Origin of the sequence: Brevundimonas sp. (genome assembly GCF_041911375.1) — a bacterium.
Taxonomy (GTDB): domain Bacteria; phylum Pseudomonadota; class Alphaproteobacteria; order Caulobacterales; family Caulobacteraceae; genus Brevundimonas.
The window spans coordinates 53,287-107,974 of record NZ_JAYRPA010000021.1; the positions used below are offsets into that span (position 1 = coordinate 53,287).

The 54,688-nt window shown below is 70.2% G+C and carries 54 protein-coding genes, 1 tRNA gene and 1 riboswitch (2 of these 56 running past the window's edge); of the genes, 26 read left to right on the plus strand and 29 right to left on the minus strand.

Annotation, left to right across the window (positions count from 1 at the left end):
* A protein-coding gene (gene mutM / locus ACE3PU_RS03725) for a bifunctional DNA-formamidopyrimidine glycosylase/DNA-(apurinic or apyrimidinic site) lyase (protein WP_374386777.1) crosses the window boundary here: on the minus strand, positions 1–788 show its 5' portion. It extends 73 nt beyond the left edge of the window; 788 of the gene's 861 nt are visible here — the first part of the coding sequence; the start codon lies at positions 786–788; its stop codon lies off the left edge, out of view.
* Positions 789–888: 100 nt separating this feature from the next.
* On the opposite strand from mutM, the gene ACE3PU_RS03730 reads away from it, so the two are divergent.
* From ACE3PU_RS03730 to ACE3PU_RS03740, 3 genes are all read left to right on the plus strand, one after another.
* A complete protein-coding gene (locus ACE3PU_RS03730) occupies positions 889–2,952 on the plus strand; it encodes an OPT family oligopeptide transporter (RefSeq protein ID WP_374386779.1) in 2,064 nt (687 codons plus the stop codon).
* A gap of 111 nt (positions 2,953–3,063) precedes the next feature.
* Complete coding sequence (locus ACE3PU_RS03735) at positions 3,064–3,483, plus strand: Hsp20 family protein (RefSeq protein ID WP_374386781.1); 420 nt, start codon at positions 3,064–3,066, stop codon at positions 3,481–3,483.
* 61 nt (positions 3,484–3,544) lie between these two features.
* The gene (locus tag ACE3PU_RS03740) at positions 3,545–3,796 is read left to right on the plus strand and encodes a DUF1150 family protein (RefSeq protein WP_374386783.1); all 252 of its coding nucleotides are present in this window, start codon (positions 3,545–3,547) and stop codon (positions 3,794–3,796) included.
* A 16-nt stretch (positions 3,797–3,812) separates the two neighbouring features.
* Here ACE3PU_RS03740 and ptsN read toward each other — a convergent pair whose 3' ends face one another.
* The 8 genes from ptsN to ACE3PU_RS03780 all read right to left on the minus strand — a co-directional run bounded on the left by ptsN (position 3,813) and on the right by ACE3PU_RS03780 (position 9,555).
* Positions 3,813–4,280, minus strand: a complete 468-nt coding sequence (ptsN, locus tag ACE3PU_RS03745; protein ID WP_374386785.1) for a PTS IIA-like nitrogen regulatory protein PtsN — start codon at positions 4,278–4,280, stop codon at positions 3,813–3,815.
* 74 nt (positions 4,281–4,354) lie between these two features.
* Entirely contained in the window at positions 4,355–5,005 is a 651-nt protein-coding gene (hpf, locus tag ACE3PU_RS03750; RefSeq protein ID WP_374386787.1) for a ribosome hibernation-promoting factor, HPF/YfiA family, read from the minus strand.
* A 64-nt stretch (positions 5,006–5,069) separates the two neighbouring features.
* A complete protein-coding gene (gene rpoN, locus ACE3PU_RS03755) occupies positions 5,070–6,572 on the minus strand; it encodes an RNA polymerase factor sigma-54 (RefSeq protein WP_374386789.1) in 1,503 nt (500 codons plus the stop codon).
* A gap of 183 nt (positions 6,573–6,755) precedes the next feature.
* Entirely contained in the window at positions 6,756–7,547 is a 792-nt protein-coding gene (gene lptB / locus ACE3PU_RS03760) for an LPS export ABC transporter ATP-binding protein (protein ID WP_374386791.1), read from the minus strand.
* Between the two features lie 24 nt (positions 7,548–7,571).
* Positions 7,572–8,066: an LptA/OstA family protein gene (locus ACE3PU_RS03765; protein ID WP_374386793.1), complete on the minus strand. Its 495-nt coding sequence runs from the start codon at positions 8,064–8,066 to the stop codon at positions 7,572–7,574.
* Entirely contained in the window at positions 8,063–8,722 is a 660-nt protein-coding gene (lptC, locus tag ACE3PU_RS03770) for an LPS export ABC transporter periplasmic protein LptC (protein WP_374386795.1), read from the minus strand. The genes ACE3PU_RS03765 and lptC overlap by 4 nt, the downstream gene beginning before the upstream one ends.
* A gap of 7 nt (positions 8,723–8,729) precedes the next feature.
* Positions 8,730–9,344, minus strand: a complete 615-nt coding sequence (locus ACE3PU_RS03775) for a ribonuclease D (RefSeq protein WP_374386797.1) — start codon at positions 9,342–9,344, stop codon at positions 8,730–8,732.
* Positions 9,345–9,468: 124 nt separating this feature from the next.
* Positions 9,469–9,555: transfer RNA gene (locus ACE3PU_RS03780), tRNA-Leu, on the minus strand.
* A gap of 190 nt (positions 9,556–9,745) precedes the next feature.
* On the opposite strand from ACE3PU_RS03780, the gene ACE3PU_RS03785 reads away from it, so the two are divergent.
* Positions 9,746–10,624, plus strand: a complete 879-nt coding sequence (locus ACE3PU_RS03785; protein WP_374386799.1) for a WecB/TagA/CpsF family glycosyltransferase — start codon at positions 9,746–9,748, stop codon at positions 10,622–10,624.
* Here the strand turns inward: ACE3PU_RS03785 and ACE3PU_RS03790 are convergent.
* Positions 10,621–12,270: a M28 family metallopeptidase gene (locus tag ACE3PU_RS03790; RefSeq protein WP_374386801.1), complete on the minus strand. Its 1,650-nt coding sequence runs from the start codon at positions 12,268–12,270 to the stop codon at positions 10,621–10,623. The genes ACE3PU_RS03785 and ACE3PU_RS03790 overlap by 4 nt on opposite strands.
* A gap of 26 nt (positions 12,271–12,296) precedes the next feature.
* Positions 12,297–13,526 carry an NAD(P)/FAD-dependent oxidoreductase gene (locus tag ACE3PU_RS03795; protein ID WP_374386803.1) on the minus strand — a complete coding sequence of 410 codons (1,230 nt, stop codon included), beginning with the start codon at positions 13,524–13,526 and terminating at the stop codon, positions 12,297–12,299.
* A gap of 64 nt (positions 13,527–13,590) precedes the next feature.
* On the opposite strand from ACE3PU_RS03795, the gene greA reads away from it, so the two are divergent.
* On the plus strand, positions 13,591–14,073 hold the full coding sequence (gene greA / locus ACE3PU_RS03800) for a transcription elongation factor GreA (RefSeq protein WP_374386805.1): 483 nt from the start codon (positions 13,591–13,593) through the stop codon (positions 14,071–14,073).
* Between the two features lie 19 nt (positions 14,074–14,092).
* On the opposite strand, the gene ACE3PU_RS03805 is transcribed toward greA, so the two are convergent.
* Positions 14,093–14,530: an OmpA family protein gene (locus tag ACE3PU_RS03805; RefSeq protein WP_374386807.1), complete on the minus strand. Its 438-nt coding sequence runs from the start codon at positions 14,528–14,530 to the stop codon at positions 14,093–14,095.
* A 103-nt stretch (positions 14,531–14,633) separates the two neighbouring features.
* The gene (locus ACE3PU_RS03810) at positions 14,634–14,984 is read right to left on the minus strand and encodes a glycine zipper domain-containing protein (protein ID WP_374386810.1); all 351 of its coding nucleotides are present in this window, start codon (positions 14,982–14,984) and stop codon (positions 14,634–14,636) included.
* Between the two features lie 151 nt (positions 14,985–15,135).
* Here ACE3PU_RS03810 and ACE3PU_RS03815 point away from each other — a divergent pair, with 151 nt between their 5' ends.
* Positions 15,136–16,077: a diacylglycerol kinase family protein gene (locus tag ACE3PU_RS03815; RefSeq protein WP_374386812.1), complete on the plus strand. Its 942-nt coding sequence runs from the start codon at positions 15,136–15,138 to the stop codon at positions 16,075–16,077.
* Positions 16,077–16,928 (plus strand): metallophosphoesterase, encoded by an 852-nt coding sequence (locus tag ACE3PU_RS03820; protein ID WP_374386814.1) that lies wholly within the window; start codon positions 16,077–16,079, stop codon positions 16,926–16,928. The genes ACE3PU_RS03815 and ACE3PU_RS03820 overlap by 1 nt, the downstream gene beginning before the upstream one ends.
* 96 nt (positions 16,929–17,024) lie before the next feature.
* On the opposite strand, the gene ACE3PU_RS03825 is transcribed toward ACE3PU_RS03820, so the two are convergent.
* The 3 genes from ACE3PU_RS03825 to ACE3PU_RS03835 all read right to left on the minus strand — a co-directional run bounded on the left by ACE3PU_RS03825 (position 17,025) and on the right by ACE3PU_RS03835 (position 18,063).
* On the minus strand, positions 17,025–17,201 hold the full coding sequence (locus ACE3PU_RS03825) for a DUF1328 domain-containing protein (RefSeq protein ID WP_374386816.1): 177 nt from the start codon (positions 17,199–17,201) through the stop codon (positions 17,025–17,027).
* Between the two features lie 110 nt (positions 17,202–17,311).
* Positions 17,312–17,719: a hypothetical protein gene (locus ACE3PU_RS03830; protein ID WP_374386818.1), complete on the minus strand. Its 408-nt coding sequence runs from the start codon at positions 17,717–17,719 to the stop codon at positions 17,312–17,314.
* Complete coding sequence (locus tag ACE3PU_RS03835) at positions 17,719–18,063, minus strand: YqjD family protein (RefSeq protein WP_374386820.1); 345 nt, start codon at positions 18,061–18,063, stop codon at positions 17,719–17,721. The genes ACE3PU_RS03830 and ACE3PU_RS03835 overlap by 1 nt, the downstream gene beginning before the upstream one ends.
* 135 nt (positions 18,064–18,198) lie before the next feature.
* Between ACE3PU_RS03835 and ACE3PU_RS03840 the strand changes: the two genes are divergently transcribed.
* The 3 genes from ACE3PU_RS03840 (at position 18,199) to ACE3PU_RS03850 (ending at position 20,501) form a co-directional block, all read left to right on the plus strand.
* On the plus strand, positions 18,199–18,852 hold the full coding sequence (locus ACE3PU_RS03840; protein WP_374386823.1) for a fumarylacetoacetate hydrolase family protein: 654 nt from the start codon (positions 18,199–18,201) through the stop codon (positions 18,850–18,852).
* Positions 18,852–19,484 carry a maleylacetoacetate isomerase gene (maiA, locus tag ACE3PU_RS03845; protein ID WP_374386825.1) on the plus strand — a complete coding sequence of 211 codons (633 nt, stop codon included), beginning with the start codon at positions 18,852–18,854 and terminating at the stop codon, positions 19,482–19,484. The genes ACE3PU_RS03840 and maiA overlap by 1 nt, the downstream gene beginning before the upstream one ends.
* Before the next feature lie 96 nt (positions 19,485–19,580).
* Positions 19,581–20,501 (plus strand): aldo/keto reductase, encoded by a 921-nt coding sequence (locus tag ACE3PU_RS03850; protein WP_374386827.1) that lies wholly within the window; start codon positions 19,581–19,583, stop codon positions 20,499–20,501.
* Here the strand turns inward: ACE3PU_RS03850 and ACE3PU_RS03855 are convergent.
* Positions 20,485–22,311: a TonB-dependent receptor plug domain-containing protein gene (locus ACE3PU_RS03855; RefSeq protein ID WP_374386829.1), complete on the minus strand. Its 1,827-nt coding sequence runs from the start codon at positions 22,309–22,311 to the stop codon at positions 20,485–20,487. The genes ACE3PU_RS03850 and ACE3PU_RS03855 overlap by 17 nt on opposite strands.
* A 144-nt stretch (positions 22,312–22,455) precedes the next feature.
* Positions 22,456–22,664: riboswitch (cobalamin riboswitch) on the minus strand.
* A 50-nt stretch (positions 22,665–22,714) separates the two neighbouring features.
* Here ACE3PU_RS03855 and mutS point away from each other — a divergent pair.
* Complete coding sequence (gene mutS / locus ACE3PU_RS03860; RefSeq protein WP_374386831.1) at positions 22,715–25,414, plus strand: DNA mismatch repair protein MutS; 2,700 nt, start codon at positions 22,715–22,717, stop codon at positions 25,412–25,414.
* A 48-nt stretch (positions 25,415–25,462) separates the two neighbouring features.
* On the plus strand, positions 25,463–27,271 hold the full coding sequence (locus tag ACE3PU_RS03865) for a methyl-accepting chemotaxis protein (RefSeq protein WP_374386834.1): 1,809 nt from the start codon (positions 25,463–25,465) through the stop codon (positions 27,269–27,271).
* A 7-nt stretch (positions 27,272–27,278) separates the two neighbouring features.
* Here the strand turns inward: ACE3PU_RS03865 and ACE3PU_RS03870 are convergent, their stop codons facing one another.
* Both ACE3PU_RS03870 and ACE3PU_RS03875 read right to left on the minus strand, forming a co-directional pair.
* The gene (locus ACE3PU_RS03870) at positions 27,279–27,965 is read right to left on the minus strand and encodes a glutathione S-transferase family protein (protein WP_374386836.1); all 687 of its coding nucleotides are present in this window, start codon (positions 27,963–27,965) and stop codon (positions 27,279–27,281) included.
* Between the two features lie 44 nt (positions 27,966–28,009).
* Entirely contained in the window at positions 28,010–29,023 is a 1,014-nt protein-coding gene (locus ACE3PU_RS03875; protein WP_374386838.1) for a cation diffusion facilitator family transporter, read from the minus strand.
* A gap of 172 nt (positions 29,024–29,195) precedes the next feature.
* Between ACE3PU_RS03875 and ACE3PU_RS03880 the strand changes: the two genes are divergently transcribed.
* The 11 genes from ACE3PU_RS03880 to ACE3PU_RS03930 all read left to right on the plus strand — a co-directional run bounded on the left by ACE3PU_RS03880 (position 29,196) and on the right by ACE3PU_RS03930 (position 38,867).
* Complete coding sequence (locus tag ACE3PU_RS03880; RefSeq protein ID WP_374386840.1) at positions 29,196–29,486, plus strand: hypothetical protein; 291 nt, start codon at positions 29,196–29,198, stop codon at positions 29,484–29,486.
* 21 nt (positions 29,487–29,507) lie between these two features.
* Positions 29,508–30,308, plus strand: a complete 801-nt coding sequence (locus ACE3PU_RS03885; protein WP_374386842.1) for an undecaprenyl-diphosphate phosphatase — start codon at positions 29,508–29,510, stop codon at positions 30,306–30,308.
* Positions 30,308–31,207, plus strand: coding sequence for a class I SAM-dependent methyltransferase (locus ACE3PU_RS03890; protein WP_374386844.1), 900 nt, complete (start codon positions 30,308–30,310; stop codon positions 31,205–31,207). Before ACE3PU_RS03885 ends, ACE3PU_RS03890 begins: the two co-directional genes overlap by 1 nt.
* Positions 31,204–31,950 (plus strand): pseudouridine synthase, encoded by a 747-nt coding sequence (locus ACE3PU_RS03895; protein WP_374386846.1) that lies wholly within the window; start codon positions 31,204–31,206, stop codon positions 31,948–31,950. The genes ACE3PU_RS03890 and ACE3PU_RS03895 overlap by 4 nt, the downstream gene beginning before the upstream one ends.
* A gap of 31 nt (positions 31,951–31,981) precedes the next feature.
* On the plus strand, positions 31,982–33,196 hold the full coding sequence (locus tag ACE3PU_RS03900; RefSeq protein WP_374386848.1) for an NAD(P)/FAD-dependent oxidoreductase: 1,215 nt from the start codon (positions 31,982–31,984) through the stop codon (positions 33,194–33,196).
* A 118-nt stretch (positions 33,197–33,314) separates the two neighbouring features.
* Positions 33,315–33,953, plus strand: a complete 639-nt coding sequence (locus tag ACE3PU_RS03905) for a phosphoribosylanthranilate isomerase (RefSeq protein ID WP_374386850.1) — start codon at positions 33,315–33,317, stop codon at positions 33,951–33,953.
* Positions 33,954–34,000: 47 nt separating this feature from the next.
* Positions 34,001–35,215: a tryptophan synthase subunit beta gene (trpB, locus tag ACE3PU_RS03910; RefSeq protein WP_374386961.1), complete on the plus strand. Its 1,215-nt coding sequence runs from the start codon at positions 34,001–34,003 to the stop codon at positions 35,213–35,215.
* Complete coding sequence (locus ACE3PU_RS03915) at positions 35,212–35,658, plus strand: hypothetical protein (protein ID WP_374386852.1); 447 nt, start codon at positions 35,212–35,214, stop codon at positions 35,656–35,658. The genes trpB and ACE3PU_RS03915 overlap by 4 nt, the downstream gene beginning before the upstream one ends.
* Before the next feature lie 173 nt (positions 35,659–35,831).
* Positions 35,832–36,674 carry a tryptophan synthase subunit alpha gene (gene trpA, locus ACE3PU_RS03920; RefSeq protein WP_374386854.1) on the plus strand — a complete coding sequence of 281 codons (843 nt, stop codon included), beginning with the start codon at positions 35,832–35,834 and terminating at the stop codon, positions 36,672–36,674.
* Positions 36,675–36,684: 10 nt separating this feature from the next.
* Positions 36,685–37,575 (plus strand): acetyl-CoA carboxylase carboxyltransferase subunit beta, encoded by an 891-nt coding sequence (locus ACE3PU_RS03925; RefSeq protein ID WP_374386856.1) that lies wholly within the window; start codon positions 36,685–36,687, stop codon positions 37,573–37,575.
* Positions 37,576–37,580: 5 nt separating this feature from the next.
* A complete protein-coding gene (locus ACE3PU_RS03930) occupies positions 37,581–38,867 on the plus strand; it encodes a folylpolyglutamate synthase/dihydrofolate synthase family protein (RefSeq protein WP_374386858.1) in 1,287 nt (428 codons plus the stop codon).
* A 10-nt stretch (positions 38,868–38,877) separates the two neighbouring features.
* On the opposite strand, the gene ACE3PU_RS03935 is transcribed toward ACE3PU_RS03930, so the two are convergent.
* The 9 genes from ACE3PU_RS03935 to ACE3PU_RS03975 form a co-directional block, all read right to left on the minus strand.
* A complete protein-coding gene (locus tag ACE3PU_RS03935) occupies positions 38,878–39,066 on the minus strand; it encodes a hypothetical protein (protein WP_374386860.1) in 189 nt (62 codons plus the stop codon).
* A gap of 27 nt (positions 39,067–39,093) precedes the next feature.
* Complete coding sequence (locus tag ACE3PU_RS03940; protein ID WP_374386862.1) at positions 39,094–39,282, minus strand: hypothetical protein; 189 nt, start codon at positions 39,280–39,282, stop codon at positions 39,094–39,096.
* 132 nt (positions 39,283–39,414) lie between these two features.
* The gene (gene trxA, locus ACE3PU_RS03945) at positions 39,415–39,750 is read right to left on the minus strand and encodes a thioredoxin (protein WP_374386864.1); all 336 of its coding nucleotides are present in this window, start codon (positions 39,748–39,750) and stop codon (positions 39,415–39,417) included.
* Positions 39,751–39,866: 116 nt separating this feature from the next.
* Complete coding sequence (gene addA, locus ACE3PU_RS03950) at positions 39,867–43,373, minus strand: double-strand break repair helicase AddA (RefSeq protein WP_374386866.1); 3,507 nt, start codon at positions 43,371–43,373, stop codon at positions 39,867–39,869.
* A complete protein-coding gene (gene addB, locus ACE3PU_RS03955) occupies positions 43,370–46,474 on the minus strand; it encodes a double-strand break repair protein AddB (protein ID WP_374386868.1) in 3,105 nt (1,034 codons plus the stop codon). Before addB ends, addA begins: the two co-directional genes overlap by 4 nt.
* Positions 46,471–47,178 (minus strand): N-acetylmuramate alpha-1-phosphate uridylyltransferase MurU, encoded by a 708-nt coding sequence (murU, locus tag ACE3PU_RS03960; RefSeq protein ID WP_374386870.1) that lies wholly within the window; start codon positions 47,176–47,178, stop codon positions 46,471–46,473. Before murU ends, addB begins: the two co-directional genes overlap by 4 nt.
* A gap of 44 nt (positions 47,179–47,222) precedes the next feature.
* Positions 47,223–48,320 (minus strand): N-acetylmuramate/N-acetylglucosamine kinase AmgK, encoded by a 1,098-nt coding sequence (gene amgK, locus ACE3PU_RS03965; RefSeq protein ID WP_374386872.1) that lies wholly within the window; start codon positions 48,318–48,320, stop codon positions 47,223–47,225.
* Positions 48,307–48,777: a tRNA (adenosine(37)-N6)-threonylcarbamoyltransferase complex ATPase subunit type 1 TsaE gene (gene tsaE, locus ACE3PU_RS03970; protein WP_374386874.1), complete on the minus strand. Its 471-nt coding sequence runs from the start codon at positions 48,775–48,777 to the stop codon at positions 48,307–48,309. The genes amgK and tsaE overlap by 14 nt, the downstream gene beginning before the upstream one ends.
* A complete protein-coding gene (locus ACE3PU_RS03975) occupies positions 48,774–49,628 on the minus strand; it encodes a GNAT family N-acetyltransferase (RefSeq protein WP_374386876.1) in 855 nt (284 codons plus the stop codon). The genes tsaE and ACE3PU_RS03975 overlap by 4 nt, the downstream gene beginning before the upstream one ends.
* 114 nt (positions 49,629–49,742) lie before the next feature.
* Between ACE3PU_RS03975 and ACE3PU_RS03980 the strand changes: the two genes are divergently transcribed.
* Positions 49,743–51,812, plus strand: a complete 2,070-nt coding sequence (locus ACE3PU_RS03980) for a prolyl oligopeptidase family serine peptidase (RefSeq protein ID WP_374386878.1) — start codon at positions 49,743–49,745, stop codon at positions 51,810–51,812.
* Between the two features lie 66 nt (positions 51,813–51,878).
* Positions 51,879–53,990 carry a prolyl oligopeptidase family serine peptidase gene (locus ACE3PU_RS03985; RefSeq protein WP_374386880.1) on the plus strand — a complete coding sequence of 704 codons (2,112 nt, stop codon included), beginning with the start codon at positions 51,879–51,881 and terminating at the stop codon, positions 53,988–53,990.
* Between the two features lie 68 nt (positions 53,991–54,058).
* Here the strand turns inward: ACE3PU_RS03985 and ACE3PU_RS03990 are convergent, their stop codons facing one another.
* Entirely contained in the window at positions 54,059–54,379 is a 321-nt protein-coding gene (locus ACE3PU_RS03990) for a hypothetical protein (RefSeq protein ID WP_374386882.1), read from the minus strand.
* A 165-nt stretch (positions 54,380–54,544) separates the two neighbouring features.
* Here ACE3PU_RS03990 and ACE3PU_RS03995 point away from each other — a divergent pair, with 165 nt between their 5' ends.
* Positions 54,545–54,688 carry the 5' portion of an AsmA family protein gene (locus ACE3PU_RS03995; RefSeq protein ID WP_374386884.1) on the plus strand. 1,905 nt of this gene lie beyond the right edge of the window, so only the first 144 of its 2,049 coding nucleotides appear in the window; its start codon is at positions 54,545–54,547; its stop codon lies beyond the right edge, outside the window.

The following is a 54,688-nucleotide window of genomic DNA, read 5'->3' on the forward strand; positions in this document are numbered from 1 at the left end:
CAGCCCTCGCCCCGGCAGGCTTCGCCTTCGCGTCCATAGACGTCGAAGCGGTGCTGGAAATAGCCCTGTCCGCCCTCGGCGTTGGCGAAGTCGCGCAGGGTGGAGCCGCCCGCCGCGATGGCGTCGTTCAGGACCTCCCGCACCTCGGCCGCCAGCCGCTCCAGTCGGGGACGGGAGACGGCGCCGGCCGCCACCAGGGGCGAGATGCGGGCGCGGTACAGCGCCTCGCAGACATAGATGTTGCCCAGGCCGGCGACGATGCGCTGGTCCAGCAGCGAGACCTTGATGTTCTGCTTCTTTCCCGCGAAGACCTCGGCCAGATGCGCGCCGGAAAAGCCGTTGCCCAGCGGCTCAGGCCCCAGGCCCGCGAACCAGGGATGGGCCTCGATCTCCGTCGTCGGGATCAGGCCCATGAAGCCGAAGCGGCGGGCGTCGGCGAAGCCGATGCGGGTGCGGCCGTTCCTGTTGGCGCAGGCGCTGAAATGCTCGTGCTTGCCGGCGATGGGCGCGGCCTCCTCGAACTCGCCGAGCTGGCGGCCGTCCAGGGTGAAGCGGCCCGTCATGCCCAGATGCGTGACCCAGGTCTCGCCGGTCGACAGCGGCATCAGCAGATATTTGGCCCGGCGATCGATCCGTTCGACCGTCGCCCCCTCCAGCCGGTCCACGAACCGGTCGGGAAAGGGAAAACGCAGGTCGGGCCGGTTGATCCGCACGCCGCTCAGCCGCGCGCCCTTCAGCACCGGCGTCAGGCCGCGTCGGACGGTTTCGACCTCGGGAAGTTCAGGCATGGCCCTGTCGTAACTCGCCGATGCAGCGCGATCCAGCCGAGCCCTCTAGGCGCCTGCGACATTATGCGCTTACGGTCCCGGCGAATGTGGGGACTTTCCAATGACTGATGCAAACGCCGCGCCCGCCAAGGCCGCAGGCAAGCGGCTGGAGCTGACGCTTCGCGCCCTGGTGCTCGGCTGCCTGCTGGCCGTGGTGTTCACCGCCGCCAACACCTACCTGGGCCTGCTGGTCGGCCTGACCTTCGCCTCGGCCATTCCCGCGGCGGTCATCTCGATGGCGATCCTGCGGGCGTTCCGGACCTCGACCATCTGGGAGAACATGACCGTCCAGACCGTGGCATCGGTCGGCGGGGCCATGAGCTCGATCATTTTCGTGCTGCCGGGCCTGGTGATGATCGGCTGGTGGATGGAGTTCCCGTTCTGGCAGTCGGTCCTGATCTGCATCCTGGGCGGCGTGCTGGGGGTGACCTTCTCCATCCCGCTGCGCCGGGCGCTGGTGGTCAACGGCGGCCTGCCCTACCCCGAGGGCGTCGCCGCCGCCGAGGTGTTGAAGGTCGGCTCGCGCGGGGCCGAGCAGACCGAAAGCGCCGTGCGGGAGAACAAGTCCGGCCTGTGGGTCGTGGTCGCGGGGGCGCTGGCGTCGTCCGGCTATGCGCTGCTGGTCGCCGGGCGCGTGTTCGCCGGCGAGGCGGCCCGCTTCTTCAAGCTGCCGGCCGCGCTGGGCGGCGGAGCCACGGGCATGGGCTTCGGCATGCAGTTCGCCCTTTTGGGCGCCGGTCACCTGATCGGCCTGACCGTCGGCCTGGCCCAGCTGTTCGGCCTGATCCTGGCCTGGGCCATCGCCGTGCCGATCCTGACCAGTCCGGACACCGTCGCCTGGCTGACGGCGCACGGCGTCCCGTCGATCGCCTCGACCCTGCCCGCCGGCGTTTCGGCGGAGGAGCTGGCCGGAACGGTGTGGAGCCGCGAGGTGCGCTTCATGGGCGCCGGCGTCATCGGCGTCGCCGCCATCTGGACCCTGCTGAAGCTGGCCGGGCCGCTGGTCGGCGGCCTGACCTCGGCCCTGGCCGCCAACGCCCGCCGCAGCCATGGCGAGGCGCTGGAGCTGACCGAGCAGGACCTGCCGATCAAACTGGTCGGCGGTCTGTCCCTGGTCTGCCTGGTCGGCATCGCGGGCCTTCTGGCCTGGTTCGCCCAGAGCGCCCCGGCCCTGGCCGGCTCGACCGCCATGCTGGTGGCCGGCGGCCTGGTCTATGTGGTGCTGATCGGCTTCGCGGTGGCGGCCATCTGCGGCTACATGGCCGGTCTGATCGGGTCGTCGAACAGTCCCGTGTCCGGCGTCGGCATCCTGGCCATCGTCATCGCCTCGCTGCTGATGCTGGGGGTGATGGCGATCGCGGGCGTGCCGGCCGATCCGTCCATCATCGCCTTCGCCCTGATCGTGACGGCGGTGGTGTTCGCCGTGGCCGTCATCGCCAACGACAACCTTCAGGACCTGAAGACCGGCCAGCTGGTCGAGGCCACGCCGTGGCGCCAGCAGACCGCCCTGATCGTCGGCGTCGGCGCCGGCGCCCTGGTCATCCCCTTCATTCTGAACCTGCTGAACCAGGCCTTCGGGTTCGAGGGCGGGCCGCCCGCCATCGTCGAGGGGGCCCAGACGCTGGCGGCGCCGCAGGCCACGCTGATCTCGGCCCTGGCGCGCGGCGTCATCGGCGGCGACCTGCGTTGGGACCTGATCGGCCTGGGCGCGGTGATCGGCGCGGTGATCATCGTGCTGGACGTGGTGCTGGAGCGGGCGACCAAGGGGCGCGTGAAGCTGCCGCCGCTGGCCGTCGGCATCGGCTTCTACCTGCCCGCGGCCGTCACCACGATGCTGGTCATCGGCGCCGTCTGCGGCTGGCTTTACGAGAAGGCGGTGGAGTCCAAGACCTACGCCCCGGTGGCCCGGCGGATGGGCGTGCTGCTGGCCTCCGGCCTGATCGTCGGCGAGAGCCTGTTCGGTGTCTTCACCGCCGGCGTCATCGTCGCCACGCGGGACGATGCGCCCTTCGCCATGCTGCCTGATGGTTCGGCCTGGCCCGCCATGCTGGCGGGGATCATCGGCTTCGCCGTCCTCACCTTCGGCCTGTATCGCTGGACTCAAGGGCGGGCCGCGCGGGTCTGATCCGAAAAGGTTGATCGGGGGGCTTCGGCCCCCCATCTTCGTTTAAGACCGGGCGTCCCGCCGATCACGGGGGACGAGGACCGGTCTTCGGTCGCTTCGACGAGGACCAGAATGACGACGCGTACGATCCTGTTCGACAGCCCCTTCCTGCTGGGCTTCGACCATACCCGCGCCCTGATCGACCGGGCGGCCAAGGCGGCGGCCGAGAGCTATCCGCCCTACAATGTCGAGCAGACCAGCGAGGCGGGCGTCCGCATCACCCTGGCGGTCGCCGGCTTTTCTCCGGACGAGCTGAACGTGACGCTGGAAGGCCGCCAGCTGACCATCGCGGGCAAGCGGGACGAGGCGGCCAAGGGCGAGCAGGCCTTCCTGCACCGGGGCATAGCGGCGCGCGGCTTCGTGCGCAGCTTCGTGCTGGCCGACGGTCTGGAGGTGCAGGGCGCGCGACTGGAGCACGGGCTGCTGCACGTCGACCTGGTGCGACCCGAGGCGGAGCGCGCCGTCCGGCGCATCCCCATCACGGTCGGCTGATCCGGCGACCGATGAACCGCCCGGCGATCCGGGCATTGGTACTGTGTAAGGAGGCGGTCCTATGACGCCGATGACGATGAGCAAGGAAGATTTCGCGGGGCTGGGCGCCCCGGACCTGGTCTATGTGCGCCAGGTGAAGGCGTCCGATCTGCTGGCCGATGCGGCCGATACCCAGGGGCTGGAGATCGACGGCGACCAGACCCTCTATGCGGTGCACGGCGCCGATGGCGAGCGGCTGGCGGTCATGCTGGATCGCGATACGGCCTTCGCCGCCGCCGTGGCGCACGAACTGGCGCCGGTTTCCGTCCACTAAGGAGAAGAGCGGCGGCTCAGGCCGCCGTGGCGGGCGCGTCGTCGCGCACGAACAGGGCGCGGATGGCGTCCGCCGTGCGCGCCTGGCGCAGTTGTTCGCGCAGTTCCGGCGAACGCATGGCGCGCGACACGGCCGCCAGCGCGCGCAGATGCTCGGCGCCGTCGCTGGGCGGGGCGAACAGGGCGAACATCAGATCCACCGGGCGGTCGTCCACCGCCTCATAGGCCACTGGCGCATCCAGACGCACGAAGACGCCCGTCACCCGCTCCATGCCCGAAAGACGGGCGTGCGGCACGGCCACGCCCGAGCCCAGCCCGGTCGAGCCCAGCGCTTCGCGTTCCAGGAGGGCGTCGAACACCCGCCCCTCGTCCATGCCCAGCGCCTGGGCCGCCGCTTCGGCCACGACGTGCAGGGCCTGTCGCTTGGAAGAGGCCCCGCCGCGCAGCACTACGCCCTGGGGCGCGAGCAGATCACCGATGTCCATGAGTGTTCCGACTCTATTAGGCGACAGGCGGTGGTCGCGGGCGCCCGTTTAGAGACTCCCGCGACGAAGTCAAACTAGGCCGTACCGGCCTGGCCGTTGCTTCGGACCGTCCGCTCCGGATCGATCCAGCCGACATTGCCGTCTGGACGGCGGTAGACGACCGACAGTCCGCCATGGGCGGCGTTGCGGAACAGAACGACCGGATAGCCGGTCATGTCCAGCTCCAGCACCGCGCGGCCGACCGTGATGGTGCGGATTTCGTGCTCGGTCTCGGCGATGACCATGCCCACCGGCGGCGGGCCGTCGTTCTCGCCGGCCGAGCCGAAGGCGTCGTCGTCGACGCTGTCGGGGTCGCGCAGCACGATGCTGCGCGCGACCTCGCGGGCGGCGTCCTCGGTCTTTTCGGGCGACAGGCCCTTGGGACCGATGTGGTGGTCCTTGAGCCGGCGCTTGTAGCGGCGGACTCGGGTCTCCAGGCGCTCCAGCGCCTCGGTGAAGGCCGAATGGGCGTCGCCGCCGAAGCCGGTCGTCACCAGGGTCTGGCCCGAGGCGAGCCGGACCCAACAGTCCACCTTGAAGTTGTGGCCGTCCTTGGAGACCACGACCTCGGCGTCATCGCCGCCGCGGGCGAAGTACTTGCCGACTCCGTCTTCGAGTTCCTGGGAGATGCGCGAGCCTAACGCTTCGCCGACATCCACTTGCTTGCCGCTGACTTGGACTTGCATGCGGATAGAACGCTACCGACCGGATTTGGTGTCAATCCGGATCACCGATTTGTGGTGACGCTTGTCAGGCGATCCGCAACAGGCGGCGGCGCTCCACCGACGACGGAATTCTCAGCGCTTCTCGGTACTTGGCCACCGTTCGACGGGCGATGTCGATGCCCGTTTCCTTCAGAATTTCGACGATGCGATCATCGGACAAAACGTCGCCATCGGCGCCTTCGGCGTCGATCATCGTCTTGATCCGGTGACGGACGGCTTCGGCGGAGTGGGACGACGCCCCGTCGGTGGACTGGATGGCGGCGGTGAAGAAGAATTTGAGCTCGAACACGCCGCGCGGCGTGGACAGATACTTGTTCGAGGTGACGCGGCTGACCGTCGATTCGTGCATGCCGATGGCGTCGGCGACGGTCTTCAGGTTCAGCGGGCGCAGGAACTCCACGCCGAAGGCCAGGAAGGCGTCCTGCTGGCGCACGATCTCCGACGTCACCTTCAGGATGGTGCGGGCCCGCTGGTCCAGCGACTTGACCAGCCAGTTGGCCTGGGCGGCGCACTCGGCGACGTAGGACTTTTCGGTGTCGGAACGCGCGCCGGTCTGGACCACGGCGTGATAGCGCTTGTCCACCAGAAGCCGCGGCAGGGTGTCGGTGTTCAGCTCCACCTTCCAGCCCCCGGCGGGGTCGGGCCGGACGTGGACGTCGGGGATGACGGTCTGGGCCGGCTCGCCGCCGAAGCCGGCGCCGGGACGCGGCGTCAGACCCTTGAGCTCGGCGATCATCTCGACAAGGTCTTCGGCGTCGACGCCGCAGACCTGGCGAAGGGCCGACAGGTCGCGCCGCGCCAGCAGGTCCAGATTGTCCAGCAGCGCCGCCATCGCCGGATCGAAGCGGTTGCGCTCGATCAGCTGCAGCCTAAGGCACTCGGGCACCGAACGCGCCATGACGCCGGTCGGCTCGAACCCGTGGCACACCGCAAGGACGGCCTCGATGCGATCCAGCGACACGCCCAGCCGGTCGGCGAACTCCGCCAGTTCGCCCCGCAGGTAGCCGCCCTCGTCCGTCGCGTCGATCAGGGTCAGGGCGACGCCGTGGTCGGCGACGCTGAAGCCGGCCGACGACGCCTGGGCCTGCAGATGCTCCCACAGGGTGGGCTCGTGGGTGTCGGGCCGTTCGCCGTCGCCGTCGAACACCTGGCCGCCCTTGCCGGCGCTGGACCAGTCCGAAAGGCCCGGCTGGGCCTCGTCGGTCATGCGGTCGCTGGTGCGTTCGCCCGGCGCGGCGTCGCCATAGACGTCGTCGGATCCCGCGTCCATCGAGGCGACGGCCTCGTGGGCGACGCCCTCGCCGAAGGACATCTCGCCGTCGGGAGAGGCGGCTTCGAGGGTTTCGGGCCGGTCCGGACCGTCGCCTTCCGGCTCGTCGCGCTGCAGCAGCGGATTGCGCTCCAGCTCGGCCTCGACGTAGTCCTCGAGCTCGAGGTTCGACAGTTGCAGCAGCTTGATCGCCTGCTGCAGCTGGGGCGTGATGACCAGCCCCTGCCCCTGCCTGACCTCTAACCTTTGCCCGATCACGTGCGATTTTCCCGCCGGGCGACGAAGTGGCCCGGAACTTGCTGGGGCAGGATGTCGCCCAATCGGTTAACGCCGCGCAAACGCCGGGAGACGCCTCGCCCATCGTGGGATGGCGGCGACGCAAGGCCGATTAGGTCTTGATCTCGGGTCAGGCCCGAGGATGACACAGCAGGGCCGTCGGGCTCAGCCGTACATTTCGCCCAGATAAACGCGCCGGACCTCGGCGTCGTGGATGGCCTCGTCGGCCGTGCCCTCGAACAGCACCGCCCCGCCCGAGATGATCGAGACCCGGTCGGTGATCTCCAGCGTCTCGCGAACATTGTGGTCGGTGATCAGCACGCCGATGCCCTGGCCGGCCAGATAGCGGATGACCGAGCGGATGTCGGCGATGGCCAGCGGGTCGATGCCGGCGAAAGGTTCGTCCAGCAGCATGAAGGACGGCCGACCGGCCAGCGCGCGGGCGATCTCGACGCGACGACGCTCGCCGCCCGACAGGCCGGTGGCGGGGGCGTGGCGCAGGTGGTCGATGTGCAGCTCGGCCAGCAGACGATCGGTCTCGGCCTCGATCTGGGCCTTGGGGTAGTTCAGCTCGACCACCGCGCGGATGTTCTGCTCCACCGTCATGCCGCGGAAGATCGAGGCTTCCTGCGCCAGATAGCCCAGGCCCATGCGCGCGCGCTGGTACATCGGCTGGGCCGTGATGTCCTCGCCGTCCAGCCAGATCGAGCCGGAGTCCGGCGGGATCAGGCCGGTGATCATGTAGAAGCAGGTGGTCTTGCCCGCGCCGTTGGGGCCCAGCAGGCCGGCGACCTCGCCGCGCTGGACGGTCAGGGAGACGTCGCGCACGACCTGCCGCTGCCCGAACGCGCGGGCGATGCTTTGCACGCGCAGCCCCTTGTCCCCCGCCGAGGGGGCGGGAGCGGTGTCCGCGACCGGTTCGTCGCGGTTCAGGGCTGAGAGTTCCTTGCGCGCCAAGATCCGTCTTCCGGGCCGGGGCCCTCAGTTGCCGTTGGGATAGAAGACGCCCTGGATCCGGTTGCCGGCGGCCCCGCGCGGGGCGCCCGCCATGGTCGCGGCGTCGGTGTTGACGTTGTAGGTCAGCCGGCCGCCCGTCAGGACGTTCTGGCCTTGGGTCAGGACCACGTCGCCCGTGACCACCACCTCGCCCGCGTCGATCGAATAGACGGCGCGGTCACCGCGCATCGACTGGGTCGGGGTCACGAAATAGACCGTGCCGGTCGCCTCGACCCGGTCCGGATCGCCCGAGGCGTCGCGATACAGGGTGATGGCGTCGGCGCGCAGGCGGTTGTCGCCCTGGGTCACCTCGGCCCGACCGCGCAGGGCGATGGTCTGGGCGGTCTGTTCGCCCGAATCGGCCCCGAAGGCGATCGGCTGGTTGGAGGCGCGGCTGCTCTGGGCGTCGCCCACGGTCGGCAGGACCAGAACGGTCAGGGCGGTCGCCGCCGCCAGCATCTTCATCTTCATCGCCGTCATCCGCCTGATCCGGAGGGATTTATCGTCCCCCTTATCTTGTTGTCGCCCTGGCCTTCGAAAACCACCCGCTGGCCCTGATCATAGATCGCATAGGACGAAGCGTTGATGGTTCCAATAGGGCCGGCGCCCTGAACGCCTCTTGAACCGGTGATGACGCCGGTGCGGGTGTCGAGCACGGCTTCGGGCGTCGTCAGGACGAAACCGGAGCCGCCGTCGGAGATGCGCACGTTCGGGCCGATGGTCACGGTGCGCGCGGCCTCGTTGTAGGTTCCCCCGTCGGCCGTCATCTCGGTGACCTTGCGGCCGCCCAGGTTCAGCTTCAGCGCCGGACCGATCAGACGGAACTGACCCGTGGCGCCGTCGCGCACCGCGCCCTGGGCGCCGATGACGAAAGCGCGCCCCTGCGCGTCCTGGCCGTGGAACATCGGATTGTCGAGGCGCACTTCCTGGCCCTGGGTGGCGCGGCGCTCCACCCCTGACATCACGGTGCGGAACACGGTCCAGGTCAGGGCCCCGCCCGCCAGCACCAGCATGATGATCGGCAGCACGCGGCGATACAGCCGCACCCGGCGCGAGTGGGCGCGCCAGCGCCGGCCCTCCTGGGCGACGCGGGCTTCGTCGGCCCGGGTGGCGGCTGTGTCGCGCGGCTCCGTCACCGGCGGCCTAGCTATGGGCGAAGATGTCGATCTCGTCCCACCCGGCGAGATCGAGCGCCGAGCGGGTCGGCAGGAAGTCGAAGCAGCGGGCGGCCAGTTCGGTCCGACCCTCGCGCGCCAGCATTTGGTCGAGCCGAGCCTTGACGGCGTGCAGATGCAGGACGTCGGACGCGGCGTACTCCAGCTGGGCCGGGCTCAGTTCGGCCGCGCCCCAGTCGGACGACTGCTGGGCCTTGGACAGGTCGACGCCCGCCAGTTCACGCACCACGTCCTTCAACCCGTGGCGGTCGGTGTAGGTGCGGGCCAGCTTCGAGGCGATCTTGGTGCAATAGACCGGCCGCGTCTCGACGCCGAGGTGCAGCTGGAACATGCCGATGTCGAACCGGCCGAAGTGGAAGATCTTGAGCACCTTCGGATCCGCCAGCAGGCGCTTCAGGTTCGGGCAGTCGTAGGCCGGGCGGTTCAGGCGCACGACGTGGGCGTTGCCGTCGCCGGACGACAGCTGGACGACGCAAAGCGGGTCGCGGCCGAAGCGCAGGCCCATGGTCTCGGAATCCACGGCGACCTCGGGCCCCAGATCCAGGTCGTCGGGCAGGTCGCCCTGGTGCAGATAGACAGTCATGGGCAGGTTCTTACACGGCGGGACGGCGGGACGAAACGGCCTCAAGCAGGAAGGCGCCGCGCGCCTTTGGAGAGGCCGAAACAAAGACGGCGCCGCATCCGAGGATGCGGCGCCGTCCGAAAGATGGTGCCCAGAAGAGGACTCGAACCTCCACGGCCGTTAAGCCACTGGCACCTGAAGCCAGCGCGTCTACCAATTCCGCCATCTGGGCCCCGTCGGCCCCGCCTTGCGGCGTGTCCATCGGGAAGGCGCGGACCTCTAAGGCAGGGGATCGACGGGGTCAACAGACCTTCTTCGGAAATTTTCGCTTTCCGTGACAGCGGCCAAGGTCCGCCGTGGCTAAGGCGCGTTAGGACTGTTCGCTAACGCCGTCTTGAAGGGCGCGGCGCCAGGATGCGGCGATGGCGGATTCCCTGATCCCGACCTCGGCGAACGAACGCCGCGCCCGCGCCCGCCCGGCCTTTCGCCAGGCGCGGCGTGAAGACGAGCGCGTGCGCCTGCTGGGCCAGCCGGTCGACCTGGTCCGCCCCGAGGAAGTGATGCTTCATCTGGCGCGCCATATCCGCGACGGACGCCGCACGGTCGTGGCCAACCACAATCTGCACAGCCTGTATCTGGTGCGCAAAAGCCCGGAGATGCAGGCCTTCTACGCCGCCGCGGACCTGATCCAGGTCGATTCGCGGCCGCTGCTGGCGTTCGCGCGGCGGCTGGGACTTAGGGGCCGGGCCTTCCACCGCTGCACCTATCTGGACTGGCGCGGCCACTTCTGGAGCCTGGCCGACCGCGAGGGCTGGCGGGTGATGGCCGTGGGCGGCGCGCCGGGGGTGGGCGAAACGGCCGCGCGGCGGCTGGGCGAGCGCTACCCCGAGGCGAACATCCGCACCCGCCACGGCTTCTTCGACATCAGCCCGGGGTCGGCCGAAAATGCGGCGGTGCTGGCCGAAGTGGCCGCCTTTCGCCCCCATGTGCTGTTCGTGGGCATGGGCATGCCCCGCCAGGAGGCCTGGATCGTGGCCAACCTGGATCGCCTGCCCGCCTGCGCCATCCTGTCGGTGGGCGCCGCCTTCGACTACGAAGCCGGGGTTCAGACGGCGGCGCCGCGCTGGACCGGGCGGCTGGGCCTGGAATGGGCCTATCGGCTGGCGCGCGATCCAGGGCGGCTGTTCGTGCGCTATTGCGTCGAGCCCTGGAGCCTGCTCCCGGCCGCGCTCGAGGACATCCGGGCGGCGCGTCGCCGCCGACACGCCGCACCGACCACGCCGGTCCGCCCGGGCCGCTAGCGCCGGTCGGCGACCGACGCCGCGCGCGCCCCGGCGAACTCCGCGTCGGCGTTCCATTCGGGCCAGGCCTGCGAATCCGCCAGATCGCGACCGACGGCGTAGATCAGGGCGACATCGGCGGCGGCCGCGTCCATGCGCCAGGTCTCGTCCCATTCGTCGGACGGCTGGTGATAGCGGTTCTCGACATAGTCGCGGCTGGCGGCGCTGGCGCCGGTGAAGCCGGCGGCGGGAAACAGGGCGGGCACGCCCTCGATCGCCAGCGGGAAGTGGTCCGAACGGTAGAAGGCGCCGGCCTGGGGCGCCGGATCGGCGATCAGGGTGCGGCCGACGGCGCTGGCGTGACGCTCCAGCACGGCGTCCAGCTGGTTCTTGCCCTTGCCAATGACCACCACGTTCGGATCGATCTCGGTCCCCGGCAGCAGGCTGTCGACATTGATGTTGGCGACGGTCTTCTCCAGCGGCCAGACCGGATTGGCGGCGTAATAGGTCGAGCCCAGCAGGCCCGCCTCCTCGCCCGACCAGGCCGCGAACACGACCGAGCGCTGCGGTCGCGGGCCCGCCGCGAAGGCGTGGGCCAGCTCCAGCAGGCCGGCGACCCCGGTCGCATTGTCCACGGCGGCGTTGTAGATCTTGTCGCCCGAGGCGTCGGGCGTGCCGACGCCGTAGCCGTCCCAGTGGGCGCCGTACATGACCGTCTCGTCCGGGCGCGCGGCGCCGGGGATGCGGGCGATGACGTTGCGGGTCTCGACCCGGTCGGCGACCTGGCCGAAGTCGACGCTCATCGTCGCGCCGGGCAGTTCGACGGGGCGGAAGTCGGCGCGACGGGCGCTGTCCTTCAGGGTGGCGAAGTCCAGGCCGGCGGCGGCGAACAGCTCTTCCGCCTTGGCCCGCTGAATCCAGCCCTGAAAGGGCGCGCGTTCCGCGTCGGGATTGGCGCGGACGATGTCGAACTTGGGCGCGGCCGACGAGTTCTGCAGCACCGACCAGCCGTAGCCCGCCCCGGCCGTCTCATGGACCACCAGCACGCCCGCGGCGCCCCGCCGGCCCGCCTCCTGGAACTTGTAGGTCCAGCGGCCGTAGAAGGTCATGGCCTGGCCGTCGAACTTGCCGGCGACCGGATCGCCCTGGGCGGCCTCGAAGTCGGGGTCGTTGACCAGGACGACGATGACCTTGCCGCGCACGTCCACGTCCTTGAAGTCGTCCCACTGACGCTCGGGCGCGGTCGCGCCGTAGCCGACGAAGACGACCGGGGCGTCGGTCACTGTGATGCGGTCCGTCGGTCGATCGCTGGACACCAGCACGTCCGGACCGCGTTCGAAGGTCAGGGTCCGGCCACCGACCCGCGCGGCGACGGTCGCGGGGCCGTTCTGGCGGGTGCGCGACAGCTGGGCGGTCTGGAAGAAGGAGCCGTCCGGCCCGCCGCCCTCGGCGCCCGCGGCGCGGAACTGCTCGGCCAGCCATTCGACGGTCTTCTCCTCGCCGGCGGAGACCGGGCCGCGGCCTTCGAACGCGTCGGAGGCCAGGACGCGCACCGCCTGGTTCATGCGGTCCGCATCGATGGCGGATCGCCCGTCATCCTGGGCCAGGGCCGGGCCGGCGGCCAGAATCATTGCGATGAGGGAGACGGCGGGCAGGGTCGGACGCATGGGAACTCCGGGCTTGGGACCAGGCCTCAACCCTGGACCGGCCGGCCCGCGCTGTCGAGCCAGGCGCGCACGCCCTCTGCCGCCACCACGCCCGAGGCGAAGCCGGCCTGCAGCAGATAGCCGCCGGTCGGCGCCTCCCAGTCCAGCATCTCGCCGGCGACGAAGACCCCGGGCAGGGCCTTGAGCATCAGCCGGTCGTCGACCGCGTCCAGGGCCACCCCGCCGGCCGAGGAAATGGCGCGCTCCAGCCCCTGGACCCCGGTCGCCGTCAACGACAGCGCCTTGATGCGGGCGGCCAGGGCGTCCGGCGTGTCCGGCAGGGGCCCCGCCTCGCGCAGCACGCCGACGGCGGCCGGATCGAGGCCGGCGCCCTTGCGCAGGCGGTTCGCCAGGCTGAGCCGCGCGGGCTGGGCCGACAGCCGGGTGGCCAGGCGATCCAGCGGCATGTCGGGCTTCAGATCCAGAATCAGCGTTGCGGCCCCGTCGCGGGCGACGGCGTCGCGGATTCCGGCCGACAGGGCGTAGACGGCGCCGCCCTCCAGTCCGTAGGCGGCGATCATCGCCTCGCCCCGCACGCTCGCTCCGCCGTGGCTGAGCGCGATTCCCTTCAGCGGCGCGCCGGCGAACCGGTCGCGCAGGACCGGCGACCAGGCCAGGGTCGCCCCCACATTGGCGGGCCGGAAGGGGATGACGGAGACGCCTGCCGCCTGCAGCCACGGCGTCCAGGCCGCGTCCGAGCCGAGGCGAGGCCAGCTGGCGCCGCCGAGCGCCAGCACCACCGCATCGGGTCGTTCCAGCCGTTCCCCGTCGGGCGTGTCGAACGCCAGGGCCCCGTCCCGCCACCCCGTCCAGGCGGACCGGGTGCGGACGTTGACGCCCAGCTGGCCCAGCCGCACCAGCCAGGCGCGCAACAGGGGCGAGGCCTTCAAGGCGCGGGGGAAGACGCGGCCGCTGGTGCCGACGAAGGTCGGCTGGCCCAGCCCCTCGACCCAGGCGATCAGGTCGGCGGCGGAAAAGGCGTCCAACCAGGCCGCGATCGTGTCGCGGCGCGCCCCGTAGCGGTCCAGAAAGGCCGGCTGCGGTTCGGAATGGGTCAGGTTCAAACCGCCGCGCCCGGCCATCAGGAACTTGCGCGCAACGGACGGCATCCGCTCATGCACGACGACCCTGCACCCGGCCGCCGCCAGACGCTCGGCCGCCATCAGGCCTGCGGGGCCGGCGCCGACGATGGAGATGGTTGGACGATCCTGCCGCATCGTTCCGCTTTGCCCGTTCACGGCGCCGCTGGCCATAGGCGGCGCCGTTGCTATGTTCCGTGTCATGAGCGTCGCATTCACTCGCGAAGAAGACCTGGAAGCCACGGCCGCCGATCTGGTCGATCGCCCGATCTCGCCCCACGCCAATCTCGTCACCGCCGAAGGTCTGGCGCTGATCGAGGCCGAGCTGGCGGCGGCGCGCGCGGCCTATTCCGCCGCCCAGGCGCAGGGCTCCATCGAAACCGACCGCACGGCCATGGCGCGGGCCACGCGTGATCTGCGCTACTGGTCGTCGCGACGGGCCTCGGCGCAACGGGTCGAGCCGGGCGCCGACGACGGCGTGGTCCGCTTCGGCGGGACGGTTACGATCGAGCGTGAGGACGGCCGCACCCAGACCTGGCGGATCGTCGGCGAAGACCAGTCCGATCCCGCCCAGGGACGCGTCAGCTATGTCTCGCCCCTGGCCCAGGCCCTGCTGGGCAAGCGCGTGGACGAGGAAGCGGTCGTCGCCGGTCAGACGGTGGCGATCACCGCCGTCTCGGCGTGAAGCCCGGCCCCGCGCTCGCTCAGCGCGGGCGCGCCTCGATCAGCACCTCGGTGCGCCGCCGCATCGGCGCATTGGCTCCGTCGGCCGTCGTCGCCCCCGACGCGCCGGCGGCCTGAACCTCGAACACGGGGGCGGGCAAGCGTTGCGCCTCCAGCGCTGCGGTGACGCTGCGGGCCCGTCGCTCGGAAAGATCAAGATTGGCGGACGGCGCGCCCTGCGCATCGGCCAGTCCCAGGACGCGCACCCGGTCGATGGCGCAGCCGGCGACCTGGCTCGCGCCAAGCCGCACGGCCTCTTCGGCCACCGGCGTCAGGCCGGCCTGATCGGTGGCGAAATAGATGTCGAAGCGGATGGGCGCGCAGTCCGTCCGCTGAACCAGCGCATCGCGGCCGGGGCGGGTCATGCATCCGGCCGTCGCCAGCACGGCGAGCGCCAGGCCTCCTGCAATCAATCTCATACGCCCTCCCACGCCCCACGGCGGTCATGAAAAGGGCGGCTCGCCGGTTCGACGAGCCGCCCAAACATCAGTCTCTCGACGCCCTCAGGCGCCGGGAAGCGGATCAGTAGCGGCGCTGACCGTTGTCCCAGTAGCACTCGTCCTGACGATTGTCGTAGCAGTAGTAGTACCGCCCTTGGCTGTCGCGGTAGCGCTGCTGGTTGTTGCGGTCCTGGCTCGAACCACGGATCGCGCCGGCCGCGCCGCCGAGCGCGCCGCCGATCAGGGCGCCGGTCGCCGCATTGCCGCCGCCGACATTGTTGCCGACGATGGCGCCGGCCACGGCGCCGAGGCCCGCGCCGATCGCGCCTTGACGGACGGCCTGGTTCGAACCGCCGTTGTAGCCGTACGGGTCGCTGGCGCAGGCCGAGGCCAGAAGACCGGCCCCCGCGATCGCGATAATCGCCTTGTTCATTTTGTCTCTCCTCGGAATCTGTTTCATTCGCCCTGCTGAGCCAAACGTGGCTTAGGCTTCGCGGTTCCCAGCCAACATGGCGTAAGGGCGGATATATGGCGAAGCTTGTCGCAGAGGCGGAACGGCGAGGACGGCGAGGCGTTGGGCGGGCATGACCGATACTGTTGAGCCTGATGCCGAAGCGGGGCCAGCGCCCAAGGGCGCGCTGACGCCGCACACGCCGCTGCGGCGAGCGGTGATGCTGGTCAATCCCCTGTCCGGCAGCGTGGGGTCGCGCGCGGTCGGCGAGGCCGAAGGGATCTTGGCCGACTATGATCTGGACGCCGAGGTGGTCGTGCTGGACGGCGAAGGCTTCGAGGCGGCCATCGACCAGGCCTTCGCCTCCAAGCCGGACGTCATCTTCGTCCTGGCTGGCGACGGCACCGCGAGATCCGTGGCGTCCCGCGCGAAACCGGACGGCGCGATGATCGCCCCCCTGCCGGGCGGGACGATGAACATGCTGCCCAAGGCGCTGTACGGAACGGCGGACTGGAAGCAGGCGCTGCGGCGCGCGCTGGAAGAGGGCGAGCCGCAATACGTTTCCGGCGGCGAGGTGCAGGGCGAATACTTCTACTGCGCCGCCATCCTGGGCTCGCCCGCCCTGTGGGCGCCGGCGCGCGAGGCGATGCGGACGGGCAAGCTGAGACTCGCGTGGCAGTATGGGCGTCGGGCCCTGAAGCGCGCCTTCACCGGTCGGCTGCGCTTCAGCCTGGACGGCGGGGACCGGCGTCGGGCCGAGGCGCTGGTGCTCATCAGCCCGATGATCTCCAAGGCCATGGAGGAGCCGGTCGGACTGGAAGCCGCGGCGATGGACCCGTCGGACGCCAGCCAGGCCTTCCGCCTGGCGGCCAACGCCCTGTTCAGCGACTGGCGCCATGACCCGGCGGTGTCGACCCGGCCCGCCAAGCGCATCGAGGTGCGGGCGCGCTCGAGAATTCCCGCCGTAATCGACGGCGAGCCCCTGCTGCTGAAGCCGGACGCGGTGGTCCGCTTCGCGCCCAAGGCCTTTCGCGCCCTGACGCCCCGGCCCCCGGCGGCCGAGGACAGCGTCTGATGGGGCGCATTCTCCAGTTCTCCGACATCCACTTCGGCTGTGAGCACAAGCGGGCCTGCGCTGCGGCGCTGGACTATGCGCACGCCACGCCCAACGACCTGGTGCTGATCACCGGCGACATCACCCAGAAGGGCTATCCGGACGAGTTCGCGGCGGCCCGCGACTGGATGCGGGCCATGCCTGAGCCGCGCTTCGTCATCGTGGGCAACCACGACGTTCCCTATTGGGACGCAATCGCCCGGGTCTTCCACCCCTGGCGGGCGTTCGAGACCGCGACGGGCTTTCCGGCGCACGACGGCCAGTTCTGCAACGACACGGTGATGGTGCGGGGCGTGGTCACGGCTCGCGGCTTCCAGGCCCGCCCCAACTGGTCCAAGGGCGTCATCGACCTGGACCAGACCCGGCGCGCGGCCGAGGCCCTGCGTCAGGCGCCGATCGGCGCGCTGAGGGTTCTGGCCTGCCACCACCCGCTGATCGAGATGATCGGCACGCCGATGACGGGCGACGTCAAGCGCGGCGACGAGGCGGCCTTGATCTTCGCCGAGGCCGGGGTCGACCTGATCATGACCGGCCACGTCCACGTGCCCTTCGCCATGCCCATCCCGCTGGCGGACAAATGTTCCTACGCCGTCGGATGCGGGACGCTGTCGCATCGCGAGCGGGGGTCGCCTCCGGGGTTCAACCAGATCGACTGGGACGCCAAGACGATCACGGTGACGGCGCTGGCCTGGGACGGCGAGCGCTACAGCTCGCATCAAATCTGGCGTCTGCCGCGTCGTCAGGACACCCGCAAAGCGGCCACCGCGCCGGATCCTCAGCACCCTGGCCAACGCGAGAAGGCGGTGGTCTGACCGACGGGCGCGTAAAGGCGGGACAGAAGATCGCGCGCAAGTGAAAAGGGCCGGAACACGGGTTCCGGCCCTTCTCTCGATCTCACAGAGCGAGCGCTATATGCGCGTCCCGCGTCCACGAAGTCCGCCAGCCACCAGGGCGATGACGAACAGGATAATGGCGACAACGGCGATGAACTTGGCGATTTCGAACGAGAAGTTCGCAATGCCACCGAAGCCGAGCACGGCCGCGACCAAGGCCACGACCAGGAAAATAATGGCCCAACGAAGCATGGCCCGGTCCTCCTGAAGTTGTTGTTGCGACAAAGTCGGGAAACTTCCCTTCCGTCGAAAGAACAACGCTGCGATGTCCGGGCCGTTCCCTGAACGGCGAAGGTTAAGTTCTAGCGCCGACGCCGGCGATAGCCGCGCTCATCCAGCTTGCGCTCCGTCACCATGCTGGCGACGACTGCAGCCAGAGCGGGGTTGCGAAGCAGGAGGAACAACGCCCCCAGACCGCCGACGGCGCCCACGATGGGGCGCTCGCGCACGATATGGAACACCTTGCCCAGCAGACCTTCGTGCTCGTGTTCGTCCTCTTCGTCGTCATGGCCGTCGCCCTTGAGGAAGATCAGCGCTGTCACCAGCGCCGTCATGGCGAACAGACCGAACGTCACCGCGGCGGCGCCCAGCGGGGCCATGACCAGGCTGAGCGCGTAAAAGACGGCCAGGCCGAAAAAGACGACAGCCAGGAAGACGCTGCCGACGACGACGCTGGTCGCCACCAGACGTTTGACGATGCCCTTGAACATCAGCGGCGGCGGCCGGCGAGCAGCATGCCGAGCACGAGGCCCACGCCGAGCGCGACGGCGGTCGACTGCAGCGGACGCTCCTGCACCCGCTCCACGACGTAGCGCTGGGCCTCGTCCAGACGCTCGGCGGCGTCGTCGTAATATTCACGGCCGCGCACCCGGGCCTGCTCATAATAGCCGCGAGCCTGTTCGCGGAACTCGTCGCTCTTGGCGCGCAGGCGGCCTTCCGCCTCGGCCGCCTTTTCGCGCAGGCGCTGCGTTTCCTCGCGCGCGCCGGCCTTCAGATCCTCCTTGAGGGTCTTCAGGTCGTTCTTGATGTCTTCTCGTGCCTTGGTCGTGGCCATGATGCGCGCTCCGTTCACAAGCTTTGCATTAGAATAGGGGTCCCCGATAGCCAACGCTACGGCGTGGTCAAGGTTCCCGCGCCGCAACATGCTCCCGGGCTCGCCAGCGACGAAGCCTCAATCTACAAAGCGCGCATGACCCAATGGCTGTTCCCGCCCCGTCCAACCCCGTCCCTGCCCATCGTCGGCGACGACCGTCGTCTGCCGGTGCGGCGCATCCTGTGCGTCGGCCAGAACTATGCGGCGCACGCCCGCGAAATGGGGTCCGATCCGGACAAGCAGACGCCCTTCTTCTTCTCCAAGCCGGCCGACGCGCTGGTGTCGGACGGGGCGAACCCGGCCTATCCGTCGGCGACGGCGAACCTGCACTATGAGGCCGAGCTAGTCGCCGCCATCGGCGAGGGCGGCAGGATCGTCGGCTGGGCGGTCGGCTGCGACCTGACCCGGCGGGACCTGCAGGCCGAGGCCAAGAAGGCGGGACGGCCGTGGGACGCGGCCAAGGGTTTCGACCAGTCGGCGCCCTGCGGCGCGGTGACGCTGGGCGCCCTGCCCGACCCGGCCGGCGCCATCACCCTGACGGTCAATGGCGAGACGCGCCAGTCGAGCCGGCTGGACGACATGATCCTGAACCCCGACCGCATCGTCGAGGAAGCCGGTCGGCTGTGGAGGCTGGAGGCCGGCGACCTGATCTTCACCGGCACCCCCTCGGGCGTCGGCCCGGTGGTGAAGGGCGACCGGATCGTCGTCACCATCGCGGGCCTGGAGACGCTGGCCTTCGAGGTGGCGTGATGGTCCTGCACGGCTATTGGCGGTCCGGCGCCAGCTACAGGGTTCGGATCGCCCTGAACCTGAAGGGCGTGGCCTACGACCAGGCGCCGCACGATCTGCGCCAGGGCGCGCAGAAGGCCGCCGACTACCTGGCGCTGAACCCGCAGGGAATGGTGCCGGCGCTGGCGGTCGACGGGCGGGTGCTGATCCAGAGCCCGGCCGTGCTGGAGTGGCTGGAGGAGACCTATCGGGATCCGCCTCTTCTGCCGGGCGACCCGGCCGACCGGGCCACGGTCCGAGGGATGGCGGCCCTGATCGGCTGTGACATTCATCCGCTGAACAATCTGCGTGTCTTGGGATCGCTGAGGCGCGATTTCGGGGCGGACCAGGCCACGGTGGACGCCTGGGCGGCCCGCTGGATCGTTCCGGGCTTCGACGCCCTGGAGAGCCTGGTGCTTCGACACGGCGCGGGATGGAGCTTCGGCGACGCGCCGTCGCTGGCGGACTGCTATCTGATCCCGCAACTGTATTCCGCGCGGCGGTTCAATATCGACACCGCCGCCTGGCCCGGCCTGCTGCAGGTGGAGACGCGGGCGCTGGCCCATCCGGCCTTTATCGACGCCCATCCGGACCGGCAGCCCGACGCCGATTGAGCCGTCCACCGATTTTCCGCAATCACCGGTGGATAAGTAAGATTTGGGCAAGGTCTCGCTCAGCGTCCCTTAAACATTGCGAGTCATTGTCCCGGGGTGACGCCATCCCCCGCCACACCTTCGGCGCCCTCGCCCGTCAATCGCCTGGCCCTGGCCGTGGTGACCGAGCCCGAGCGCGCGCCCGGCGCCTTCATGGCCGCGCCCTCGGGCGCGCGCGAGGAGGCGATGCGCTTCCTGTTGCAGACCGGCGCGGACGCGGGCGTCAAACTTGTCGCGACCAAGCCCGAAGGCGACGCCGAGCGGCTGCTGGGCCAGGCCTGGCCCTTCCCCTCGCCCTTCCAGGTCACGGTGCGGACCGTGCCCCTGGCCGACGGGCTGGACCGTGTCGAAGCGCGCGCGCGCCGATCCCTGGAGCGGATGGGCCTGCCGCGCGGCGAGGCGCTCCTGGTGTCGAACGCCGCCGAACTGGCCGGCGCCGAGGGGCGCGCCCTGTGGGATCGGCTGCAGGCGCTGAAGCAGCGCGGCCTGTTCCGCCGCATCGGCTTTTGCGCCACCATCGAGGACGGGCCCGCCCTGCTGGCGCGACGGCTGGAGCCCGACGTGGTCCAGATCGGCTGCAGCCTGCTGGACCAGCGCGCGGCGCAGGACGGGGTGCTGGACGAACTGGCCGGCATGGGCGTCGACGTCCACCTGTCGTCGGTGTTCGCCAACGGCCTGCTGTTCGCCGGCGGCGACGACCTGCCCCCCGAGATGGCCGGCCACGCCCAGGGTCTGTCGCGCACGCGGCGTCGCCTGGCCGAGATGCGCTGCGATCCCATGCAGGCCGCCCTGGGCTACGCCCTGTCGCTGAACAGCGTGGCCATGGTGGTGACCAGCGTCGCTTCGGCGGCCGAGCTGCGCGCCATCCTGGCGGCGGCCCATGCGCCCTGCCCCCGGCTGGACTGGACCGCGCTGGCGCTCGACGCGCCGGCGGCCTTCGCCGCCGACGCGCGCGCCCGGATCAGTAGCGCAGCCTGATTCCGACGTAGCCGGAACGCCCCGGCTCTCCGTAGCCGAACGCCTGCTGATAGTGCTCGTCCGCCAGATTCTCGATCCGCGCCGTCAGGGTGACCTTGTCCGTCAGCGCATAGGCCGCGTTCAGATTGGCCGTGACGAAGCCCTCGCGCGCCACGGTGGAGAATCCGCCGGAATCGTCCTGATCGCCTTCCGCCCGCACCGTCAGGGCGCCCGACAGCCGATCGCCTGTCCAGCCCAGGGTCGCCGATCCGGCATGTTCGGGCACGCGCAGCAGGCGCAGGCCCGTCGTGCGGTCCTCGGCGTCGGTCCACGCATAGGCCAGCGTCAGGTCGAACCCGGCGCCCAGCAGGGCGTGGCCCTCCAGCTCGAACCCGTCCGACCGGGTCTTGGCGACATTGATGTATTGGCCAGCCGTATAGGTGATCTGGTCTTCCACGTTCAGGCGATAGAGCGTCGCCCGACCGTCGAACCGCCCGTCGGACGAGGCCCAGCCCAGGGCCGCCTCGACGCTGTCCGCCGTCTCCGGCCTCAGCTCGGCCCACGGCAGGGGCGCATAGCAGTAGTCGCAGACCGCCTGGCTGACGGTCGGCGCCTTGAACCCCGTGCCGTAGGCGCCCGACAGGATGAAGCCGCCCGCCAGCTCATAGGCCGCCGAGATGCGGCCCGTCGTTTCCGAGCCGAAGTCGTCGGTGTCGTCGTATCGCAGGCCGCCCGTCAGATTCAGCGCCCCGACCTCATACTGGGCCACGCCGAACACCGAGGTGATGGCCAGGTCGCGCGACAGGCCCGACGACAGCGCGGCCGAGGCCTCGTTGCGTTCGACGCCGAAGGCGTAGTTCACGTCCCGGGTTTTGCCGTCCGCCTGCCAGCGATAGGCCTGGCGGTCGCCGGTGAAGGTCGAACCGAAACCGTCGCTGTAGGAGGTGCGATCGATGTCGGAGGCCGAGACGCTGAACTGATGGTCCAGGCCCAGGGCGACGGCGCTCAGCCGGGCGAAACCGGACCACTGCTCGCTGTCCTGGGTGTCGTCCATGTCGGCCAGGGCGTAGTCGGGCGCCGGGAAGCCGTCCAGGTCGGCATGGCTCTCGTTCCAGCGCACCGCGCCGTCGACCTTCACCGTGTCGGAGAAGGCGTAGCGGCCCTTGGCGCCCAGGGTCGTGCTGCGGAAGCCGTCGGCTTCGGGATTGCCGTCGGCCTCGTCGGCGGCGGAGACGCCGTCAGTCTGGAAACGCGAAACATAGGCGCTGACAGCGTAGGCCTCATTGGCCACGCCCGCCGACAGACGGCCGCGCACGGTGTCGAAACTGCCGGCCTCGGCCTCGGCGCGAACGCCGTCGATCTCGCGGGTGGTGAAGGAGATCACGCCGCCGATGGCGTCCGAGCCCCACAGCGACGACTGCGGCCCGCTGAGCACCTCGATCCGCGCGATGTCGGCCAGTTCAAAGCTTGAGAAGTCATAGGCGCCGTTCGGCTCCGCCGCGTCGTTGACCGGCGCGCCGTCGACCAGGACCAGGGTCTTGCCGGGCGTGGCTCCGCGCATGCGGACCTGGGCCACGCCGCCGAACGCGCCGGTGCGCGTCACCGACAGACCGGGCACGTCCGCCAGGATGTCGGCGGCGAAGATCGCGCCGCGCTGTTCGATGGTCCCGCCGTCGATGACGCGGGCGCCGGGCGTATCGGCGACGATGGCCGGGATGCGCGTCGCGGTGACGACGACTTCGTCCAGTTGCGTGGTTTCGTCGGCCGCAAGGGCGGGCGTGGCGAACACGGACGCCAGGGCGCCGGTGGAAAGCAGAATGGAACGCTTCATTGAGCGAAATCCCCGTGTGCGGTCTCGCGAATGCGCGCGAGAGACCGATCAAAGCGAGCCGACCCGCCAGACCGGGTGGGTCTGGACGGCGCAAGGTCGGGTCGCTTCCACGGAGAAACCGCGCCACTGTCTGGTCCCGGACAGGAGCGAGCGACGTCGGCGGCCAGGTCTCCTGGCTTGCGGGTCAAAAACCGCCGTCCTCGCCTTCCCAGTTTCCCAGTGGCGCCGAGGTCGAAACCCCGGACGGACGACGCTCTCGCCGCCTACAGTTGCGGGCACAGCCACGGTGTCTCACCGTGTTCCCTTAACCGCCTGGCGCGGCCTATCGCAGGGGCGACAAGCCTGTGCAAGGGCTGTTCAACGGGCTTGAGACGCCCGGCCCGATCCGTCACCCTGTCGCCACATGAACGCGCCTGTCTCCCATCCGCCCCAAATCGCCGCCTCACTCGAGGGCGCGACCCCGTTCATGGCGCAATACCTGACCGCCAAGGCGGGCCAGCCGGACGCCATCCTGTTCTTCCGCATGGGCGATTTCTACGAGCTGTTCTTCGGCGACGCCGAGGTCGCGGCCGCCGCCCTGGGCATCACCCTGACCAAGCGCGGCAAGCACCAGGGCGAGGACATTCCGATGGCCGGGGTGCCGGTCCATGCGATGGAAGGCTATCTGGCCCGGCTGATCCGCATCGGCCACAAGGTCGCCATCTGCGAACAGCTGGAAGACCCCGCCGAAGCCAAGAAGCGCGGCGGCAAGGCCGTGGTCCATCGCGGGGTGGTCCGGGTCGTCACGCCCGGAACCCTGACCGAGGACTCGCTGCTGGATGCGCGCGGCGCCAATCGCCTGGCGGCCGTCGCCCTGCGCAAGGGGCGCGCGGCGGTGGCGGTGGTCGAGCTGTCGTCCGGATCCGTGGACTGCGTCGCCTGCGCCCTGGGGGACCTGGCGGCGACGCTGGCGGCCTTCCGACCGTCGGAGGTCCTGGTCACCGACAAGATGTTCTCCGACGAGACCACGGCGGAGGCGCTGAAAGGGTCGGGCGGCGTGGTCCAGGCGCTGGCGGCCGCCATCGCCGAGCCGCAGGCGGCGCGCGCGCGCGTCGAGCGGCTGTACGGCGTCGCGGCGCTAGACGGCTTCGGCGCCTTCGAGGAGGCGGAGGTTTCGGCCCTGGGGCTGATCGCGGCCTATCTGGAGACGACCCAGGTCGGCAAGGTTCCAGCCCTTTCGCCGCCGCGCCGGCTGGGCGAAAGCGGCTTTCTGGCCATCGACCCGGCCACGCGGACCAGTCTGGAGATCGACCGGACGCAGCGGGGTGAACGCGAGGGGTCGCTTCTGGCCTGCATCGATCGCACGGTCACCTCGGGCGGCGCCCGGGCCCTGGCCGAACGGATCGCGCGACCGCTGCGCGATCCGCTGGCGATCAACGAGCAGCTGGACGCCGTGGAGTGGCTGCTGGAACGGCGCGATCTGAGGCGCGACCTGCGCGACGGGCTGAAGGCGTCGTCGGATGTGGCGCGCGCGGTCGGGCGGCTGGCCCTGGGCCGCGGCGGGCCCCGCGATCTGGCCGCGATCCGCAGCGGCCTGACCATCGCCGAGGGCATCGCCGGCCTGTTCATCGGCCAGGTCGACCCGATCACGGGCCAGCCGCGCCGCATCGCCCTGGCCCTGGACCGGCTGACGCTGTCGCCGGACGTCGCGCGGCTGATGGTCGATCTGTCCGAAGGCCTTGTCGAGGAGCCGTCGCATCTGGCGCGCGACGGGGGTTTCGTGCGCCCCGACTATCGCCCCGAACTGGACGCCGCCCGCACCCTTCGCGACGACAGCCGACGCGTGGTCGCCGACCTGGAAGCCCGCGCCGTCGCCGAATCCGGCGTGGCCTTCAAGGTCAAGCACAACGCGGTGCTGGGCTATTTCCTGGAGACCTCGGCCAAGGCGGCGGAAGGCCTGCTGCGCGCCGGTCCGGACAGCCCCTTCCTCCATCGCCAGACCCTGGCCAACCAGGTCCGCTTCACCACCGTCGAACTGTCGGAGCTGGACGCCAGGATCAGCCAGGCCGGCCATCGTGCGCTGGCCATGGAGGGTGAAATCTTCGAGGGCTGGCGGCGCGAGGTCGCGCGCCTGGCCCGGCCCCTGCAGGCGGTGGCCGAGGCGCTGGCCGAACTGGACGCCCACGCGGCCCTGGCGGAATGGGCCCAGGAAGTGGGCGCCACGCGGCCCGTGGTCGACGACAGCCTGATCTTTTCGGTCGACGCCGGGCGACATCCGGTGGTCGAGGCGGCGGTCAAGGCGGCGGGCGACCCCTACACGCCCAACAACGCCCGGCTGGACGGGTCCGGAGCCGACTGCGCGCGGCTGGCCATCGTCACGGGTCCGAACATGGCGGGCAAGTCGACCTTCCTGCGCCAGAACGCCCTGCTGGTGATCCTGGCCCAGGCCGGGGCCTTCGTGCCGGCGCGGGCGATGCGGCTGGGCGTGGTCGACCGGCTGTTCTCCAGAGTAGGCGCGGGCGACGACCTGGCGCGCGGCCGCTCCACCTTCATGATGGAGATGGTCGAGACCGCCGCCATCCTGACCCAGGCCACGCCGCAGAGCTTCGTCGTCTTGGACGAGATCGGGCGCGGCACGGCGACCTACGACGGCCTGGCGATCGCCTGGGCCACGGCCGAGGCCCTGCACGAGACCAACCGCGCCCGGACCCTGTTCGCCACCCACTATCACGAGCTGGCCCAGCTGGAGACGCGGCTGGACCACGTCTGCAACCTGTCGATGGTCGCCAAGGAATGGAACGGCGACCTGGTCTTCCTGCACGAGGCGGCGCCCGGCGCGGCCGACCGCTCCTACGGCGTGCAGGTGGCCAAGCTGGCCGGCGTGCCCGCCGCCGTCGTCGCCCGCGCCCGTTCGGTGCTGCAGCGGCTGGAGGGCGAGAAGGCCGCCGCGGCGCGCTTGGACGACCTGCCCCTGTTCGCCGTGGCCGAGCCGGAGCCCGTGCGGGGCCCCTCGCCCGCCGAGGCGGCGCTGCGGGACGTCGATCCCGACGCCCTCAGCCCGCGCGAGGCGCTGGAGGCGCTCTATCGGTTGAAGGCGCTTCAGGGCGGTTTCGGCGGTTCTTAACGTTCGTCGGGCAGGGTGGCGGCCAGCAGTATCCAGGGTCCCTCCCCCATGACGTTTCGTTCCCTGTCGCTGGCGACCAAGACCGCCCTCATGGTCGTCGTGTCCCTGGGCGTGCTGACCATTGTCCTGATCATCGCAGCCGGCTGGCTGATGACGCGCGACGCGCGCGTGGCCGCCGCCGAAAGACAGGACGCAAACATGCGCGTCGCCTGGGACGTGCTGGGCGACTACGGCTCCGAGTTCAGCGCCCGGGATGGAAGACTGTATGTCGGCACGACGCCGCTTAACGGGCTGGAGGAGCCTGTCGATCGCATCAAGACCCTGGTCGGCGGCACCGCCACCGTGTTTCAGGGCGACACCCGCGTCACCACCAACGTCAAGAAGGCCGACGGCTCGCGTGCGGTCGGCACCAAGCTGGCGGCGGGCCCGGTCCATGACGCCGTGCTGCGCGACGGCCGGTCGTATCGCGGCCAGGCGGACATTCTGGGCAAGCCCTATTTCGTCGCCTACGACCCGATCAAGGACGCCTCGGGCGCGGTGGTCGGGGTGCTGTACGTCGGCATTCCCGAGGCCGACTTCATGGCGTCGGTGAACCGGATGCTGCTGGCCCTGTTCGGCGTCGGCACGACGGTCGCCCTGATCGTGGTCGGCCTGTGCCTGCATCTGTCGCGGCGGATGTTCGCGCCGCTGGGCGAACTGCGCCAGCGGATGGAGGCCCTGCAGCAGGGTCGGCTGGACATCGCCGTGCCCTGGGCGGACCGCAGCGACGACATCGGCCAGATCGCCCGCGCCGTCGTGTCGTTCCGCGACGCCGCGACCAAGCGGTTGGAGATGGAGGCCGAGGCCGAGGCGATGCGCGAAACGGCCAAGGCCAATCGGATCGCCGCCGAGCAGGACCGTCATCGCATCGCCGAGGAGGACGCCGCCGTGGTCGCCGCCCTGGGCGAGGGTCTGGCGTCGCTGGCGCGGGGCGACCTCACGCATCGTATCGAGATCGACTTCGTGGCGCGCAGCCGCCAGCTGAAGGACGACTACAACGCCGCCGTCGACGCCCTGGGGCAGACGATGGGCGACATCGTGGACCTGGTCGAGGCGATGCGCGCGGGCACCACCGAGGTGACCACCGCCACCGACGACCTGTCGCGCCGGACCGAACGGCAGGCGGCCAGCCTGGAACAGACCGCCGCCGCCCTGGACCAGATCACCGTCACGGTCAGGAAGACCGCCGACGGCGCACGGTCGGCCGCCGCCATCACCGCCGAGGCGCGTTCCGGCGCCGAGGAGCGCGAGCGGATCATCGCCGACACCGCCGCCGCGATGCGCGACATCGAAGCCTCGTCCGGCCGCATCGGCGAGATCATCGGCGTGATCGACGAAATCGCCTTCCAGACCAACCTTCTGGCGCTGAACGCCGGGGTCGAGGCGGCGCGCGCCGGCGAGGCGGGTCGCGGCTTCGCGGTCGTGGCCTCGGAAGTGCGCGCGCTGGCCCAGCGCTCGGCCGAGGCGGCCAAGGAGATCAAGGGCCTGATCGGCGCCTCCAGCGCCAGCGTCGGCGAGGGCGCGAAACTGGTGGCCCGCACCGGCGGCGCCCTGACGGCCCTGATCGGCCAGGTGGCGCAGATCAACAGCCTGGCGGCGGAGATCGCAGCTTCGGCGCAGGAACAGGCGGTCGGCCTGGCCGAGATCAACACCGCCGTGAACCACATGGACCAGACCACACAGCAGAACGCCGCCATGGTCGAGCAGACCACCGCCGCCAATCATGCCCTGAGCCAGGAAGCCGATCGCCTGGCCGATCTGATCGCCCGCTTCCGCATCGACGCGCCGCGCGATCGGCGCAACGTCTGGGCGGCGTGACCGCCGGCTAGAAGTCCAGGTCGGCGTAGCTGGCGGCGGGCGCGACGCCGATGAAGCGGTCGGCCAGCAGCGGACGGAAACAGGGGCGCGACTTGATCTTGCTGTACCAGGTCTTCAGCGCCGGCCGTCCGGCCCAGGCCACTTCGCCGAAATAGTCCAGAACCGACAGGTGGGCGGCGGCGATCAGGTCCGCCTGGCTGAGACGACGACCGGCCAGCCAGTCGCGCGCGCCGGCGATGTCTTCCAGCAGGGCCAGATGGCTCTTGAGCGCGTCCCGACCGGCGCGCAGGGCGCGGGCCTCGGGCGGGCCAAGCTTGAGCAGCGGCTTCTCCATCCGCTCATGCAGCAGGACGGCGTCGACTTCGTCCGTGAAGCGGCTTTCGAACCAGGTCGTCAGCCGGCGCGCCTCGGCCCTTTCTGCGGCGTCGGCGGGGAGAAGCAGCGGCGACTTCTGCTGATCCTCGATCCACCCCAGAATCGCCGGGAGTTCGCACAGGATCAGGTCACGTCCCTTTTCCACGGCCTGGACGACCGGGGGCATGCCGGAGGGGTTGAGACCGCCCAGCGGGCAGTCCGGCTCCCAAGGCCGCACCGGCGTATCGAGCCAGTCGATCCGCGCCTCGCCCAGCGCCAGCCGCGCCGCGCGCGACGCCGGGTGGAAAGCGAAATGATAGAGGACGCAGGGTTCGGACATCGCCGCTAGATGCGCCGATACCCGTTAAACCCGCGTTTACCGCGTCACGACCAGGGGCCTTTCGGCCGGGCGACCTGTCCGGGCTCCTCGGCCTCGCTTGCTGCGTCGTTGCGTGCGGAGGTCGCGGCATGATCCGCCAGCGGTTCGGCATGCACCCCGCCGTGCGGTCGGGCGACGCCGCGGGGATCGGCGTGGATCAGCAGGTCCGCCGCCGGATATCGGTTGAGCACGCGGGTCTCGGCCTCGACCACGATGGCGTGGGCCGCCTCCAGCGTCAGGTTCGGATCGAGGTCCACGTGCATCTGGATCAGCATCACCTGCCCCGCCATGCGGGTGCGCAGCTGGTGGACGCCCGAGACCCTCGGATCGGCCAGCACCGCCTCGGTGATCGCCGCGCGGTCGGCCTCGGACACGGCCCGGTCCAGCAGATGATCGGCGGCGGCCCTGAGCATGCCGATCGCGCCCCAGAACAGCCAGACGGCGACGACAAGGCCCGCGGCCGCGTCTAGGCCCGGCGCCCCGAGGAAGGCGCCCGAGATCACGCCGATCAGCACCACGACATTGGCCGCCAGGTCCGCAGCATAGTGGGCGCGGTCGCCGGCCACCGCCAACGACCCGGTCTGCCTGAGCGCGCGCGTCTGCATCCACACCAGTCCGGCCGTGACGGCGATGGAGACGACGACGACGCCCGTCGCCCAGCCGCCCGCCGTGACCGGCCGCGGATCAAGAATTCGCTGCACCGCTTCCCAGCCGATGAAGACGGCCGAGGCGAAGACCAGCCCGGCCTGCACCAAGGCGGCCAGCGCCTCACCCTTGCCGTGGCCGTAGCGATGCTCCTCGTCCGGCGGGGCGGCGGCCCAGCGCACGGCGTAGAAGGTCGCCAGGGAAGCGACCAGGTCGAGGGCCGAATCCGTCAGACTGGCCAGAATGGACACCGAGCCCGAGGCCCCGAGCGCGAACGCCTTGAGCACGATCAGCAGGACCGCCGTCCCGACCGACAGGCGGGTGATCCGCCGCGTGGCCAGATGGGCGTCGTCAAGGGTGGAAGGCGTCGTCATGGTCCGACCTTCTCGCGCAATACCCGGCCGATGCCAACCGAGGCGGCGAGAACGGCGTTAGGGTTGAAGACATAAAGTCGCCTATGTCGCCGAGGCGCGCCGGGATCCGGAGGACGCCGCCCGACGCAGGATCGGGCTGCGCGGGTTTCCGGCGGGCTTCGGCGGCTGGAACGTGGCCCCGAATGATCCGCGCGCCGAGGCGCTGCTGGCCGCGACCGACCTGTCGGCCGAGCTGCGCGCGGTCCGGACCGAAGGCGAGCGGACCGCGGAACGCAAGGCGGACTTCGGCCTGGCCCTGGCCCTGGTCGCGCGCAGCCTGGACCTGGGTCCGACGGGCGCCGGCGACCTGCTGATGCTGTCCCGGCCGATCGGACTGATCGCCCATGCGCTGGATCAGGCGATCGACGGCTCGCCTATCCGGGCGCGCTTGCGCTATGTGGGGCCCGAGCCGGGCGCGCACTGACCCGGTCCAAGCGGGATTTCGATGGCGGACTGGCTGGCGGCGATCATTCTCGGTCTGGTCGAGGGACTGACCGAATTCATTCCGGTGTCCTCGACCGGGCACCTGCTGCTGCTCGGCCATTTCATGGGCTTCGAGAGTTCGGGCAAGACGTTCGAGATCGTCATCCAGCTGGGCGCCCTGCTGGCGATCGTCAGCGTCTATTTCCGGCGTCTATGGACCCTGGCGACGCGCTGGCCGTTCGACGTCGAGGCGCGGCGGTTCCTGATCGGGCTTCTGGTCGCCTTCGCGCCAGCCGTGGTCATCGGCTTCCTGGCCTACGACTTCATCAAGATGGTCCTGTTCGAGACGCCGCAGGTGGTCTGCATCGCCCTGATCGTCGGCGGGGTCGTGCTGCTGGCGCTGGACCGGATGGACAAGCGCCCGCGTTGGCTGGACGCCAGCGCCTATCCGATGCGGGTCTATTTCCTGATCGGCCTGTTCCAGTGCCTGGCCATGATCCCGGGCGTGTCGCGCTCTGGCGCCACGATCGCCGGCGGGCTGCTGCTCAAGACCGACAAGCGATCGGCGGCGGAGTTCAGCTTCTTCCTGGCGCTGCCGACCATGGGGGCCGCAGTGGCCTATGATCTGTTGAAGAACCGGGACGTCCTGGATTTCAGCGATTTCGGCCTGATCGCCATCGGCTTCGTGGTGGCCTTCCTGTCGGCGCTGGCGGTGGTGCGGCTGCTGCTCGACTTCGTGTCCCGGCGCGGGTTCGGGATTTTCGCCTGGTGGCGGATCGTGGTCGGCGTCGCGGGTCTGGCGCTTCTGCAGGCCGGTTTCTGATGACGACGCTTCTCTATGGACGGCCGCCGGCCGTCTTCGATCCGCCCGGCGATGCGATCCAGACCTCGCCGCTGATCCCCGATTCCGCCGCCCTGGAAGCGCAGACGCCGGGTTCGGCCGACGCCGTGACGATCTATGCCCCGCCGGGCGTGCTGGAGCGTCGCTATACGCTCGCTTTGGCCTTGCGCGCCCTGAAGGTGGGCGGGCGCCTGGACGTGATGGCGCCCAAGGACAAGGGCGGCTCGCGCTTGGGCAAGGAGTTGAAGGCCTTCGGCCTGGAGGTCGCCGAGACGGCCAAGGCGCACCACCGCCGATGCGTCGTGATCCGCCCCGACACGGTGCAAGGCCTCGACGCCGCCATAGCCGCAGGCGGCCCGCAGATCGTGCCGGGGCTGGACGCCTGGTCGCAGCCGGGAATCTTCGCCTGGGACCGGATCGATCCGGGCTCGGCGCTGCTGGCCGAGCACCTGCCGCCGATGAAGGGCGAGGGGGTCGATCTGGGCTGCGGCTACGGCGCCCTGGCGACGGTGGTCCTGCGCTCGTCGGAGGTGACCAAGCTGAAACTGGTCGACCTGGACCGGCGCGCCATTCAGGCCGCGCGCCGAAACATCGAGGACGCCCGCGCCAAGGTATGGTGGTCCGACGCCCGCACCCTGGACGCCGCCGGCGACAAGGATTTCGTGGTCAGCAATCCGCCGTTCCACGACGGCGGGGCCGAGGACCGCAGGCTGGGCCAGGCCTTCATTCGCAAGGCCGCGGAATTGCTGAAGAAGGGCGGCGTCGCCTGGATCGTCGCCAACCGACACCTGCCTTATGAGGCCGAACTGGACGCCGCGTTCAAGCGCGTCCGGCTGGTGGCCGAGGCCGGCGGCTACAAGCTGTTCGAGGCGGTGAAATGAAGGCGTCGACCTCTCGCATCGACCGCCTGCTAGGCTCAATGGGTTATGGCTCGCGGGCGGAGATGGCCCGCATGGCCAAGGCGGGCGGCGTCGTGCTGGACGGCGCGGACCTGACGGACGTGTCCAGACGCATTGCGGTCACGCCCGACCTGCCGTCACGCATGGAAATCGACGGCGAGCCGCTGGACCCCGTGCCGGGCCTGGTGCTGATGCTGAACAAGCCGCTGGGCATGACGTGCTCGCACAAGGAAGAAGGCGCGCTGGTCTATGACATCCTGCCCGACCGGTGGCGCAGGCGTGATCCGGCCATTTCGACCATCGGGAGGCTGGACAAGCAGACCACGGGGCTGCTGCTGCTGACCGACGACGGCGACCTGCTGCATCGGGTCATCTCGCCCAGACGTCATGTGGCCAAGGTGTATCGCGCCACGCTGGCCCGGCCCCTGGCCGGCGGAGAGGGCGTGCTGTTCGCCTCGGGCGAGCTGGTTCTCGAGGGCGAGGACAAGCCGCTGGCCCCGGCCGTGCTGGAGGTCGTGTCCCCAACCGAGGCCCTGCTGACCGTGACCGAGGGCCGCTATCACCAGGTGCGGCGCATGTTCGCGGCCGTCGGAAACCACGTCGAAGCCCTTCATCGCGAGCGGATGGGCGGGCTGATGCTGCCGCCGGACCTGGCGTCCGGCCAGTGGCGACTGCTGACGCCGGAAGAAATCGATTCGATCTTCGCGGAACCGACCGCCCCCTGACGGCATATGGCTACGCTGAAGCGGAGCGATCATGACCGGGGCCACCACCAAGAGGGATCTGCGAACGGGGCGCTCGCTCTGGGCGGACAGTTCGGGGCTGGGCGTCAGGACGCGTCCGCTGACCGAGGCGATCGCGGTCGATGTCGCCGTTGTCGGCGCCGGGATCAGCGGGGCCTTCATGGCCCACGAGCTGGCCCGCGATCATTCGGTGGCGGTGCTGGACCGGCGACCGCCGCTGATGGGCTCCACCATCGCCTCCACCGCCCTGCTGCAGTGGGAGATCGACCTGCCGCTGAACGCCCTTGCCGAACGGATCGGGACGGCGAAGGCGCGCCGGGCCTATCGTCGGTCGCGGGCGGCGGTTGAGGCGCTGGAGCGGATCGTGTCGGAGGAAGGAATTCGCTGCGGGCTCAAGCCCAAGCAGACGCTTTACCTGGCGGGCGACGAATACGGTCGAAGAGCGCTGGAGGCCGAGGCCGACGCCCGGGCGGCGATAGGACTGGAAAGCCGCTTTGTCCCGCCCGCGGAGCTGCGCGAACGCTTCAACATGGCGCGCACCGGCGCCATCCTTTCGCAAGGATCGGCCAGCGGCGATCCGGCCCGTCTGGCGGCAGGGCTGTTGCGGCGCGCGGGCGAAAGCGGCGCGACCATCTATTCTCCGGTCGAGGTGCTGGATGCCGTCGATGATCCCGAAGGCGTCACCCTGCTGACCGACGCGGGCCACGCCGTTCGGGCCCGGACGGTCGTCTTCTGCTGCGGCTATGAGTTTCCAAAGGGCGTGCCGACGCCCGGGGCCAAGGTGATCTCGACCTGGGCGATGGCGTCCAAGCCCCGGATGCGATGCCCGGCGTGGCTGCGCGACACCCTGGTCTGGGAGGCGTCCGATCCGTATCTGTATTTTCGCATGGGCGGCGACGGCCGGCTGATCGTCGGCGGCGAGGACGAGCCCTCGGCGACCGCGCACGAAGACAAGGCAAAGCTGAAACGCAAGTGCGAGACGATCACGCGCAAGCTGCGCCGACTGTTGCCCGACGCGGACTTCGAAGTCGATTACGCCTGGGCGGGCGCGTTCGGCGAAAGCGAGACAGGCCTGCCGCAGATCGGACCCGTCGAGGGGATGAAGCACGTCCACGCCGTCATGGGTTTCGGCGGTAACGGCATCACCTATTCGGTGATCGCCTCCGAAGTGGTCGGGCGAGCGGTGCGAGGCGAAGCCGATCCCGATGCGGATTTGTATCGGCCCTGATGAATTTCGGACGACCGACGACTATCTTGACGGCTGTGTCCCGCTGCGCCTTCGCCAAAACCCTGATTAACGACCCTGCGACGGCGGCGGGGCGGATGGACGGCGACGGGGTTGCGGCATGACGGCGATCAAGATCTGCGGCCTAACGACGCCGGAAACGCTGAACGCCGCCTTGGAGGCGGGGGCGGATTTCGTCGGGGCTGTGGTCTTCCCCAAAAGCCCGCGGCACATGGCGCCGGACCAGGCCGCCAAGCTGTTCGAACAGGCGCGTGGACGGGCCAAAATCGTGGCGGTGACCGTCGATGCGGACGACGCCCTGCTTGATCAGATCGCGCGGACGCTGCGTCCCGACTTCATCCAGTTGCATGGGTCCGAAACGCCCGCGCGGGCCGAGCGGGTGCGCGCCGTGACGGGAGCGGGCGTGATCAAGGCCCTGCCGATCCGGCATGGAGACGACTTCGCCGGCGCCGATGAATGGGACTATCACGCCGATCACCTGATGTTCGACGCCAAGCCGCCCGAGGGGTCTGTGCTGCCTGGCGGCGTCGGGCACAGCTTCGACTGGACCCTGCTGGCCGATCGGGCGTTTCGCCATCCGTGGTTCCTGGCGGGCGGCCTGGATCCCGACAATGTCGGCGAGGCGCTCATGATCTCGGGCGCGCCGATGGTGGACGTGTCCTCTGGCGTGGAAAGCGCACCGGGTGTTAAGGACGCCGGCCGGATCGCGGCCTTCATCCAAACCGCGCGCCGGACGTAATTACGCCGCCTCCCCGGGATTTCATCCGCTGCGTGAAAGCTGAAGCCGTGAACGCCATCCTGCCCAACACCTACGCCTGGCCCGACGCTCAGGGGCGGTTCGGCCCCTATGGCGGGCGGTTCGTCGCCGAGACCCTGATGCCGCTCATCCACGAGCTGGATGCGGCCTACGCCGCGGCCAAGGCGGACCCGACGTTCCAGGCTGAGCTGGACGGCTTTCTGACCCACTATGTCGGCCGCGAAAGTCCGCTGTATTTCGCCGAGCGCCTGACCGAGCATTTCGGCGGGGCGAACATCTGGCTGAAGCGCGAGGACCTGAACCATACGGGCGCGCACAAGATCAACAACTGCATCGGCCAGATCCTGCTGGCGCGGCGCATGGGCAAGACCCGGATCATCGCCGAGACGGGCGCCGGTCAGCACGGCGTGGCGTCGGCCACCGTCGCCGCCCGCTTCGGCCTGCCCTGCACCGTCTATATGGGGGCGGTGGACGTGGAGCGGCAGCAACCCAACGTCTTCCGCATGCGTCTGCTGGGAACCGAGGTCTTTCCCGTCACCGCTGGCGCTGCGACCCTGAAGGACGCGATGAACGAGGCGATGCGCGACTGGGTGACCAATGTCGCCGACACCTATTACATCATCGGCACGGCGGCCGGCCCCGCGCCCTATCCGGCCATGGTGCGCGACTTCCAGTCGGTGATCGGCAAGGAGATCAAGACCCAGTCGCAGGCCCAGATGGGCAAGCTGCCCGAGGCCGTCGTCGCCTGCATCGGCGGGGGATCGAACGCCATCGGCGCCTTCCACCCCTTCATCGAGGACGAGGGCGTGCGCCTGATCGGGGTCGAGGCGGCGGGCTACGGCCTGGATACGCCGGACCACGCGGCCAGCCTGAAGGGCGGGCGTCCCGGCGTTCTGCATGGCAACCGCACCTATCTGCTGCAGGACGAGGACGGCAACATCGTCGAAGGGCATTCGATCTCGGCCGGTCTGGACTATCCGGGCATCGGGCCCGAGCACGCCTGGCTGCACGACATCGGCCGGGCCGAGTATCGTTCGGCGACCGACGCCGAGGCGCTGGAGGCCTTCCAGCTGTGCTCCAAGCTGGAGGGGATCATCCCCGCGCTGGAGCCGGCCCATGCGCTTGCGCGCACCGGCGAAGTAGCGCGCGAAGTCGGCAAGGGCGGCGACGTCGTCCTGCTGATGTCGGGACGTGGCGACAAGGACATCTTCCAGGTCGCCAGACATCTGGGAGTGGAACTGTGATCCGTAGCCTGCTGGCGGCGACCGCCGTGATGAGCCTGTTCGCCGCCGCCGTTCAGGCGCAGACGCCTGCCCCCGCCGCTCAACAGGGCGGCCCGGCCGATGTCGGCCTGTTGCCGGGCGCGCAGCTGTCGCCGGATTGCGGCGGGCTGAACAATCTGACGGGACGGGCCTATTGCGTGACCGCGCAACTGGGCCAGATCGGCGCCCTGGCCGACGCCTATATCGCCGATCTGGAAGCCAAGAACTGGCTGGCGGCGGGCGGCGATGACAACCGCGTGGTGTTCGTCAAGCGCCGCGAGGCCGGCGGCTGCGACGGCATGCAGATGGTCGCCTTCTACGACACGACAAAGACCGCCGTCGCCGAACTGCCCGCCTATCTGGGCTTCGCCACCATCCCCGGCGACGTGTGCGCGGCCGCTGCTGCGACCCCGCCTGCCTCATGAGCGCTTCAGCCGCCATAGCTCGGGCGGCGATCATGATGGCGGGCGTGCCGAGACTGTGAAATTCATCCCGGTGTGCTACGCGCCGACGAAATCGGCACAGTAGGCTGGCCACAAGACGCTACGACTATCGGACACTACCCCGTTCGGGGCTGGCTTTGACGCCAAGGAGACACATGACTACCGCTCGCATCGACGCGCGCTTTGCGGCGCTGAAGGCCGAGGGCCGCGCGGCCTTCATTCCCTATGTCATGGGGGGCGATCCGTCGCGCGAGGAGGCGCTGGAGATCCTGAAGGGCCTGCCCGCCGCCGGGGCCGACATCATCGAACTGGGCTTTCCGTTTTCGGATCCCATGGCCGAGGGCCCGCCGATCCAGAAGGCGGCGATCCGCGGGCTGAAGGCCGGCTTCGGGCTGTCCTCGACCATGGAGATGGCCAAGGAATTCCGCAAAGGCGACGACGCCACGCCCATCGTGCTGATGGGGTATCTGAACCCGATCGAGAGCCTGGGCTATGACGCCTTCGCCGCCTATGCGGCCGAGTGCGGCATCGACGGGCTGATCGTGGTGGACTGCCCGCCGGAAGAGGCCGGGCCTCTGATCGAGGCGCTGGACAAGGTGTCGATCTCGCTGATCCGCCTGGCGACGCCGACCTCGGACGACGCGCGCCTGAAGCTGGTGGTCCAGGGCACGTCGGGCTTCGTCTACTATGTGTCGGTCGCGGGGGTAACGGGGGTCAAGGAGGCCGAGGCGGTCTCGGTGGCCCCGGCGGTGGAGCGGGTGCGAAAGGCCTCCGGCCTGCCGGTCGCAGTCGGGTTCGGGGTGAAGACGCCGGAACGGGCGGCCGAGATCGCCCGCGTGGCGGACGCCGTCGTGGTCGGATCGGCCCTGGTGGACGAGGTCGCCGCCGCGCTGGCCGCGAACGAACCCGCCGCACCGCGCGTTCTGGCCAGGGTCAAGGCGCTGGGCGATGCGGTTCGATCGGTCGTCAGTAGTGCTTCCGCAGCGGAAACCGTCTAAGAGCCCGCCCATGGTCGACAAGAACAAACCCCAGGAAAAGCGCGGCGGCTGGCTGAGCCGTTTCGCGCCCGGCGTCCGCAAGATCGTCTCGCGCCGCGACACCCCGGACAACCTCTGGGTCAAGGATCCGGACACCGGCGAGATGCTGTACCGCTCGGACCTGGAAGGGTCGCTGTGGGTCACGCCGTCGGGGCGTCACATGCGCATCGACGCGCCGACGCGCCTGCGTTTCACCTTCGACGGCGGCGAATACGAGAGCATCGACACGCCGGACGTGCCCGAGGATCCGCTGAAGTTCTCGGACGGAAAGTCCTACAAGGACCGTCTGAACGCGGCGCGGAAAGCCGCCGGTCGCAAGGATACGATGGCCATCGGCTACGGTTCGGTCGGCGGCCAGGACGCGGTCGTGATCGTGCAGGACTTCACCTTCATGGGCGGGTCGCTGGGCATGGCGGCGGGCGAAGCCTTCATCAAGGCCGCGCGCGAGGCCGTGGCGCGCCAGGTTCCGATGGTGTGCTTCACCGCCGCCGGCGGCGCGCGGATGCAGGAAGGCGCCCTGTCGCTGATGCAGATGGCGCGCACCACCCTGGCGATCGAGGAGCTGAAGGCGGCGAAACTGCCCTACGCCGTGGTCCTGACCGACCCGACCACGGGCGGGGTGACCGCCTCCTACGCCATGCTGGGCGACGTGCACCTGGCCGAGCCGGGCGCGCTGATAGGCTTCGCCGGTCCGCGCGTGATCGAGGCCACCATCCGCGAGAAACTGCCGCCGGGCTTCCAGCGGGCCGAATACCTGCAGGAGAAGGGCATGGTCGACCGCGTGGTCGTCCGCGCCGACCTGCCCCGGGTCCTGGGCCAGATCCTGTCCATGCTGATGGGCGGAAGCCGCAAGGCGGCCTGACGGCCGTGGACCCCATCTCCGAGCGCCTGCGGGCCCGCCATCCGCAACGCATCGACCTGTCGCTGGATCGGATGAAGGCGCTTTGTGCGGCGCTGGGCGATCCGCAGCATCGGCTGCCGCCGGTGATCCACGTCGCGGGGACCAACGGCAAGGGTTCGACCGTCGCCCTGATCCGGGCCATCGCCGAGGCCGCGGGGTTGAGCGTCCACGCCTACACCTCGCCGCATCTGGTGCGCTTCAACGAGCGGATCCGGCTGGCCGGCCGGCTGATCGAGGATGAGGCGCTGAGCGCCGTGCTCGACCGGATCGAGACCGCTGCCTCGGACTGCGGCGGCGAAGCGACCGTGTTCGAAAGCACCACGGCCGCCGCCTTTCTGGCCATGTCCGAGACGCCGGCGGACCTGGCGATCATCGAGGTCGGCCTGGGCGGCGTGCTGGATGCGACCAACGTCATCGAGCGGCCGCTGCTGAGCGTGATCACGCCGGTCGACTACGATCACGCCGAGTTCCTGGGCACGGACCTGGCCATGATCGCGTCCGAGAAGGCGGGCGTGCTGAAGGCCGGCGCCCCGGCCGTCATCGGGCGGCAACGCGAAGAGGCGATGAAGGCCATCGAACGGCGCGCGACGGACGTGCGGGCGCGGCTTACGGTGCTGGGGGTCGACTTCGACGCCTGGGCCGAGCGCGGCGGCTTGGCGTTCCAGACGGCGGACCTGTTCATGGACCTGCCGGCCCCGGCCTTGGCGGGGGCGCACCAGATCGACAATGCCGCCGTGGCCGTGGCCGCCGCCCTGGAGCTGGACCTGCCCGAAGCGGCGATCGCCGAAGGGCTGAAGGACGTGCGCTGGCCGGCGCGGCTGCAGCGGATCACGGCCGGGCCCTATGGCGAAGCCGCGCGCGCGGCCGACGCGGAACTGTGGCTGGACGGCGGACACAATCCCCACGCGGGACGCGCGCTGGCCGCCTTCCTGGCCGACCGTCAGGCCCGCGCGCCGCGCCCGCTGGCGCTCATCTGCGGCACGCTGGCCAACAAGGACCAGGGCGGCTTCTTCGAGGCCCTGAAGGACACGGGCGCGACCGTCTTCACGGTCGGCTTCGACGGCGCGGCGGCCGAGCCTGGGGCGCTGGCGGCGGTCGCGCGCGGGCACGGCCTGGGCGCGACGCCGGCGGGGAGCGTCTCCGACGCGCTGGACATGGCTTTGCGGTTCGGCGCGGGCCGGGTGGCGATCTGCGGTTCGCTTTATCTCGCGGGCGAAGTTCTGGGCGCCAGCCGCGAGACGTGGCCGACCTGAACCGGGCCGCCTATTTGCTCATCCAGGGCCGGGACTTGCCGGCGGCGATCCGGGCATTCTGCTCGCGCTGAAAGCGGCCGCCGCGCGGCGGCTTGGGGCGCGCGTCGAGCGCCGCCTGCTTCAGGCGAAGCGCGCGCTGGACCGGAGTTTCTTCGGGCGGCGGCGCGGCGGGGTCGTCCTCAGTCGTCATGGCCGACATCTAGCACGGTTTGCGCCAGCGCGCGGTTCAGGCGTTGCGGAAGGCCCTGCCCCGTTCCGCGAGCGCGGACCAGCCCGCCGTTGTGGGGCGATAGCCCGCAGCGCCGACCGATTCGGCCAGGCCCAGAACCTTGAGTTTGGCGCTGCGACCAGGGTCGGCCTCGCGAGCGGGGTCGGCGATGTCCAGCAGGGCTTCGATACGTTCGGCGTCGGTCATGGGCGCATAGACCAGCGGCGCGCCACAACCGCAAGCGTCAGCGTGGCGATCAATCGCTGCGCGGGCCGAAACGACGACGCCCGCCGGCGCGAGCCGACGGGCGTTTCACATTCCACGCGGAATTTGCGCGGCTTAGGCCTGAGGCTTCACGCCCGCTTCGGCCAGCCATTCGACGATCTTGCCCTTCGGCATGGCGCCGACCTTCATCGAGGTCATCTGCCCGTCCTTGAACAGCATCAGCGTGGGAATGCCCTTCACGCCGAGCTTCGACGGGGTCATGGGGCTGTCGTCGATATTGATCTTGGCGATGGTGACCTGGCCGCTCATTTCGTCGGCGATCTGTTCCAGCGCGGGACCGATCTGCTTGCAGGGGCCGCACCATTCCGCCCAGAAATCCACCAGCACGGGGGTGGACGCCTTCAACACGTCGGCGTCGAAGCTTTCGTCGGTGACTTTTACCGTCGCCATAATGGCTCCTTGAGGCGCTGTCGCTCGGCGCGCGGCGCCTTGCTGCTTCAGCGCGAATGAGGTTGTCCGGATCGGTCCGGGTTCAGCGAGAGATGTGGGAGCGAATCGCGGGCAAATCAACCGTCGGCAAGGGCGGCTTCCAGCATCGCCTGCGGGATGGGCATCAGACGGGGCCCGTCGGTCCAGACCAGGGCCGCCTCCACGGGGCGGTCGGGATACAGCCGCCGCAGCACCGCCGCATAGACCGCCGCCTGCAGCACATAGGCCGGATCCACCGCCTCGACGGCGTGGGGCGCCGGGCGGTTGGTCTTGTAGTCGACAACCAGGACCCGATCGGGGGTGATCACCAGACGGTCGATGCGGCCGTTGATCGCGACGCCCGGCGGAAGGCCCGGCGCCGTGCCGGCCAGGGCCACCTCGGCGCGCGAGCCGGGCCCGAACACCGGGGCGAAACGGGCGTCGTCCAGCACCGAGAAGGCGGCGGCGATCATCTCGACGCGCTGCGCCTCGTCCAGGTCCGTCTCGCGCGCCAAAAGACGGCGGGCGGCGTCGGGGCGGTCGGCGGGCGCGATCTCGGGCAGGCGCTCCAGCAGCCGATGGATCAGGTCGCCGCGACGGAAGCGGCCCAAGGAGGAGGCGCCGCCGCCGGTCCCGGTCTGGGCCAGGGGGGACGGCGCGGGAATGCGGATCGACCCTTCCATCCGCGAAGGCGAGGCGAAGCGCGCGGCGCCGTCGGCGGGCGCCGGCGTGGTCGCCCAGGCGGGGACGGGCGCGGCGGTCACGGCGGCGCGCGCCGTGGAAGCGGCGAACTCCGGATCGGCGCCGAAGCGCAGGCGGCCGTCGTCAAGACGCTGGACGGCGTCGGGACGATCCCTGGCCAGCCGCTCGAAGGTCGCCTGGATCACATCCCACCAGCTGCCCTCTTCATAGCCGGTCTCCTTGGGGCGGCTCATCTTGCGGCCCATGACGATCAGTCGGTCGCGTGCGCGGGTCAGGGCGACATAGAGCAGACGCAGGGATTCGGCGTCGGTGCGGTCCAGGCGGGCCTGGCGCACGTCACGCGAGACGGCGCAATCGGCTTTGGCGCTGGAGGGGCACATCAGCCAGGCCTCGGTCCCGTCCGCCAGGGTCGCCGGCATCAGCGTCGGGCCCTGAGGCTTCGCCTTGCCGGTCGTGTCGGGCAGGATGACGATGGGCGCCTCCAGTCCCTTGGAGCCGTGAACGGTCATGACGCGCACCTCGTCGCGCGCGCCTTCCATCTCGCGCTTCACCTCCACGTCGGCCTGTTCGAGCAGGAACAGGCAGGTCTCCAGGTCCCGCCCGCCCCGCTCCTCCGCCGCCAGGACCTGGGCCAGGGTCTCGTCGATGGCTTCCTCGGCCTCGCGACCCAGGCGGTCCAGGATGCGGGCGCGGCCCGAACGGCCGTCTGGTCCGACACGGTTCAGCGCGGTGGAAAAGAAGGCGAACGGATCGCGGTCCCGCGCAGCGATCAGATCGACCATCAGGTCGCGGGCGGCGAGCCAGGCCGGCTGTTCGTGGGCCCGCTCCCGCAGGGCGCGCCACAGACCGCCCGTGCGGGCCTCAGCCAGCGGATACAGGCTGTGCGGATCGCCGAAGTCGCTGATATCGCAAAAGGGGCTGCGCAGGATTTCCGCCAGCGACAGGTCGTCGTCGGGGAACAGCGCGAAGCGGGCCAGGGCGATCAGGTCGTCGAAGACGATGTGGCTGGACAGCTTCAGCCGATCCGCGCCGGCGACGGGGACGCCTTCGGTCTTCAGCGCCCGGATGATCTCCTCGAAGGTGGCGTCGCGGCGACGCACCAGCACCAGGAAGTCGCCGTAGCGCACCGGGCGGTGGACGGGTCCCTTGGCCTTGTCGAAGGCCCAGACGGCGGTCGCCTCCTCGACCTGCCGCCGGATTTCCCGGGCCAGGGCCTGCGCCAGCTGCTTTCGGGCGCTGCGACTGTCTTCCTTGTCGACCGGGGCGTTCCAGGCCTCGCGCTCGGGCGCGGCGGGATCCTCGAACAACGGCCACAGGTCAACGCAGCCGTACTGGCCCAAACGGGCGGGGCGATGGACGGCGATGTCGCCGGTTTCCCCCACGAGGGCGCGGGTGCGGGCCGGATCGTCGAAGGCGGCGTCCACGAAGGCCAGAACCTCCTCCGTCGAGCGGAAGGAGGTGTCCAGCGGCACCTCGCGGAAGTCGGCTCCGGCCTCTCGCACCAGGGCGTCATAGGTCCTGGCCTCCTGGCGCAGGCGTTCGGGCCGGGCGCCCTGGAAGGAATAGATCGACTGCTTTTCGTCGCCGACGGCGAAGACGGTCCGGGGGATGGCGGCGTCGCGGCGTTCGGCACCGAAGCCGGCGAAGAAGGGCTCGGTCAGGGCGCGGACGATGGCCCACTGATCCGGCGCGGTGTCCTGAGCCTCGTCGATCAGGACATGCTCGATGCCGCCGTCCAGCTTGTACAGGACCCAGGCGGCGGTGGCGCGTTTGGTCAGAAGTTCGACCGTGCGACCCACCAGGTCGGTGAAGTCCAGCGCGCCCTGCGCCCGCTTTGCGGTCTCATAGAGGGCGGCGTGGACGCGGGCCAGGGTCAGGACCTTCTCCGTCTCGTCCGCCACGCGGGCGGCGCGGACGCGGTCCAGCGTCGAGAGGTACTTCAGCGACACGTCGGCCAGATAGCTCGCCGCGCCGGGCGGGGCCTTGGACGTGCCGAACCGGTCGCGAGGGACGCCCTTGGAATCGATGAAGATCGGCGTCATGGCGGCCAGGGTGGCGGCGGGCGGGACCGCGTCGCGCATCTGACCGGCCAGCTTCTTGTCGTTGGCGCCGCCCGTGGCGAAGCCGTCGGCGGCGGCCCGCCAGTCGGCCGGATTCAGCCACGCCATGAAGTCGGCCTCGATGTCCTCCGGGCGTTCGTCGGGCGTCACCCCCACCAGCGCATGGGGGCCGGGCGCGGTCCCGGCGTCGATGCGGCCCAGATAGTCCAGCAGAGGCTCGCGCCTGGCCTCGATCGCGTCCAGCAGCGAATGAAAGTCGCTCCAGGCCAGCTCCACGGCGAAATGGGCGTAGGCGCGCCCCACCGGCCCGTCGCCGTCGTTCAGCGCGTAGCGGGCCAGATCCTCGCGCGCCGCGTGGGACAGGGCCAGCGCCGCCTGGTCCTCCAGGACGGTGAAGCCCGGCGCCACCCCGGCCTCCAGCGGAAACCGGCGCAGCAGTTTTTCGCAGAAGGCGTGGATGGTCTGAATCTTCAGCCCGCCCGGCGTCTCCAGCGCGCGGGCGAACAGAACGCGCGCTTCGGACAGTTCGGCGTCGCTGAGGTCCGCCGGATTGCGCCCGTCCAGCTTGGCCAGATCGGCCGCCAGCGCCCGGTCGTCAGCGACGGCCCATTCGCCCAGCCGCTCGAACAGCCGCGCCTGCATCTCGGCGGCGGCCGCCTTGGTGTAGGTGACGCACAGGATCTCGCCGGGCCGGACGCGTTTCAGCAGCAGGCGGGCCACGCGACTGACCAGGGTGGTCGTCTTGCCCGACCCGGCGTTGGCGGTGACGAAGACCGACAGGGCCGGGTCGGCGGCGGTCGCCTGATGGGCGCGGGCCATGTCCACGGGGCTGGGTTCGGTCATTCGGACGCCTCGTCCTCGCCGCCGACGACGTGCCATTCCCAGACGCGCGCCAGATGGTCGTAGTTGCCGCCGAAATTGCCCATGAACTGCGGCGCCACCCACGACGCATAGGGCGTCGCCGGATCGTCGAAGGCGGCGACGCCCAGCTTCAGCCGCTCCAGCTCGCGCGTCGCCAGCTGCGCGGCGCTCAGGGTGTTGCCGCGCCCCTGACGCGAGACGTCGTCCACCTTGCCCGGATCGCGACGGCCTGTGACCTTCACATAGAGCAGCTCGTTCGCCTCGGTCGGTGGTGCGGGAAAGCCGCCTTCGGCCAGGATGGCGGCGGTCAGGGTCAACTGCGGCGCGAAGCCCTGAACCACCTGTTTCTGGCTGGGCGTCTGGCCCGTCTTGAAATCCATAACGGCGGCCCCGGCGGCGTCCAGCTCGATGCGGTCGGCGCGCGCCGTCAGGGTGAAGGGGCCGCCCGGAGCGTCGAAGGTGAGCGCGCCCGACTGTTCGATCAGCAGCGTGGCGCCGCGCGCGCGCCGGTCGCGCTCGAACTGCTCCAGCCAGCGGGCGCAATTCCGGGCCAGCGGACGTTCGCGGGCCAGGGCGGCGTCCTCGAATCCGGCTTCGGTCATCGCATCGATCAGGAAGCCCTCGATCTGGTCGGCGCAGTCTTCGGGCAGGGTGTCGGGCCAGGTCCGGACCATCTGCTCGATCGCCTCGTGAACGGCGTTGCCGCGCGCCATGGCCTCGGCCGAGGCGCCGGGCCGATCCAGCACCTTCAGTCCCAGAATGCGCTGGGCGTAGACGGCGTAGGGATCGCGCACCCAGCGTTCGACCCCCGTGACGGGCAGTTCGCGCGGGCGACGCTCGACCGGTGGGGTGGGCGCAGGACGGCGGGCGTAGTCGGGCGTGGCGCGCGAGGGGGCGTCCAGGGCGCGGGTCCACTCGGCGAGGTGGGCGGGAGCGGCGACCGCGACCGGCGTCTGGTCGGCGTCGGCGCCGCGCGTCAGCATGTCCAGCCGCCACAGCCAGCGGGACCGCACGGCGGGCTGGCCGCCGCGCCGTTCGGTGTGGATCAGCACGGCCTCGTCGGCGCAGGCGGCCTGAATGAAGTCCTGGGCGCTCTGGCCGATGCGCCGCTCGGGCGGGGGCAGGCCGAGCGCCTTGCGCATGGGGCGCGACAAGAAGGGGTCGATCGGCGCGCCCTGGGGCCAGACACCCTCCTCCAGGCCGGCCAGGATCATGCGATCGGCGCGCACCAGCCGCGCCTCGATGGCGCCGAGTATGCGCAGGGACGGATGGGTCGCCCCGCCGGTGCGCACCACCGTATCCGCCAGGAGGCCTTGCGTCAGTTCGACCAGATCGCCCGGCGACACGGCGCCGAGCGCAGCCCCGCCCGTGATCAGGTTCGACAGCAGGCCGGCCGCCGCCTCTCCGTCCGATCCGGCCCAGGCGTTCTGGCCCGCCAGCGCTTCGATCAGCATCGTCAGGGCGCGGGCGGCGGCGTCCAGCGGCGCATCGGGTGCAAAGCAAGCGCGGGCGGTCGTGACCCGTTTCTCCAGATGATCCGACAGGGCGCGGGCCAGGGCCGCCTGCTCCAGTCGGTGGTCGGACGGCGGGCGGCCGTCGCGATCGGCTTGAGCGGCCTTGTCCAGCTTTCGGCCGATCCGATCGAAGCGGCTCTGGCGCGGGCCGCGCAGGGCCAGACGTTCGAACGCCGCAATGGCGCGGCCGGCGTCGCGCCCGCCCAGGTCCAGCCGCACAAGCGGATGCTTCAGCAGGCCCAGCAGCACCTGAGGATCGGTCGGGCTCGCCATCCAGCGCACGCACAGTTCGACCAGAACCCCTGCAGGCATCCGGTTCAGCGGCTGACCCGCCGAGGCGTCGGCGACGATCCCCCACCGCTCCAGTCGCGCGGCGACGCGGCGGCCCAGCGCCTGGTCCGGCGTGACGAGGGCGCAGGTCCGGACCGTCCCGTCCGGATTGGGCGTCTCCAGCGTCTCTCGCATCATCAGGGCGATGGCGGCGGCGGTTTCCTCGTCGTGGCGCAGCGTCAGGACCGACAGACCCTGCAGCCCCTCGGCGATGGGGTCGACGGCGCGCCTGGCGTCCACCGCGCGGGCGCGGATATCGCGGATGGCGGCGCGCCAGTCGCCGGTGGCGTCGGCGGGACGCAGGGCCTCGTTCAACAGGCGCTGACGCGACTGTCCGCGCTGCTCGGCCTGGGGCGTGGCGGGCGACCGGAACCACGGCCGAACCGCGCGCCGGTCCACGGCGTGTCGTTCCAGCAAACGTTTCAGCGCGCGCTGAGGATGCTGCTCGTTGTCCTCGTCGATCTGGTCCCAGACCCGGTCGTCAAGGTCCAGGTCGAGACCGGGCAGGACGACGCAGCCCAGCGGAGCGCGGGCGACGGCGCCCAGCACGTCCGCGGCGGCCGGCACCGTGCCCGTGGAGCCGGCGGCGATGACCGGCTGGGTGGGAGGATGGGCGTCCCACAGCGCCGCGAGTCGACGCAGCAAGGTGGCGCGGCGCCAGGCCGGATCGACCAGACCCAGTTCGGCCAGACGCCTGGGCCAGGCGACAACGCCCAGGCTCAGGAACTCGGCGGATCGCTCCCAGTGCTCGGCCATCTCGCCGTCGACCAGGGTCGCGACCCGTTCGGGATCGGGGACCTCCTCCAGCTGGCAGGAATCGAGAAAGCCGCCCAGCGCGTCGGCGAGGTCCAGCGCCCGCATGGGCGTCAGGTCGCTGTCGAACTGCTCGACGATCATCCGCGCCATCTCGAAGCGGCGCGTCAGGGGCGCGATGGCGGGCGGCAGGTCCAGGCCCAGGGCGCCGGGGGTGAAGGGCGGTTCGTCCTCTTCCAGATCGCCCAGCGGACGGACCTGGGGCAGCAGCACGGGACGGCCGCCGGACAACTTCGACAGGGCCCCGGTGAAGGCCCGCGCCGCGCGACGGTTCGGCAGCAGGATGGTGGCGTCCGACAAGGCCTCGGGCGGCCGTTCGCCCAGCCAGCCCAGAACCCCCGCGGCCAGGTCTTCGAGGAACGGCCGGTGCGCGGGAATGGCGTACCAGCGGGGCGCGGACCCGGTGAAGGGATCGAACGCGCTCACGTCGCTCCGCCCAGTTTCGCCTCGGCCTGGTCCCGCGCCTGGGGGTCGCCCACGTGCATCCAGTCGCCGTCCAGCACGCAGCCGTAGAGCCGGCCCTGGGCCGCGGACTTGCGCCACAAGGGGCTGAGCGAGAACGGTCCGTCCGGGCCGCCGTCGGCGTATCCGGGCCGGGTGATGTGCACGCCCATATAGGCGAAGGGGGCCTCAGCCGCCGAGCCGCGGAAGGTCAGGCCGCCGTCGTCGCGCAGGAAGAAGTCGCCGTCGCCTTCGAAGCCGATGGAGCCTTCGCGGCGGGCCAGCAGCAGGGCGGCGTCCATCGTATCGGGGTCCCACAGGCGCACCAGCTCGGCCAGCGACTGACCTGGACCGTCGCCGCGGTCGATCCAGACGCTATCGATATTGGCGACGAAGACCGGATCGTCGCCCAATAAGGGATGGGCCTTCTTCAGACCGCCGCCGGTCTCCAACAGTTCGGCGCGTTCGTCGGAGATGACGATCTTCGGTCCGCGGCCGCGCGCCGCCAGGTGCCGCTCCAGCCGGTCGGCGAACCAGTGGACGTTGACCACCGCCCTTTCGACGCCGGCGTCCGCCAATCGGTCAAGGACATGGTCGATCAGGGCGCGTCCGCCGACCTCAACCAGGGCCTTGGGTCGATCGTCGGTCAGGGGCCGCATCCGGGTGCCCAGGCCGGCCGCGAGCACCATGGCCGTCTTCGGGGCCGCCTTCGGGGCCGTCTTTGGACCAGGGCTCATGCGCGCACCTCGGCGGGAACGTGCCGATCGAACCAGCGGGCCACGGGGGCGAGCGCCGGCTGCTCCAGATTGGCGTTCAGATGCCGCCACATGCGCGGCAGGAACTGGCGATAGCGCGGCTTGCCGTCCCGCGCGATCAGCCGGGCGAAGATGCCGATGATCCGCGCCTCGTTCAAAGTGGCCAGCCCCGCGTAATCGGCCATGAAGTCGGCGCGGTCCACGGACGGGCGCAAAGCGAAATAGCGATCCAGCGCCTCGGCCTCCAAGGCCGGGGAGACGTCGCGGCGCGCGTCCTGCAGCAGGGAGTGCAGATCCCACGAGGGATGCGCGCGCACTGCGTCCTGGAAGTCGATCATGCCGACGCGGGCGGCGCCCTCGCGCTGCGGCAGCCAGATCAGGTTCTCGGCGTGGTAGTCGCGGTGCGCCAGCACCGAGGCCCCGGCGGCGCCCGAGGCGACGACCGGCGCCCAGGCCTCGCGCCACCCGGCGACGGCGTCGGCATCGAACGAGACGCGGTCGTCCAGCCGTGGCAGCCATTCGACGAACAGGTCCGCTCCGCCCTGGAGCGCCGTCTCGTCATAGGCCAGCAGCGGCCAGTCCCCGCCAGGCCCGTGCAGAATCCCGGGCGGCGTTCCGGCATCATGCAGGGTCGCCAGCGCCTCGATGGCCGCCAGATACAGCGGCGTTTCGTCGGCGCCGTCCTCGATCACGCGGGCGAACAGGGCGTCGCCGAAATCCTCCAGCACCGCCAGGCCGTTCGGCGCGTCCAGCGCCGGAATGGCCGGGGCGGAAAGACCCAGCGCCTTCAGGTGGGCGGCCACGGCGGCGAAGGCTTCGATCCGCCCCGCCGACAGCCGCGCGATCGCGTTCCACCCGGCGGCGCGGCGCTGATCGGCGGTCCAGGACGGGTCGGCCGGCGGGCTTTCGGCGGCCGGCGCCTGGTCCATCAGCATCAGGGTGGCGCCGTCCGGCATGGTCAGCCGCTCGTAGCGCCGCGTCGAGGCGTCGCCGGGCAGCGGCGCGCGCGCCGCGTCCGACAGACCGGCGGCCTTCAGAAAGGCCTGGCGCAGGATTTCGCGATCAGAGGCGGACATGGTCGATCAGCTCTTCCCACCGGCCTACGCCGGAAACGGTCGCAAGGCGGCCCCCAAAATCACTGGCGCCCTGCTCTGAGATTTCGATGCTCAGCCGGTCGGGCCCGAGAAATTGGCCGGGCGCTTCGCCTAGCCGCTCCGGCCATTCGATCACGACGCAACCCTCGTCCAGCGCCTCGTCCAGGCCGATCTCGAACGCCTCTTCCGGCCGCGTCAGCCGATAGAGGTCGAAGTGGGCGACGGGGGGCGCGCTTTCATAGAACTGCACCAGGGTGAAGGTCGGGCTGGGCACATCCTCGTCGGGCGTCGTCAGCGCGCGGATGAGGCCGCGCGCGAGGGTCGACTTGCCCATGCCCAGCGGCCCGTACAGCAGGACGCTGTCGCCGGCGGCCAGCAGGGGGGCGATGACTTGGCCCAGACGGGTGGTGGCCTGGGCGTCGGATAGGGCGAGCTTCATTGGAACACCGCGTCGGGATCGGCGGCCAGGGTGCGCTCGGTGAAGCGCTTCAGCGCCTCGGTCGCCTTGGCGGCGTCGACGTCCAGCCGCTCGGGGGGGATCGGCAGGCCGACGTCGACCCCGAACCGCTTGCCCGCCTTGTTCAGCAGTTCGTGGAACAGGGTGACGTCCCGCAGCTCCTGGGAAAAGCGGTCGAACAGGTGGAACAGCCGACTGTAGGGGCCGGTGACATGCATGGGAACCACCGGCGCCGCATATTTGCGCGCCAGCGAGGCGGCGGTCGGCGCCCATTCGGGATCGGTCAGCACGCCGTCCTTCTCGCGGGCCAGGCGGCCGGCGGGGAACATGACGACGCAGCGCTCGGCCTCGAAAGCTTCCTTCGCCGCATTCAGCGTGGCGCGCGTCTTTTCCCGCGTCCGCTTCTCGTACACCCATTCGACCGGGATGATGGTCTCGTCCAATCGAGGCGAGACGCGCAGGGCGTCGGCGTTGGCGAAGAAGACGACGTCGGGCCGACGCGCGCGGATCGCGTCATAGACGGCTATTCCGTCCGCGATGCCGGTGGGATGGTTGCAGACGACGATGCACCGCCCCGCCGCCGGAAGCCGGTCCAGGTTCGTCGTCGAGACGTCCAGCTGGAGAAGCCGGGAGACATAAGCCAGCGCCTCGTCCCCCGACAGGGGCGCGACGGCGTCGGCCATGCGGACGGCCTGGCCGTAACCGAGCAGGCCGTAAAGGGCCGGCCGCACCGCCGGCCAAAACGGCGAGGCGGTCAGGCGGGGCGCACGCTCGGCGATCAGCACATCGACGATGTGCGGCCGGCGTCCAAGGGAAAGAGAGGCGGGCTCCATGGAAGTCCGCTTGTCGCCGGTTCGCGGCACGCGAGCAAGCGCCATGCGCGCCCCGCTTGGCGCAGCGGCGGCCGCCCCCTATCAAGGACCGATATCACCGGGGGAACCAGAGACATGACACGTTCACGCTGGATGGCGGCCGCCGCCTTCGGAGCCCTGATTCTGGCCACCGGGCCGGCGCTGGCTCAGGAGACCGCGCCCGCAGCGTCGGCCGTCGCCCCGGCGACCGCCGGCCTGTCCTTGCGCGACCTGGCCATGATGGAACGGGTCAGCGAGCCGCGCGTCTCGCCCGACGGACGCCGGGTGCTTTACGCCGTGCGCACCACCGACTGGGATGGCAACAAGGGCGTGAGCAGCCTGTGGCTGGCGGATGTCGCGGGCGGCGAGCCGCGCCGGCTGGCGATCTCCGAGGGCGGCGCGTCGGGCGCGCGCTGGTCCGCGGATGGCCAGGCGATCTATTTCCTGTCGGCGCGCGGCGGTTCGAACCAGGTGTGGCGCGCCGACCGCGAGGGCATGGCGGCGACCCAGGTCACCACCCTGCCCTTCGACGTCTCGGGTTTCCGCCTGACGCCGAACGGCGCATCGCTGGTGCTGGCCGTGTCGGTGTTCGTCGATTGCGACACCCTGGCCTGCACCAAGACGCGGATGGACGCGCGCGGAAAGTCGACGATCCAGGCCTATGACCGCCTGCCGCTGCGCGATTTCGATCACTGGGTCGATACGCGCCGCACACACCTGTTCATGCAGCCGCTGAACGGTTCGGGGCTGGCGGGGGGAGAGCCCCGCGACCTGATGGCCGGGCTGGACGCCGACGTGTCCGCGGGCGACTCCAGCTTCTCGATCTCTCCCGACGGCCGGACCCTGGTCTACGGCGCCCAGACGCAAGGCGCGGGCGAGCCCTTCACCAACAACAGCGACATCTTCCGCGTGGCGCTGGACGGCGGCGCGCCGGTCAATCTGACCGAAGCGAACCGGGGCGCCGACGGCAATCCGGTCTTCTCGCCGGACGGACGACGGCTGGCCTGGCTGTCGGCTCCGCGCGAGAACGTCGGCGGCGACCAGGCGGCGGTGTGGATCGCGGCGGCCGACGGATCGGGCGCGCGCAAGCTGACGGACTGGGATCGCGGCGCCGGCGGGCTGCTGTGGCGGACTGACGGCCGAGCGCTGCTGGTGTCGGCGCCGGACGAGGGCCAGAACCGGCTGTTCTCGGTGGACGCGCGGACCGGCGAGGTCACGCCCCTGACCGGCGACGGGACGGTGAACGCCTATGAAGAAGCGGCCGGCGTGCTGGCCTACGCCCAGGACAGCTTCATCGCACCCACACAGATCTTCGTGCGGACGCGCGGCGAGGCCCGCCAGATCACCCGCCACGGCGCCGATGTCCTGGCGCGACTGGACCTGCCGGAGGCGGAGGCCTTCACCTTCGCCGGCTGGAACGGGGAGCCCGTGCAGGGCTGGGTGTTCAAGCCGGCCGGCGCCGTCGAGGGCCGGACCTATCCTGCGGTCTATCTGATCCACGGCGGGCCCAAGTCGCCCTGGACCGAAAGCTGGTCGTACCGCTGGAACCCGCAGGTCTACACCGGCGCCGGCTATGCGGTGGTGATGATCAACTTCCACGGCTCGCCCGGCTACGGCCAGGCGTTCACCGACGCCATCAACGACCACTGGGGCGACCGGCCGCTGGAGGACCTGCAGAAGGGCTGGGCCGCCGCCCTTTCCGCCAATCCCTGGATCGACGGCGACCGGGCGTGCGCGCTTGGCGCCTCTTACGGCGGCTACATGGTCAACATGATCGCCGGAAAGTGGAACGGGCCGTGGCGCTGCCTGGTCAATCACGCCGGGGTCTTCGACGTGCCGCAGCTGATGAACGCCATGGACATCGGCAACTTCATCCACGAATTCGGCGGACCCAGCTGGGAGCGCAAGGCCGTCTACGACGCCTTCAACCCAGAGACCTACGCAGGCGACTGGCAGAAGCCCATGCTGGTGCTGCACGGCTCCAAGAATTTCCGCGTGCCGATGGAGCAGGGCCTGGCCACCTTCTCGGCGCTTCAGCGCCAGGGCGTGCCCAGCCGCTTCGTCTATGTGCCGGACGAAAACCACTGGGTTCTGAAGCCGCGCACCTGGGTCGACTGGCAACAGGAGATCCTGGACTGGGTCGGCCGGTACACGGCCGCCGAATAGTCGCTCGCTTCCGCCCGGCGAACGGTGGTGCTACGCCTCGCGCCACAAAGCTTGCGAGGAATGTCCATGCGCCACCGCTCCGCCCTGTCGGCCGCCTGCGCCGCCGCCGCCCTTCTGTCCGCCGCGCCCGCCTTCGCGCAGGTTCCGCCCGCGCCGGTCCCTGCGGCGGCCCCGACGGCGGACGCCTTCACCTACAAGGACATGATCTCGGCCAACCGACTGGGCGATCCGCAGGTGTCTCCCGACGGGCGCTACGTGGTCTATTCGGTCACCACGACGGACGTGGAAGCCAACCGGCGCGCAGGCAGCCTGTGGATGCTGGACCTGAACACGCCCGACGCCGCGCCGCGCCGGCTGGCCATCTCGGACCAGGGCGCCAACACCGCGCGCTGGGGCGGCGACGGCAATCTGTATTTCCTGTCGGGCAAATCGGGCGCCAGCCAGGTCTGGCGCGTGGCCTCTCCGACGGCGACCCCGGTGCAGGTGACCAATCTGCCGACCGACGTGAACGCCTATCGGATCAGCCCGTCGGGCGACAAGGTGGCGGTGTCGCTGGCGGTCTATCCGGACGCGACCGACCTGAACGCCTCGATCGAACAGGGCAAGGCCATCGCGGAACGGAAGACGACGGGCCAGGTCTATGACCGGATGTTCGTGCGCCACTGGGACACCTGGAACGATCACACCCAAAACCACCTGTTCGTCCAGTCGATCGGCCGCGACGGCAAGGCGACGGGTCAGCCGGTCTGGGTGACCAAGGGTTTCGACGGCGACACGCCCTCCAAGCCCTTCGGCGACGAAAGCGACTTCACCTTCACCCCGGCGGGCGACGCCATCGTCTTCTCGGCGCGACTGGCGGGCCAGACCGAGCCGTGGAGCACCAACTTCGACCTGTGGAAGACCAACGGCCTGAGTGGCGACGGGACCTTCACCAACCTGACCGACGACAATGACGCCTGGGACGCCGGGCCGGTGTTCTCGCCCGACGGCCGCACCCTGGCCTATCGCGCGATGGCGCGCCCGGGCTTCGAGGCGGACCGCTATCAGATCGTGCTGAAGGACGTCGAAAGCGGCCAGACCCGCGAGATCGCCTCGAACTGGGATCGTTCGGCCGACACCATCCAGTGGTCGCGCGACGGCCAGACGATCTACACCACCGCCGGGGACGTCGGATCGACGCGGCTGTTCTCGGTGGACACGCGCAATGGCGTGGTGACGCCGATCACCGGACCGGGCCACGTCTCGGCCTTCCAGCAGACGCCTTCGGGCTTCGTCTTCGCCCACGACAGCCTGCGCGAACCGGGCGACCTGTACTTCAAGACCTACCTGGGCCGCGAAACGCCGCGCCGCCTGACCACCGCCAATCCCGCCTTCGCCGCCAAGCAATTTGGCGAGTACGAGCAGTTCAGCTTCCCGGGCTGGAACAACGAGACGGTTCACGGCTACGTCATCAAGCCGGTCGGCTATGAGGAAGGCCGCAAGTATCCGGTCGCCTTCCTGATCCACGGCGGGCCGCAGGGGTCGTTCGGCGACAGCTGGTCCTACCGCTGGAACCCCGAGACCTACGCCGGGGCCGGCTATGCGGTGGTGATGATCGATTTCCACGGCTCGACCGGTTACGGCCAGGCCTTCACCGACGCCATCAGCCAGCACTGGGGCGACCGCCCGCTGGAGGACCTGCAGAAGGGCTGGGCGGCGGCTCAAGCCAAGTACGACTTCCTGGACGGAGAGAACGCCTGCGCGCTGGGCGCCTCGTACGGCGGCTACATGATCAACTGGATCGCCGGGAAGTGGAACGACGCCTTCAAGTGCCTGGTCAACCACGACGGGGTCTTCGACACCTTCGGCATGGGTTACGCCACCGAAGAGCTGTGGTTCACCGAGTGGGAATACGGCGGCACGCCGTGGGATCACCCCGAGGGCTATCAGAAGTTCAACCCGGCCAATCACGTCGAGAACTGGCGCACGCCGATGCTGGTGGTGCAGGGCGACCTGGATTTCCGCATCCCGACAGCCCAGGGCCTGTCGACCTTCACCGCCCTGCAGCGGCGCGGCATCGACAGCCGGCTGATCGTCTTCCCGAACGAGAACCACTGGGTGCTGAAGCCGGCCAACAGCCTGCAGTGGCACGACGAGGTGTTCGGCTGGCTGAACAAGCATCTCGGCCAGGCCGAGTAGCGCCTGCCGCAATCACAGGACTGAAGGGCGCGGTCGATGGCCGCGCCCTTCTTGATTCACAGGATCGTTCAGAGGCCGGCGCGGGTGTTGGCCGTGGCGACCAGGCGGCCGTATTCGCGCTCGGTCATGCAGCGTGGCGTCGACCACGCCTCCGCGTTGCGGCGCGCCTCGACGGCTTCGCGGGCCGTGACGAACACGGGCTGGACGCCATGTTCGCGTTGATAGGCGCGGAGCGTGGCGACGTCGGTGGCGCAGATCATCACCGACTGGCGCGCGGCCGGCGCAGGCTGCTCCAGCTTCTGTTTCTGGGCCGGATTCTGGGCCAGAGCCGGGGCGGCGCTGGCGGCCAGCACCGCGAGGGTCAGGGCGGAAGCCGTGAAACGGGTCATGTCAACATCCTCCATCGCTGAATTCGATCAGCCTTCTGACGAATTATGCGCCAAATCTCGTCGATGTAAAGAATTTGCGACAATCTGACGTCAGATAGACGACAACGGGCGGATCGGCGCCAATCGACGGCTGGTGCGTTGTCTCTGGCCTGAGGAGGTCGACGCTTGGCCAGAACGCTGAAATGGAAGGACATCTGGTCAGGTGTGCGTGAGAGAGCGCTGGTCCCGGCCGGCGCCCGCGCCCGTGACTGGCGCGACTGGATCCGGCAGAACGACCCTGTTTACGCCGCCGCCCGCCACCCCGGGGCG

What these genes read in the sequence shown, in the direction of transcription:
- ACE3PU_RS03730 (WP_374386779.1), top strand. Translation starts at nt 889, where the DNA reads ATGACTGATGCAAACGCCGCGCCCGCCAAGGCCGCAGGCAAGCGGCTG.
- ACE3PU_RS03735 (WP_374386781.1), top strand. Translation starts at nt 3,064, where the DNA reads ATGACGACGCGTACGATCCTGTTCGACAGCCCCTTCCTGCTGGGCTTC.
- ACE3PU_RS03740 (WP_374386783.1), top strand. Translation starts at nt 3,545, where the DNA reads ATGACGCCGATGACGATGAGCAAGGAAGATTTCGCGGGGCTGGGCGCC.
- ptsN (WP_374386785.1), bottom strand. Translation starts at nt 4,280, where the DNA reads ATGGACATCGGTGATCTGCTCGCGCCCCAGGGCGTAGTGCTGCGCGGC.
- hpf (WP_374386787.1), bottom strand. Translation starts at nt 5,005, where the DNA reads ATGCAAGTCCAAGTCAGCGGCAAGCAAGTGGATGTCGGCGAAGCGTTA.
- ACE3PU_RS03765 (WP_374386793.1), bottom strand. Translation starts at nt 8,066, where the DNA reads ATGACGGCGATGAAGATGAAGATGCTGGCGGCGGCGACCGCCCTGACC.
- ACE3PU_RS03775 (WP_374386797.1), bottom strand. Translation starts at nt 9,344, where the DNA reads ATGACTGTCTATCTGCACCAGGGCGACCTGCCCGACGACCTGGATCTG.
- ACE3PU_RS03785 (WP_374386799.1), top strand. Translation starts at nt 9,746, where the DNA reads ATGGCGGATTCCCTGATCCCGACCTCGGCGAACGAACGCCGCGCCCGC.
- ACE3PU_RS03790 (WP_374386801.1), bottom strand. Translation starts at nt 12,270, where the DNA reads ATGCGTCCGACCCTGCCCGCCGTCTCCCTCATCGCAATGATTCTGGCC.
- ACE3PU_RS03795 (WP_374386803.1), bottom strand. Translation starts at nt 13,526, where the DNA reads ATGCGGCAGGATCGTCCAACCATCTCCATCGTCGGCGCCGGCCCCGCA.
- greA (WP_374386805.1), top strand. Translation starts at nt 13,591, where the DNA reads ATGAGCGTCGCATTCACTCGCGAAGAAGACCTGGAAGCCACGGCCGCC.
- ACE3PU_RS03805 (WP_374386807.1), bottom strand. Translation starts at nt 14,530, where the DNA reads ATGAGATTGATTGCAGGAGGCCTGGCGCTCGCCGTGCTGGCGACGGCC.
- ACE3PU_RS03810 (WP_374386810.1), bottom strand. Translation starts at nt 14,984, where the DNA reads ATGAACAAGGCGATTATCGCGATCGCGGGGGCCGGTCTTCTGGCCTCG.
- ACE3PU_RS03815 (WP_374386812.1), top strand. Translation starts at nt 15,136, where the DNA reads ATGACCGATACTGTTGAGCCTGATGCCGAAGCGGGGCCAGCGCCCAAG.
- ACE3PU_RS03820 (WP_374386814.1), top strand. Translation starts at nt 16,077, where the DNA reads ATGGGGCGCATTCTCCAGTTCTCCGACATCCACTTCGGCTGTGAGCAC.
- ACE3PU_RS03825 (WP_374386816.1), bottom strand. Translation starts at nt 17,201, where the DNA reads ATGCTTCGTTGGGCCATTATTTTCCTGGTCGTGGCCTTGGTCGCGGCC.
- ACE3PU_RS03830 (WP_374386818.1), bottom strand. Translation starts at nt 17,719, where the DNA reads ATGTTCAAGGGCATCGTCAAACGTCTGGTGGCGACCAGCGTCGTCGTC.
- ACE3PU_RS03835 (WP_374386820.1), bottom strand. Translation starts at nt 18,063, where the DNA reads ATGGCCACGACCAAGGCACGAGAAGACATCAAGAACGACCTGAAGACC.
- ACE3PU_RS03840 (WP_374386823.1), top strand. Translation starts at nt 18,199, where the DNA reads ATGACCCAATGGCTGTTCCCGCCCCGTCCAACCCCGTCCCTGCCCATC.
- maiA (WP_374386825.1), top strand. Translation starts at nt 18,852, where the DNA reads ATGGTCCTGCACGGCTATTGGCGGTCCGGCGCCAGCTACAGGGTTCGG.
- ACE3PU_RS03855 (WP_374386829.1), bottom strand. Translation starts at nt 22,311, where the DNA reads ATGAAGCGTTCCATTCTGCTTTCCACCGGCGCCCTGGCGTCCGTGTTC.
- mutS (WP_374386831.1), top strand. Translation starts at nt 22,715, where the DNA reads ATGAACGCGCCTGTCTCCCATCCGCCCCAAATCGCCGCCTCACTCGAG.
- ACE3PU_RS03865 (WP_374386834.1), top strand. Translation starts at nt 25,463, where the DNA reads ATGACGTTTCGTTCCCTGTCGCTGGCGACCAAGACCGCCCTCATGGTC.
- ACE3PU_RS03870 (WP_374386836.1), bottom strand. Translation starts at nt 27,965, where the DNA reads ATGTCCGAACCCTGCGTCCTCTATCATTTCGCTTTCCACCCGGCGTCG.
- ACE3PU_RS03875 (WP_374386838.1), bottom strand. Translation starts at nt 29,023, where the DNA reads ATGACGACGCCTTCCACCCTTGACGACGCCCATCTGGCCACGCGGCGG.
- ACE3PU_RS03885 (WP_374386842.1), top strand. Translation starts at nt 29,508, where the DNA reads ATGGCGGACTGGCTGGCGGCGATCATTCTCGGTCTGGTCGAGGGACTG.
- ACE3PU_RS03890 (WP_374386844.1), top strand. Translation starts at nt 30,308, where the DNA reads ATGACGACGCTTCTCTATGGACGGCCGCCGGCCGTCTTCGATCCGCCC.
- ACE3PU_RS03895 (WP_374386846.1), top strand. Translation starts at nt 31,204, where the DNA reads ATGAAGGCGTCGACCTCTCGCATCGACCGCCTGCTAGGCTCAATGGGT.
- ACE3PU_RS03900 (WP_374386848.1), top strand. Translation starts at nt 31,982, where the DNA reads ATGACCGGGGCCACCACCAAGAGGGATCTGCGAACGGGGCGCTCGCTC.
- ACE3PU_RS03905 (WP_374386850.1), top strand. Translation starts at nt 33,315, where the DNA reads ATGACGGCGATCAAGATCTGCGGCCTAACGACGCCGGAAACGCTGAAC.
- trpA (WP_374386854.1), top strand. Translation starts at nt 35,832, where the DNA reads ATGACTACCGCTCGCATCGACGCGCGCTTTGCGGCGCTGAAGGCCGAG.
- ACE3PU_RS03925 (WP_374386856.1), top strand. Translation starts at nt 36,685, where the DNA reads ATGGTCGACAAGAACAAACCCCAGGAAAAGCGCGGCGGCTGGCTGAGC.
- ACE3PU_RS03935 (WP_374386860.1), bottom strand. Translation starts at nt 39,066, where the DNA reads ATGTCGGCCATGACGACTGAGGACGACCCCGCCGCGCCGCCGCCCGAA.
- ACE3PU_RS03940 (WP_374386862.1), bottom strand. Translation starts at nt 39,282, where the DNA reads ATGACCGACGCCGAACGTATCGAAGCCCTGCTGGACATCGCCGACCCC.
- trxA (WP_374386864.1), bottom strand. Translation starts at nt 39,750, where the DNA reads ATGGCGACGGTAAAAGTCACCGACGAAAGCTTCGACGCCGACGTGTTG.
- addA (WP_374386866.1), bottom strand. Translation starts at nt 43,373, where the DNA reads ATGACCGAACCCAGCCCCGTGGACATGGCCCGCGCCCATCAGGCGACC.
- murU (WP_374386870.1), bottom strand. Translation starts at nt 47,178, where the DNA reads ATGGTGCTCGCGGCCGGCCTGGGCACCCGGATGCGGCCCCTGACCGAC.
- amgK (WP_374386872.1), bottom strand. Translation starts at nt 48,320, where the DNA reads ATGTCCGCCTCTGATCGCGAAATCCTGCGCCAGGCCTTTCTGAAGGCC.
- tsaE (WP_374386874.1), bottom strand. Translation starts at nt 48,777, where the DNA reads ATGAAGCTCGCCCTATCCGACGCCCAGGCCACCACCCGTCTGGGCCAA.
- ACE3PU_RS03975 (WP_374386876.1), bottom strand. Translation starts at nt 49,628, where the DNA reads ATGGAGCCCGCCTCTCTTTCCCTTGGACGCCGGCCGCACATCGTCGAT.
- ACE3PU_RS03980 (WP_374386878.1), top strand. Translation starts at nt 49,743, where the DNA reads ATGACACGTTCACGCTGGATGGCGGCCGCCGCCTTCGGAGCCCTGATT.
- ACE3PU_RS03985 (WP_374386880.1), top strand. Translation starts at nt 51,879, where the DNA reads ATGCGCCACCGCTCCGCCCTGTCGGCCGCCTGCGCCGCCGCCGCCCTT.
- ACE3PU_RS03990 (WP_374386882.1), bottom strand. Translation starts at nt 54,379, where the DNA reads ATGACCCGTTTCACGGCTTCCGCCCTGACCCTCGCGGTGCTGGCCGCC.